Genomic DNA, 56322 nt, shown 5'->3' with positions numbered 1-56322 from the left:
TCGAGGTATCGAACCTGGCCAGCATCCACATCATCGCGGTCTTGGTGCGACCCGAGGGGCCAAGCAGCGCAAAGAGTTCGCACGGATAGATCGCCAGATCAGGACCCTTGATCGCGGTGAGTAAGCCAAATCGCTTGGTCATGCCCCCTGAAGCGGATCAGCGGCCGGGCGTTCGGGCTGTCCCATGGCCGAATGTGGTCGAGGTCGAATTCATCAATGCATGGCGCGTTCCGGGCTAGCGAGCCAGCATTCGTGGAAATGGTTCGCATCAGGCTATTCTCTCGACCCGGGAGAGCGCGCTATCGGCGATGCAGCCATTGCAGATTGTCAGCCGCACCGCGCGACGGGTCTGGTAGTGTCGCAATCAAGAAGCGTCATTGCCGGCTATGCATCAGCGCCGCGCGCTGAAGGGCGGCGGAACTGGCCGATGGCCTGTGATAGCCGACAGAGGTGATCATCAGCTGATTATCGGGGCAGAATTCACACGGGATGGTGGGCGCTAAAATAGGCAATGGCGCGACGCAGTACCTCGTGGCCACACAGCCCGAACGGGGACGGTTCAGAAAGCGCCATCGCGTCCTGGGACAGATGCATATGCGCGTCGTTCAGCCCCGGTAACGCTTCTATGACCCGTGTGACCGGGCCGAGCCAGTCTCGGCTGCCACTCACTTTCACGGCCTGAACGCGGGTGCCGCCAAGGGCGATCCATGTGGCCTAGGGCGCGCCACGTTCCCTTGTCGTGACGCGGGCATTGTGGATCAGGATAGCAGCGAATTCCGTCATGTCCGTCCTTTCGTCAGGTCGTGGCGGTTCTATGCTGCCTTGCGCCCATCGATCGCTGCGACCATGCAGGCCCGGCGGGCCGATCCGCGTCGCCGGTATTTTCGTCGGCCATGGATCGCCTAACTGTCGTTTCAATTTATGATCAAATCATGATCGGCCGCGCGTCCGACAGGAAATCTTCGCGGTGGCCTTTGTCGCGTAACGGCAAATAGAGCGAATAATCAGCGACAGATCCGACGCGCTTTGACACAAGACTTCGCTGACCTTTCGCGTTCACTCTGAACTGGTGCCCCGGAACAGTCTGCCTTGCCATGGTTGGTAAACAAACCGGGATATGCCAGAATTCCGAAAAATATCCTGTAATTCTGGCAATTCTGTGGCAGGCTTCGAATCGGAGCCGTTGCGCCCAACCTGCCTCGCTGCGCGAGGCGTCCTGCCCGGCCATGGTCGGACGCGCTGCCCATGGTGCGACAGGATGCCCGCATGCAGAAATGCCGGAACAGACGAACAAGACCAGGGCCAAGGGCCAAAGGGACGATTAGCAGCGCGAAAATAATTTGATCATATTTTAAATCACATCCCGCCCAAGCTCAAGAAACCCTTTCAGGTGAAACGTGAACCACATCGCATCCTTTGGCTGGCACGACGAATTGCCGGCAGCCTTCAATGCCCATCGCAACGGGCGCCAGATCGACGAGGTCGAATGCATCGTCCCCGATCTGGTCGGCATGTCCCGCGGCAAGGCCATGCCGCATTACAAGTTCGACCCCAGCCAGACCTTCTACCTGCCGAACTCGCTGTTCTTTGAAACCGTGACCGGCGAATATGTCGATGTGCTGGGCATGGACAATCAATGGACCGAGATGGACATGGTCCTGCGCCCCGATATGTCGACGGCCTCGGCCGCGCCTTGGGCCAATGACCTGACCTTGCAGGTGATCTGTGACCTTGAAACCCGCGACGGCGAGCCGATCAGCATCGCGCCGCGCAATGTCCTCAAACGCGTGTTGGCGCTTTACGCCGAGCAGGGCTGGCAGCCCATCGTCGCGCCGGAAATCGAATTTTACCTGATCAAGCCGAACCTTGATCCGAACGCCCCGATCGAGCCGCCGGTGGGCCGCACGGGCCGTCCCGGCTCGGGGCGGCGGGCGTTTTCGATGGTGGCCATCGACGAATATGGCCCGGTCATCGACACGATCTATGACTATACCGAGGCGCAGGGCCTGGCGATCGACACGCTGATCCAAGAGGGCGGGGCAGGGCAGCTTGAGATCAACCTGCAACATGGCGATCCCCTGCTGCTGGCCGATCAGGTCTTTTACTTCAAGCGCGCCATCCGCGAGGCGGCGCTGAAACATGGCGTCTTCGCCACCTTCATGGCCAAGCCTATGCGCGATGAGCCCGGCTCGGCCATGCATGTGCATCAAAGCGTGGTCGATGCGAAAACCGGGCAAAACATCTTCTCACACCCCGATGGCTCGCCGACCGAGACCTTCTTTCACTTCATCGGCGGCTCGCAGCGCCATATCACCGAGCTGATGCCGCTGATGGCGCCCTATGTGAACAGCCACCGCCGCCTGACCGGTGGGCAAAGCGCGCCGACGAACCTTGAATGGGGCCATGACAACCGCACGACGGGCCTGCGCATCCCCAATTCCCGCCCCGAGGCGCGCCGTGTCGAAAACCGCGTCATCGGCATCGACGCCAACCCCTATCTGGCGCTGGCCGCCAGCCTTGCCGCCGGTCTGCAAGGCATGATCGAGCGCATCACACCGCGCCCGGTCGCGCAGGGCGAGGTCTTTGCCAATGGCGCGCTGCTGCCCGAAGGCCCCTTCGACATGCTGGCCGCCTTCAACGAGGCGACCCGGATGCACGAAATTCTGGGACGCGATTTTTGTACCTTGTTCTCGGCCATCAAACTGGCCGAGTTGAACGAATTCCAGCGCGAAATCTCGCCCTGGGAACGCAAGCATCTGTTGCTGAATGTCTGAGAAAGGGAATAGCAATGTATGACAATCATCGTCCGACCGCCGAATTGCAGGCGCTGGATGCGGCCCATCATCTGCATCCCTTTACCGATGGCGACGCACTGAACCGCAAGGGCGCGCGCATCATCACCCGCGCCAAGGGGGTCTGGCTGACCGATAGCGACGGTCACCAGATCCTTGACGGCATGGCGGGCCTGTGGTGCGTGAACGTGGGCTACGGGCGCGAGGAACTGGCGCGTGTCGCCAGCGAGCAGATGCTGCAACTGCCCTTCTACAACACCTTCTTCCAGACCTCGCATCCGCCGGCCATCGCGTTGGCGGCGAAGCTGGCGCAGCTTGCGCCCGGCGATCTGGATCATGTCTTTTTCAACGGCTCTGGCTCGGACGGGAACGACACCAATATCCGCATGGTGCGCCGCTATTGGCAGGCGCTTGGCCAGCCCGAACGCTCGGTCATCATCTCGCGCTGGAATGGCTATCACGGCTCGACCATGGGGGCGGCAAGCCTTGGCGGCATGAAGGGGATGCATGAACAGGGCGGCCTGCCGATACCCGGCATCGCCCATATCGATCAGCCCGACTGGTGGTCCGAAGGCGGCGAGATGTCGCCCGAGGAATTCGGTCTGGCCCGCGCCCGCCTGCTGGCCGACAAGATCGAGGAAATCGGCCCGAGCAAGGTCGCGGCCTTCATCGCCGAGCCGATCCAAGGTGCGGGCGGCGTCATTATTCCGCCCGAGACCTATTGGCCCGAAATCCAGCGCATCTGCGACGCTTACGGCATCCTGCTGATCGCCGATGAGGTCATCACCGGCTTTGGTCGCACCGGCAACTGGTTCGGCTCGCAGACGCTTGGCATCCGTCCCGACATCATGACCACGGCCAAGGGGCTGACCTCGGGCTATGTGCCGATGGGGGCCTCCATCGTGTCGCGCAAGGTGGCCGAGGTCATCAACGGCTCGGATGAATTCGCGCATGGCTATACCTATAGCGGTCATCCCGTCGCCGCTGCCGTGGCGCTGGAAAACCTGCGCATCCTTGAGGAAGAGCACATCATCACCCGCGTGCGCGAGGTGACGGGGCCCTATCTGAAGGCGGCATGGGAACAGCTGACCGAACATCCGCTGGTGGGCGAGGCCCGCATCACCGGCATGATGGGATCCATCGCGCTGACCCCGCACAAGGCCAGCCGGGCGAAATTCGCCGCCAAGGCCGGGACCGTCGGCCTGATTTGCCGCGAGCGCTGCTTTGCCAATAACCTCGTCATGCGCCATGTCGGCGACCGGATGATCATCTCGCCGCCGTTGGTCATCACCGAGGAGGAAATCTCGCTGCTGATGACCCGCGCCCGTCTGGCGCTGGATCAGACGCTGGAGATCGTCCGCGCCGAGGGGTTGCTGGTCGCCGCCTGAGCCCATGACTTGGGGATTCTGACGATCAATGACCGGCCGGGTCATCCCCGGCCTCATGATACGCCGATACCTCCAGCCCGCCGGGACCTTTCCCGGCGGCGCAGGGGTGCGTCCGGTCAGATGTCTGCAGTCGTGGGTGGCGGCTATACGGGCCTGTCCTCGGCGCTGCATCTGGCGCAGGGCGGCTACCGTGTCGGGCTTGGGGGCAATGGCGGGCAGGTCAGCGCCTAGAGGCCCTCGGAAATGGAGCGGCGGCTGGCCAAACTGCTAAGCCGCCAGCTATGGGACTGGCTGCGAAGTGGTGTGGCTGGTCCGCACCCTGATTGACGCAGGCCAGATCGATTGCGGCTGGCACGACGGCGTCATCCACACCATCCATCGTCCGGGCCGTGAGGCCGAAACCCGCGAGCATGTCGAATACATGCAGCAGGTCTACGGTCGCAAGGCGATCAGCTATCTGGACCGCGACCGCATCCGGGCCGAGGTCGGGACCACGAATTACCTGCAGTTCGCTGGATATGGACGGCGGCCACTTGCAGCCCTTGCGCTATGCCCTTGGCCTTGCGCGGATAGCTGCGGATGCGGGGGCCAGTTGCATGAGCCGTCGCGCGTTACCCGGATCAATATAGGACCTTAGTTGTCCGTGCCTGAGGTCAGCACGCTGCGCACGTTCTCCATTCCTTGCAGGATATCGCTGCGGATCGCCTCGGCCACGGCATCTGGATCGCGGCGGCGCAGGGCGTCGATCGCGGCGCGGTGCATGTCGGGCAGGTTGCTGGTGCCGAAACGCCCGCACATCACCCGCAGCGCAGGTGCGGTGCGCAGCCACAGCATCTCGACCATGTCCTGCAGGATCTCGGTCCGGGCATGGGCGTAAAGCGCGTTGTGGAAGCGGTAGTTGTGCAGCATGTAGCCATGGACGCTGCCCTGCCGCATCGCGTCATCCAGCATGTCGTCGATCTGCTCAAGCTGGACAATGCCCGTTTCGTCAATGCGAAGCGCGGCGCGGCGGGCGAGGTCGGGTTCCAGCGCGACGCGGGCGAAGCACAGCTCATCCAGTTGCGGCAGCCGCAGGACGGGCACCGAGACGCGGCGGTTGTCATGGGTCTGAAGCGCGCCTTCGGATACCAGCCGCCGGATTGCCTCTCGGACCTGGGTCACGCCACCTTCGGTCAGGGCAACGAGGCCTTGGATGGTGATTGGCTGCCCGGGCGCGACATCGCCGGTCAACACCATCTGGCGCACCCGCCGATAGATGTTGAGATGGCTGGGTTCGTTCCGGACAGTTTCGAGCATGCGGCCCGTTTCCAATCGTGTTGTAGGCTGTGGTCAATCTAGCCGTGGCCCGCTGCCAATCAAGGCGAAACGCCGGGAGCAGCTTGCGAACCCGCCCTATGCAGAAAACCTCAGGTCCTGCCCGGAATTGAACCCAGAGCGGGAGGAAGGCCGATTGCAATGCGTCTTTGCTGGAACCTGCGGCGTAAACGCGGCAAAGCTGGGGTAACGACTGCCTAACCCAAGCAAAGGATCACTCAGGCTCATGCCAGATTCCCAGCCACCCGGCCTTCCTACAATCCGCACCATCGCCATGCCGGCGGATACCAATCCGGCTGGCGATATTTTCGGCGGCTGGCTGATGAGCCAGATGGACCTTGCCGCGGGCTCGGTCGCGGCGCTGACCGCGCGCGGGCGAAGCGCGACGATCGCGGTGGAGGGCATGAAGTTCCACCGTCCGGTCAAGGTTGGCGACGAGGTCTCGCTTTACGCCGAGATCGTGCATATCGGCCGAACCTCGATGCGGATCCATGTCGAAGCCTGGCGCCGTCAGCGCGAAAGCGAGATCACCCAGCAGGTGACCGAGGCGACATTCACCTTTGTCGCCCTTGATGAGACCGGTGCCGCGCGGCCCGTCCTGTCATCAACGGAGTAGGATCTGATCGGGCGAAAAGTGCCGCTCATTCCGGGATATCAGTATCCGCCATATCGCTTCGCACCGAAAGGTTATGCTCCAGGGTCAGCCAAGGCGGGCTTTCGGCATACATCTCCTCGATAAGCCGCTTGACCAGCGCGATATAGGGCGAGGTGTCGCTGGCCCGATGGCTCAGCACGACCGGAGAGGTGGCGCGCGCGCCTTCAAGCACCCGATACCTGATATCGGCGCGCAGCAGTCGGGCCGAGGATGGAATGACGCAGATTCCGACCTCGGCCGCGACCAGACCAAGGGCAGTTTGCAGCTCGCTCACCTCCTCGACGGCGGCGGGGCGGACATCGTGGCCGTGCAGAAGTTGCAGGACGTGGTCGGCATAGCTTGGCCGCGGTTCCTTCGGATAGACGATCAGGGTCTTGCCGGCCAGCGCTGCGACCGGCAGGGGCAGGTCCAAGCTGGCAAGAGGATCGGCCACCGGGATGGCGACGACCAGCCGTTCCTCACGCAGGACGATTCCGGTCACGTTGGGATCGCTGTGATGCAGCCGCCCGAAGCCAATGTCGATCCGTCCTTCCTTCAACGCATGGATCTGCTGCATCGACAGCATCTCGATCAGCTTGATGTCCAGCCCCGATTCATGTTGCCGCAACTTGCGCACCAGCGATGGCAACCCGCCATAAAGCGTCGATGGCACGAACCCGATCGAAATGACGCGGTTCTGGTTGCGCCCCATCCGGCGGGTGGCATCGCTCATCTGCTCGACCCGGCCAAGGATCTGCAGCGCCTGTTCATAGAACAGGCGACCGGCATCGGTCAGGCGCAGCGGTCGGCTGTTACGCAGAATCAGGGTCACGCCCAGCTCGTCTTCAAGCAGCTGGATCTGCCTGCTCAAGGGCGGTTGCGCGATGTTGAGCCGCTCGGCGGCACGGGTGAAGTTCCGCTCGCTTGCCACCGCGACAAAGTATCGAAGCTGCCTCAGATCCATGTGGCGTTCCTGTGGTCATTGCCGAAAAGCGATGTTTCATGGAGGTTGAGGCGTGAAAAGCCCTGAATCCAGACGATTCATCGCGATACTATACCCTGTAGGTATAGTTTGCGACTGATTTGGTGTTGGACCCAAGGGCAGCATCCATAGCACTCTGACCCTACGAAGCCGCGTCCCGTGCCGCGCGATACCCCTTCATAAGGGGTCGGGGGCAGGGGGGCGGACGGGCCTGCGGACCGCGCTTGGAGGAGGGCTGCCGCGATAACCCGAGAGCTGCATGACCAAGGAGGAGACAGCCATGCGTGCCAGAAGTTCCGGCCGACCAGCGATCCAGATCCCGGCCCCATGACCCAGCGCGCGCCCATCCGCGCCTGAGACGTCGCGGTCCGATCCGCGCATCACCCCAATTTCCGTATCCCAGATGACAGGAACCGCTCCGCAAGGATGTTCCCTGAAGGAGACCCGTATGTCCGCATCCATCGACAAGGCCCGCGATCTGGGCCAGCTGCTGGCAACCGCCGTGCAGGATGACAAGGAGGCCGGCATCTTTCGCTGCCGCCGCGACATCTTTACCGACCCGGACCTTTTTGAACTGGAGATGAGGCACATCTTCGAGGCGAACTGGGTCTATCTGGCCCATGAAAGCCAGATCCCGGAACCGAACGACTATTACACCACCCATCTCGGGCGGCAGCCGGTGATCGTCACCCGCGACAAGAACGGCCAGCTGAACGCCGTGATCAATGCCTGCGCGCATCGCGGCGCGATGCTGTGCCGCCGCAAGCATGGCAACAAGGGCAGCTTCACCTGTCCGTTCCACGGCTGGACCTTTGCCAATACCGGCAAGCTGCTGAAGGTCAAGGACGCGAAGAACACGCAATATCCAGCGCAGTTCAACACCGATGGCTCGCATGACCTGACGCGGCTGGCGCGGTTCGAAAGCTATCGCGGCTTCCTTTTTGGCAGTCTCAAGGCCGATGTCGCGCCGCTGGAGGAGCATCTTGGCGCGGCCAAGGTCATCATCGACCAGATCGTCGATCAGGCCCCCGAAGGGCTGGAGGTGCTGCGCGGCAACTCGTCCTACATCTATGACGGCAACTGGAAGCTGCAGATGGAGAATGGCTGCGACGGCTACCATGTCAGCTCGGTTCATTGGAACTATTCCGCGACCATGGGCCGCCGCAAGGAAGACAACACCAAGGCCGTCGATGCCAATGGCTGGAGCCGCTCGGTCGCGGGCGTCTATGGCTTCGAGAACGGGCATATCCTGCTGTGGACCAACACCATGAACCCCGAGGTGCGGCCGGTCTGGAACCGTCGCGATGAAATCCGGGCGCGGGTTGGCGAAACGCGGGCCGAGTTCATCACCGGCCAGACCCGCAACCTGTGTCTCTATCCCAACGTCTTCCTCATGGACCAGTTCAGCACCCAGATCCGCGTCACGCGCCCGATCAGCGTTGACCGGACCGAGGTCAGCATCTTCTGTTTCGCGCCCAAGGGCGAAAGCGCCGAGGATCGCGCGACGCGCATTCGCCAGTATGAAGATTTCTTCAACGTTTCCGGCATGGGCACCTCGGACGATCTCGAGGAATTCCGCGCCTGTCAGCAGGGTTATGCCGGAACGGCGGCGCTGTGGAACGACATGTCACGGGGCGCACCGCTGTGGATCGACGGCCCGGACGAAAACGCCCGCCGCATGGGTCTGAACCCGCTGCTGTCAGGTGAGCGCAGCGAGGATGAGGGGCTTTTCGTGCGGCAGCACGCCTTCTGGGCCGAGACCATGCAAAAGGCGCTGGCCTCTGAGCTGGCCGGGGCGGCCCCCGTCGCTGGAATGGCGGCCTGTGCAAGCGAAGGAGAGCTGGCATGAATATCCCCCTGCGCACCGCCATCGACCGCGACGCCATCTGTGCCTTTCTCTATCGCGAGGCGCGCCTGCTGGATGACCGCGAATGGGATGAGTGGCTGACCTGCTACGCCGCCGACGTGGAATACTGGATGCCCTGCTGGGACGATGATGACCGGCTGACCGAGGACCCGCAAAGCGAGATCTCGTTGATCTACTATCCCAGCCGCGACGGGCTTGAGGACCGGGTCTTTCGGATCAAGACCGAGCGCTCCGGCGCCTCGACGCCGGAGCCGCGCACCGGCCACAGCGTGACGAATGTGGAAATCATCGCCGAGCGCGGTCAGGAAATCGACCTGCGCTACAATTTCCACACCCTGAACCACCGCTACAAGGTCACGGATCAGTTCTTTGGCACGATCTTCCTGACCTTGCGCCACGGACCGGAAGGGCTTGCGATCTGCCGCAAGAAGGTCGTGCTGAAGAACGACTACATCCGTCAGGTCATCGACGTCTACCACGTCTGACCGCAGCCCCACCGAACACAGGAGGAAGCCGCATGTCCGCTTATCGGATTGCGCTGAATTTCGAGGACGGGGTGACCCGTTTCATTACCTGCAACGCTGGCGAGAAGGTGCTGGATGCCGCCTTTCGCAACAAGATCAACCTGCCCATGGACTGTTCCGATGGGGTTTGCGGCACCTGCAAGTGCCGTGCCGAAAGCGGCCGCTACGACATGGGCGACGGCTTCATCGACGATGCCCTGACCGAGGACGAGGTCGCCGAAGGGCTGATCCTGACCTGCCAGATGGTGCCGGAAAGCGATTGCATCCTTTCGGTGCCCACGTCGTCCGGGGCCTGCAAGACTGGGCAGAAATCCTTCGAGGCCACTGTCGCCGGGATCACGGAACATGCCGATGCCGCGGTGGTGCTTGAACTGGACACGTCGGATGAAAGCGCGCCCAATTTCCTGCCCGGCCAATATGTGAATATCGACGTGCCCGGCGCGGGTCTGTGCCGGTCCTATTCCTTCAGCTCGGCTCCGGGCGAGAGCAGGCTTGGCTTTCTGATCAAGAAAATTCCGGGCGGGGTGATGACCAGTTGGCTGGGACGCGCAAAGCCCGGCGACCGGCTGACGCTCAGCGGTCCGCTGGGCAGCTTCTACCTGCGCGAAACCCGCCAGCCGCTGCTGTTTCTGGCCGGGGGAACCGGACTTGCGCCGTTTCTGTCGATGCTTGAACTGCTGGCGCGGCAAGGCTCCTCGGCCCAGATCCATCTGCTTTACGGGGTGACGCGGGATCTTGATCTGGTGCTGGTAGACGCGCTTGAGGCCTATGCCGCGCGCTTGCCGAACTTCACGTTTGCCACGGTCGTGGCCGATGCGAACTCGGCTCATCCGCGCAAGGGTTGGGTGACCCAGCACATGCCCGAGGCGCTGCTGCAACAGGCTGCGGTGGATGTCTATTTGTGCGGCCCGCCGCCGATGGTCGATGCCGTGCGCGGGTGGTTTGCGGAAACCGGCGTGACGCCTGCCAGCTTCCATTACGAGAAATTCACCCCCAACGCTGTCCTGAAGGCCATCGCATGAACGCGCCGTTTGTTGAGATTTCGCGCGTCTTTGCGAACCGTTTCGCGGGCAAAGTGCTGGTCGTCACCGGTGCCGCGCAGGGGATCGGTCGAGAGGTCGCCCTGCGCGCCCTGCACGAGGGCGGCTCGGTCCTGTTCGTCGATCGAGCGGATTTCGTGGCCGAGGTCGTGGCCGAAACCGGTAACCCCGCCGCCCGCGCCTTTTGCGCCGATCTTGAGACGCCTGAGGGTGCGGCAGCGGCGATGGCCTTTGCGGCCGAATGCTTTGGCGGCATCGACATTCTGATCAACAATGTGGGCGGGGCGATCCGCATGCGCCCCTTTGCCGAATTCGAGCCCGCCCAGATCGAGGCCGAGATCCGCCGCTCGTTGATGCCGACGCTGCATTGCTGCCACGCGGTGCTGCCGCATCTGTTCGCGCGCGGTGGGGGCACGATCGTCAACGTCTCGTCCAACGCCACGCGGGGGATCCATCGTGTGCCCTATTCGGCGGCCAAGGGGGGCGTCAACGCCATCACCATTTCGCTGGCCATGGAGCTTGCGCCGCACAACATCCGCGTTGTGGCCACCGCGCCCGGCGGCACCTCCGCACCCGCGCGGCGTGTGCCTCGCAATGCTGCGGGCGACAGCGCCGCCGAGCAGGGCTGGATGGCCGAGGTGGTCGGGCAGGTGACGGAATCAAGCTTCATGAAGCGCTACGGCACCTTGGCCGAGCAGGTGGCACCGATCCTGTTCCTGGCCTCGGACGAGGCCTCCTACATCACCGGAAACGTTTTGCCCGTCGCGGGAGGCGATCTGGGCTGAACGACGACGCGCAATAACACATCCAGGGAGGAGAAAAATGCGCCAGATCGATGTGACGGATCACATAGACAAGACAAGGTTCGGCAAATTCCAATGGTCGGTGGTGGGGCTTTGCGCGCTGCTGCTGATCGTCGATGGCTATGACGTCTTTGTCGCGGGCACGGTCCTGCCCAAGCTGATTCAGGAATGGGGGCTGACCAAGCCGCAGGCCGGCACGTTGCAGGCATGGGCGCTGTTCGGGATGATGTTCGGGGCGTTCATCTTTGGCTCGCTTGCCGACCGGGTCGGACGCAAGAAGGGCATCGCGATCAGCTTCCTCATGTTCACCATCGCCACCTTGCTCACCGGTTTTGCCACAAGCCCCGAGCAGTTCAAGATCTTCCGTTTCTTTGCCGGTCTGGGCTGCGGTGGCTTGATGCCGAATGCGGTGGCCCTGATGAACGAATACGCGCCGAAACGCCTGCGCAGCACCATGGTGGCGCTGATGTTCTCGGGCTATTCGGTGGGCGGCATGCTGGCTGCGGGACTGGGGATGTGGGTGATCCCGAACCATGGCTGGCAGCCGATGTTCTTTGTCGCCGTGCTGCCGCTGCTGCTTTTGCCCGCAATCCTGTGGCGTCTGCCCGAGTCGTTGGGCTTCCTGATCCGTCAGGGCGATCAGGATCGGGCGCGTCGCGTGCTGAGCCGGGTCGATCCGAACCTGCAGCTTCGTTCGACGGACACGCTGATCTTCACCGAAGCCAAGGGCAGCTCTGCCTCGATCACCGAACTGTTTCAGCACCAGCGCCTGCTGCGCACCTCAATGCTGTGGGTCGCGTTCTTCTGCTGCCTGCTGCTGGTTTACCTGCTGTCCTCATGGCTGCCCAAAGTGCTGCAAGAGGCCGGTTACGCCGAAAAGGCCAGCCTTCTCAGCCTGTTTTCGCTCAATTTCGGCGGGATGGCCGGGGCGATCCTTGGCGGGCGTCTGGGTGACCGGTTCGGACTGCCGAAGGTCGTCGTGGCGTTCTTTGTGCTGGCGGCGCTGTCGATCGGGCTGATCGGGTCCAACCCGTCTTCGGCGCTTCTGTTCGCGCTGGTCTTCGTGGCGGGCGCGACCACCATCGGCACCCAGATCCTGCTTTATGCCAGCGTCGCGCAGCTTTACCCGCTTGCAGTGCGCGCGACTGGTCTGGGCTGGGCTTCGGGTATCGGGCGGATCGGTGCCATCGTCGGGCCGACCTTTGGCGGATTGCTTCTGGCGCAGCAATATCCGTTGCAGCAGAACTTCCTGATCTTCGCGATCCCCGCCGCGATTTCCGCAATGGCAATGATGGTCTACGCGCTTGCATCCGCTCGCCAGACCGAGGCGCTGAAGCCGGTCGAGGCGTGAATTATACGGCAGCGGAGTTTGGGGGGTGTCGTCGCCTCCCATTTCCCTGTGCAGGACAATCCCTAGAGGAATGAGATGTGAACGGGGCGGAAATCGCTGTTCATATAGATTACATAAGTCCGATTATTCTGTAAAATTGTGGATGCTGGCCAGCAACGTCTGACAATAGCTCTTGCTAGGCTTGCCTGTCACGCCATCCAGTTCGGCGACATAGCATAACGGGATGCCCACGCAATCGCGGGCATCCTTTCTGGCCAGAGCAGTATCCGTCGATCAGAGTTCCCGCTCGATCCGGGCAAAGGCGGCGATCAGAGCCGAGGCGAGGATGTCGCATTCGGCCTCGTTGATGACCAGCGGCGGCGACAGGATAATGGTCGAGCCTGCGGGTCGGACGATCGCGCCTTCGTCCCGCGCATAGGCCGCTACGCGTTCGGCGATCCCGTTCGAGGGGTCAAGCGACGCGCGGCTGACCTTGTCTGCTACCAGATCCAGCCCGATCATCAGACCCTTGCCGCGAACCTCACCCACGATCGACGAACTGTCGGCCAACGGCTTCAGTTTCTCGATCAGGCGGGCCCCCTGCCGCGCTGCATTGCCGGGCAGATCCTCGCGGATGACGATGTCCAGCGCGGCCAATGCAGCGGCACAGGCCAGAGGATGCCCGGTCGCGGTATAGCCATGCATCAGGAACCCTTCGGGTGTGATGCCCTGATACCATGCCGAGGCCACGCGGCGGTTCAGGACCGTCGCGCCCAACGGCACATAGCCCGCCGAAATACCCTTGGCGAGGCACATGATATCGGGTTTGACCCCCCAGCCCCGCGCGCCGAACATCGAACCTGACCGACCAAAGCCGGTCACCACCTCATCTGCGATCAGCAGCACGCCGTAGCGGTCGCAGACCTCGCGCAGCTTGGGCCAGAAGCTTGCGGGCGGTACGATGACCCCACCTGCCCCCTGCACCGGCTCGGCGATGAAGGCCGCGACCGTCTGCGGGCCCTGATGCCGGATTTCGCGGTCCAGCAGGTCCGCGATGATCTGAGCCAGCTCCTCGGGGTCTTGGCTATAGGGGTTGCGATAGGTCCAGGGCGTGTCGATCTGGGTGCATCCCGGCAGCAGGGGCTCATATGCCCCACGGTAATAGGGCGAACCATTGACCGAGACGCCGCCGAAATGGACGCCGTGATAGCCATTCTTCAGCGAGATGAACTTGTAGCGCCCCGGCTCGCCCGCCAGCCGCCAATATTGCCGCGCCAATTTCAGCGCGGTTTCCACGGCGTCCGAGCCATTGGCGCTGAAGACGATCTTGTCAGCCTCTTCGACATCGGCCATCCCGCAAACCAGTGCCGAAAGCTCGATCGAGGGCGGCGTGGCCGTGCCCGCAAAGGACGAATAATACGAAATCTGGTCCATCTGCGCGATGATCGCCTGTTTCACTTCCGGGCGGTTGTGACCGACATTCACGTTCCACAGACCACCGACGCCGTCGATATAGCTTTTGCCATCGATATCGGTGACCCGGCAGCCGTCGCCCGCAACGATGATCTGCGGCGGATGGGCCTGCGACAGCATCGGGTGGATCATGGGATGGAACTGGTAGCGCGCATTGTTTTCACGCAGGAAGTTCTGGTTGCGGTCAAGCATTGGTTTTCTCCGAAAGGACGGGTGCCCGGCGGGACCCGGAGGGAAGTTTCTCAGCCGAAGACACGGCCGAGATTGGCGTAAAGCTCGGGTTGGTGGCGCTGGATCCGGCGGGCCAGCAGCACGCCGCCCAGCCCGACAAGCAGCACCAGCAGCGGGAAGGCACGGACCAGAGGGCTGTCAGACCCGGTCAGCAGGTCCAAATGCGCGGTGACCAGCACGAAGGCGCCGCCCAATCCGATCAGCGCGAGGACCGGCAGGACCAGCGTGACCAGCCGCGAATGGTCATGGCCGTGCTGGCGCCGGAAATAGAGAATGATTGCCAGCGACACGAGGATCTGCACCGCAAGGATGCCCAGCACCGCCAGCCCCGACAGCCATGAAAAGATCACCGCATAGGGGTCCGCGCCGAACAGGATGAATGGCGCAAGTACGACCGCCGAAGACAGCGATTGCAACTTGCCCGCCGCCACCGGTGAACCGTGCCGCGGATGGACGCTGCCCAGATTGCGCCACAGCAGCCCTTCGCGGCCAAGAGCGAAGAAATAGCGGTTTAGCGTGTTGTGAAAGGACAGCGCACAGGCAAACAGCGACAGCAGCAGCAATCCGTTCATCAATGCGACCGACCAGTCGCCCAGAACCTGCCGGGCCGCGGTGAAATACAGCGTCTCCAGCCCGGTTTCCGCTGCCCGCTGGATCTGCGAAGGGCCGTAATATTGCACGATGGCCCAGGTCGAAAAGGCATAGAAGGCGGTGATCAGCAGCACCGCCGCATAGGTCGCGCGTGGGATGGTGCGGTCGGGGTCGCGGGCTTCTTCGCCGAAGATGGCGGTGGCCTCGAACCCGATAAACGAACCGATCACAAAGACCAGCGCGACCGCCAGACCGGGGGTAAAGACCACGGCGGGTGCGAAGGATGATAGGCTGAAGCCCTCGGGCCCGCCACCTTGCAGCAAGATGGCGACGTTCAGCATAAGCAGCACCAGAACCTCAAGGATCATGGCGATGCCCAGGATCGTCCCGGAAAAGGCGATGTTGCGGCGGCCCGCCAGATGGATCGCGACCAGCGCCGACAGCGACCAGACATACCACGGCAGATCAAGACCAAGCCCGGCAAATGCTGCCGCCGAGAACACGCCAAACAGCGCATAAACTGCAGATTGCACCGCCGTATAGGTCAACAGCGCGATCATCGCCCCGGCGACGCCAGCCGGACGCCCGATGCCTTGCGCGATGAAAGTGTAAAAGGCACCTGCGCCGCCGACATGGCGGCTCATGGCGCTGAAACCTGCGGCGAAAATCAGGTAAAGAAGCCCCGCCAGCACGAAGGCTCCGGGCACGCCGGGTCCGTTGCCAAAGGCAAAGGCCACCGTCGAGGCACCGACCACCGCCGTAAGTGGCGCGGCGGCCGCGACCACAAAGAAAATGATATGAACCAGCCCGATCGAGTTTCGGGCAAGATGCGCGCCCCCGGGCGTGCTTGGCGTCACGACGTGCGACATGAGGTGAGGTCCCTGTTGTGATTTTTATCGGGCGATGATGCATGACTTCGTGTCCTCACCCATTGCCGAAGGTGCCAAATATGCGATAATTCGCGCCACAGCGTCATGCGGACGGGGGCGATGAGCAGCAGTCATTCGCGCGGATTAGATCACGGCCAGGCGACGATCCGTGCGGCTGCCCTTGCGCCTTTGGCCGAGTTTATTGCTGCTTCGACAAAGGGATGCGATGCATTCTTCGCCTCGCAAGGTCTGCCCAGAACCAGTATTTCCGATCCCTATGCTCAGACCAGTCTGGCGCGTTATGTCGATACCTTCGAAAAGGCTGCCGACCTGATCTCGGCGCCGGATCTGGGTCTGCAGATCGGGATGCGGATCAAACCCGCGGATCTGGGCCCGATGGGCGTGCTGTTTTCAATCTCGCCCAATTTGCGGGTGGCGTTCGACCGTCTGTCCCGGCATGGAATGGCGTTGCAGGACGGCACGCAATCCAGCGTCTACGAGGTCGGGCCGGATCTGGTCTGGACCTATCGCCTTGCCGATATCTCGATCTGGCCGCGCCGGCAGGACGCGGAATATACGCTGGCCGCGGTCTGCCAGTTGGTCCGGTCCAGTTTCAGCGCGGATTGGCGCCCGCATGAGCTGCATTTCGAACATGACAGCCAGACCGACCGCGCGCTGCTGCACCGCGCCTTCCGGGCGCCGGTCCTGTATAATCAATCGGCGAACCGGATCATCTTTGCCCAATCCGACGCTGCACGCCAATATCGCGCCGAGGATGGCGGGCTGGCCCAGATCCTTGAGCGCCATATTGGCGACCTGATCAGCCAAAGCCGCAGCCCCGAGAGCATATCCGATCAGTTGCGCCGGATCATCGGCCTGTGGCTGGGTCAGCGCCCGATCACGCTGGCCACCATGGCCGCCGAATTGCGCATGTCTCCGCGCAGCCTGCAACGACGGCTCAGCGAAGAGGGAACCAGCCTGCGCCATCTGCTGCGCGAACACCGCGAGAACCTTGCCCAGACCTTGTTGCGGCAGAAAAGCGCGCGGGTTTCGAATGTCGCGAATGCGCTTGGCTATGCCGACAGCACCGTGTTCTGGCGCGCCTTTCGGAATTGGACGGGGCAGCAACCCAGCGCGGTCCATTCGGTCGAAAGCGACTGATCCCGCAAGGACCGTTTCTGGTCTGGTCACCCTTCTGGCGTGAAATATCGAATCTCTGGCGCAACAGGCAATGGGCTTCGCCTGGCTGTCGATGGAGCGTGGCGGCAGTTGGGGGCGTGGCTTGAGGATTTGGTGCTTCGGCTCCGTCCCATGCAGATCGGCCACCAACCGGACTAGTCCAGACGGAGATGGCTTATGACGCGCAAGACCGCCCTTTTCACCGACGAACTGACCTTCTGGCATCACTCGGGGCCACATGCGCTGATCCTGCCTGCCGGTGGCTGGGTGCAGGTTCCGAACGGCTCCAGCCTGGCTGAATCGCCCGAAAGCAAGCGCCGTCTGCGCAATCTGATCGCGGTTTCCGGTCTGGAACGGCATCTCGATATCCGCACGGCCCCTGCCCTGACGCATGAGGAATTGCGACTGGTCCACCCAGCCGCCTATCTGGAAAAGCTGGAAGCGCTCAGCGATGCCGGACAAGGCTCGATGGGAGCGGGCGCTCCGGTCGGTCCCGGCACCTATGAAATCGCAAGCCTGTCCGCAGGGCTGGCAACCGCCGCGCTGGAGGCGGTCGTCTTGGGTCAGGTCGACAATGCCTATGCGCTGTCGCGCCCGCCGGGGCATCACTGCCTGCCCGATCAGGCGATGGGCTTCTGCTTCATGGCCAATATCCCGCTGGCGATCGAAACGGTCAAACGGCGGCATAAGCTGGGCCGGGTCGCGGTGATCGACTGGGATGTCCACCACGGCAACGGGACGCAGGCGGTCTATGAGGACCGGCCGGATGTGCTGACCATCTCGTTGCATCAAGAGGGCTGCTATCCCCCCGGCTATAGCGGCGAACATGATCGCGGCACCGGCATGGCCACAGGCAGCAATATCAACATTCCCCTGCCCGCCGGGTCAGGCCACGCGACCTATATGCGCGCAATGCGCCAGATCGTGTTGCGGGCTTTGGACGCGTTCCACCCCGAGGTCATTATCGTCGCCTGCGGTTTTGACGCCAATGCGCTGGACCCCTTGGCGCGGATGCAGCTGCATAGCGACAGTTTTCGCGAAATGACGCGCATGATGATCGAGGCCGCAGATCGCCTTTGCGGCGGCAAGCTGCTGCTGGTCCATGAGGGCGGCTATTCCGAAGCCTATGTCCCCTTCTGCGGACTTGCCGTGATCGAGGAACTGACGGGGCACCGCACCGCCGTGGATGACCCGCTATTGCCCTTCATCACCCTGCAACAGCCGCAGTCCGGCACCCAGCAATGCCACGACGCGCGGGTGAACGAATTGACCGCGCTGTTCGCATGAGGCGGGCGGGACTAGTCAGCTACGCCCCGCAGCCTTGGTCAGGTGTGGGCCTGCCAGCGTTGCTCGAACTCGTTTTCACGGAAATGCTGGACAAGGGCGTCGATGAACAGCCGCGTGCGCAGCGGCAGAAAGCGGCGCGAAGGATAGGCGATGCTCATCGTCAGCCCCGGCGCGCGCCAGTCCGGCAGCACCTGTTGCAGCCGCCCGGCAGACAGCTCGTCCTGCAGAATATACGCGGGTTGCAGCAGGATGCCCAATCCGTCCAGTGCTGCCTGAACCAGCAACTGCCCGTCATTGCTGACAAAATCTCCGCTGACGGCAAGGCGTCGCACCTGATCGTGACGGCTAAGCTGCAGTTCGTCCCAATCATCCGCCAGCGTGTAAAGCAGCAGTTGATGACCCAGCAGGTCTTCGGGGCTGGCGGGAACGCCGTGGCGGGCCAGATAATCCGGCGAGGCCGCCAATTGGCGCGGCACCTCGGCCAGCTTGCGGATAGTGACGGAGCTGTCGACCTCGGACCGGCGTGTGCGGATCGCCAGATCCAGCCCGTTCTCGATGATGTCGTAATAGCGGTTCGAGGCCTGCAGATCGATGCGGATCAGCGGATAATCGGCCTTGAACTGCCGGATCACCGGCATGAGATGCAGCAAGGCAAAAGACAGCGATGCGCCGATCCGCAGGACCCCCCGAGGCTCGGCGCTGCCGCGACTGGCGCTTTCCTCGGCGGCGCGCAGGTCATGAAGGATCTCGCGCGCGTCACGGGCAAAACGCTCGCCCTCCAAGGTCAGCGACAATTGCCGGGTGGTGCGCTGGATCAGGCGGGCCCCCAGCCGGCTTTCCAACGAGGACAAGGCGCGGCTGACGCCGGAAACCGACATGCCCAGCATTTCCGAGGCGCGGGTCAGGTTGGTCGTTTCGGCAATCGCCGCGAAAACCTGCAATTCGGTGAAGCGGTCCATCTATGTTCCTTGCCCTTGCAGCCATCGGTCCGGCAGTGCCACGAGGCTGCGCATATTGTTGCAGATTACGCAAATATAATTCCCAGAACCGGAGATTTATCCCGCAGAGCGGCGATGACAGGGTGGCGGCATCGAATGCGCCCCGCCCTTCAGCCGGAGTCCCGAATGCAGCAACCGATCCGCCATATCGTGATGTGGAATGTCCACGGCGATTGCGAAGCCCAGCGACAGGCGGCCATTGCAGCCGTCCGTCACGAATTCGAAGCGCTGCGCGGCCAGATTCCCGGCATGTCTGGGCTGGAGATCGGCGTGGATGTCAGCTGCGTCTCCTATGCCTGCGACATGGTGTTGGTCAGCGAATTCGACAGCAGCGCCGCATTGGCGGCCTATGCCGAACACCCCGCGCATCTGCGTGCCCGCGACCGGCTGGAAGGGATGCGCGTCGCCCGACATCAGGTCGATTACCCCGTCGTAACCGTGCCGGAGGCTGAATGATGACCAGCCGCGATTTCGTCTATACCGGCCATCCGGCGCGGGTGATCTTTGGAAGCGGCACCACCGCGCGCTTGCCGCAGGAAATGCAGCGGCTTGGCGCGCAGCGGGCATTGATCCTGTCCACGCCGCAGCAGGAATCGCAGGCTCGGGCCGTCGCCGAGCTGCTGGGTCCCGCCGCCGTCGGACTGTTTCCCGGCGCGGTGATGCATACGCCCGTCGAGGTCAGCGAACATGCCGCCACGATGGCCCGCCGGGTCATGGCCGATGTGGTTGTCGCAATCGGCGGTGGCTCCACCACCGGGCTGGGAAAGGCGATCGCATTGCGCACCGACCTGCCGCAGATCGTTATCCCGACCACCTATGCGGGCTCGGAAATGACGCCGATTCTGGGGGAGACCTCGGACGGTCAGAAGCGCACCCAGACCACCGCCAAGGTGCTGCCCGAAGTGGTGATCTATGATGTCGACCACACGCTGGGATTGCCGTCCGAATTGTCCGGCACCAGCGGCATCAATGCCATCGCCCATGCCGTCGAGGCGCTCTATGCGCGCGAAACAAACCCGATCATCACCGCCTTGGCGCTTGAGGCGATCGGGGCGCTGGCACGCGCCCTGCCCGTGATCGCGCAGGACCCCGGCCAACGCGAGGCACGGGCCGATGCGCTTTATGGCGCGTGGCTGTGCGGTATTTGTCTGGGCTCGGTCGGCATGGCGCTGCACCACAAGCTTTGCCACACGCTGGGCGGCACCTTCGATCTGTCCCATGCCGAATGCCACACCCTGATCCTGCCTCATGCGCTGGCCTATAACGCACCGGCCATTCCAGATGTCATGGCCCGCCTGACAGCGGTTCTGGGCCAGGACCCTGCCCGCGCGCTGTTCGATCTGGGCCGCGCCGTGAACGCACCGGCATCGCTCGCGCAGCTTGGGATGCCCGCCGATGGCATCGGGCGCGCCGTCGATCTGGCTTTGGCCAACCCCTATTGGAACCCCCGCCCGCTAGAGCGTGACGCGCTGACCGCACTGATCACCCGCGCGCATCAGGGGAAACCGCCCGTCGTCTGAGGAAACCGACATGACCTACCTGACCGAGGAAACCTCTGCCGAGACTGTAAACGCCCGGATTGGCGAGAACGCCGATCCGCGCCTACGCCGGGTCATGACCTCGCTGGTCCGGCACCTGCACGACTTCGCCAAGGACGTCGAACTGACCGAGGCCGAATGGGAATATGCCATCGATTTTCTGACCCGCACCGGCCAGCTTTGCAGCGACGCCCGACAGGAATTTATCCTGCTGTCGGATGCGCTTGGCCTGTCCATGCTGGTCGATGCGATCAACCACCGCATGCCCGAAGGTGCCACCGAAACCACCGTTTTCGGCCCCTTCCATGTCGACGGCGCACCGGAGCGCCCGATGGGGGCGAATATCAGTCTGGACGGCAAGGGAGAGCTTTGCCTGTTCTCGGGGCGGGTGCTGGATCTGGCGGGCCGGCCCGTCGCCAATGCGTTGGTCGATGTCTGGTCCGATAACGAGGACGGATTTTACGACGTGCAGCAGCCCGGCATTCAGCCGCCTTTCAACAATCGCGGGGTGTTTCGCACCGGGCCGGACGGGCGCTATGCCTTTCGCGGGATACGGCCGGTTTCCTATCCGATCCCGGATGACGGGCCGGTCGGACAGATGCTGGCCGCGCTGGGGCGCCATCCCTGGCGTCCGGCACATATGCATTTCCTGATCACCGCCCCCGGCTACGATCGGATCATCACGCATATCTTCGTCAAGGGTGACCTTTATCTGACCTCGGACGCGGTCTTTGGCGTCAAGCAATCGCTGATCGTCGATTTCAGACCCGTCATCAGCACGACCGAGAAATGGCAGGCCGAATTCGATTTCGTGATGCGCCCTGCCTCTGATCCCGCCGGTGCGCACCGCGCCGCGAATGCGACAACAAGAAAGACTCAGGAGGAACAAGCATGAAGATCGCGCGCCCTGACAGCGCCGTCACCGAAATCGCACCCGCGGTCACGGCATTCCTTGCAGCACCGCTGATGCAGATCGGGGCCAAGGCGACTGCTGCTGCCTCGGGGCGGAGCTTTCCGGTCTACAACCCCGCCACCGGACAGGTCATCGCGCAGGTTCCGGCGGGCGAGGCCGAGGATGTGGACCGCGCCGTCAGGGCCGCGCGGGCGGCGTTCGACGGTCCCTGGTCGCAGCTTCTGCCCGTCCAGCGCCAGAACCTGATGCTGAAACTGGCCGATCTGATCGAGGAAAACGGCGAGGAGCTCGCGCAGCTGGAAACCCTGAATCAGGGCAAATCGATCATGCTGTCGCGCCTGATCGAAGTGCAGTCTTCGGCCGAATACATCCGCTACATGGCTGGCTGGGCGACCAAGATCGAGGGGGCGACGCTGGATGTCTCGATCGCGATCCCGCCCGGCACCCGCTATCAGGCGTTTACCCGCAAGGAAGCGGTCGGCGTGGTCGCCGCGATCACGCCATGGAATTTTCCGCTGAACATGGCGGTGTGGAAGATCGCACCCGCACTGGCCGCTGGCTGTACGGTGGTCCTGAAACCGGCCGAGGAGACGCCGTTGACCTCGATCAGGCTGGCGCAGCTTTGCCTTGAGGCCGGTCTGCCCGAGGGCGTCGTGAATGTCGTGACCGGAGATGGAGCGGCGGCAGGCGCGGCGCTGGTCGCCCATCCCGGTGTCGCCAAGGTCACCTTCACCGGCTCGACCGAGACCGGCAAGCTGATCGGCATTCAGGCGATGAAGGACATGAAGCGGGTCACGCTGGAACTGGGCGGCAAGGCGCCGATGGTCATGTTCGACGACATGGACCTGGACCTTCTGGGTGCGGCAGTCGGCATTGGCAGCTTCTTCAATTCGGGGCAGACCTGCTGCTCGGGGGCGCGGATCTATGCCCAGAAGGGGATCTATGACAAGGCGCTGGAGGTGATCGCCAATGTCACCCGCAGCCTATCGGTCGGGGCCGGGCTGGACCCCGCGCATCAGATCAACCCGATGGTGTCTGCCCGACATCAGGCGCATGTGCGTTCCTGCATCGCGCGCGGGTTGGAGGATGGCGCGACGGCGGTGATCGGTGCCAGCGCGCCCGAGACCGGCCATTTCGTCGCGCCCGAACTGTTCACCGATGTGCGTCAGGACATGGCGCTGATGCAGGACGAGATCTTTGGCCCGGTCGTGACCATGACCCCCTTTGACGATCCGGATGAGGCGATCCGGCTGGCCAATGACACGCGATATGGGCTTGGCGCCTCGATCTGGACGCAGGATCTGAACAGGATGATGCGCTATGTCCCCCGGATCAAGGCGGGCACGGTCTGGGTCAACAGCCACAACATCCCCGACCAGAACATGCCCTTTGGCGGGTACAAGCAATCCGGCCTTGGCCGCGAACACGGTCGCGGAGCGCTGGATAATTATCTGGAAACCAAATCGGTCTGTGTCGCCTATCGCTGACAGGCCGCGCGCGAGGCGGCCCGCCGCCCGCGCAGCATTGCCCGCAAAGCGTGGACGGATCAGGCGCCGTCGCCAGTCCGCAGATGGTCCAGCATCCGCTGCATGAACTCCATCAGCATCAGCCGCTCTTCCTGCGAGAGAACGGCGATCGTTTCCTCATTCGCGGTTTCGACATGACCGATCACCCGGACGTAAAGCGCCTCGCCCGCCTCGCTCAGCGACAGTTTGATCGCGCGCCCGTCGCTGTCGTCGGGCCGTCGCTCAACCAGCCCGCGCTCACACAAAAGCTTCACGGTGCGGCTCATCTGGCCTTCGTCCAGAAACCCCTGCGTCGCCAGTTGGCGCAGGGTGCAGGGACACAGGGCCCGGATGACGCCCAAGGTGCGCCATTCGATCAGCGTCACCCCGTAATTCGACATCAGATGATTCTGGGCGTCGCGGTCATTGGCGCGCGCAAGCAACGCCAGCCGATAGGAAAAGAGATCGCGAATATCGTGGCCCATGTCTGCCCACATATCAGCCCCTTAGCAAAGGTGAAAAGAGATCAACAAACTTACTTGACATCGTCAACTTATTAGTTTGACAATGTCAAGTATAAGGCCCTCAGAAGGCCTGCTCTTCTCCCAATCTTCATCCAACAAGGAGTGATCATGCGCTCTTCCTTTGCTCGTGCCATCGCGGCCTTGGCCGCGTTCAGCTGTGCAGGAACGCTGTCTGTCGCCGGGCCAGCCCATGCCGAACCGGTCAAGCTGCGGCTGACCTACCTTATGGCGGATCTGATCCTGCCCGTGCTGGTGGCACGCGATGCCGGCGACTATCAGCGGGCAGGCATCGACCTTGAGGCCATCGAGGGGCAAAGCGGACCGGCCGTGGTTGCGGCCCTGGCCTCGGGCGAGGCGGATCTGGGCTATTCCGGATCGATCCCACCGATCAATGCGCGCCTGAACGGCGTCCCGATCAAGCTGGTCATGACGCTGGGCCATGAAAAGGCGCCAGACATGATGCTGACCGGTTTCATTGCGACGAAGGCCTCGGGCATCACCGATATTCAGGGCGTCAGGGGCCACCGCATCGCGCTGAACGCCAATGGCGGGTTGTGCGAACTGGCCTGGCGCGATCACCTGAGCGCCGCGGGCATCAAATGGTCCGAGGTCCAGCCGGTCGTCCTGCCCTTTCCACAGGTCGAAGCCGCAATGCAGCAGGGCGCCGTCGACGCGGCATGCCTGATCAACCCCTTCCAGGCTTCGGTCATGCATAACCCCGAGATCGGGGCCAAGCGCATCGCTGCCGGGATGCTGGCCGATCTGTCGACGCCCGGCCTGTCGGACGTGATCTATACGACCGACAAATACGCCGCCGAACATGCCGAGACGATCCGCACATTCGGCGAGGTTACCGTAGCCGCCCGCCAGCGCCTTCAGAGCGATCCCGATGCGCTGATTGCCGCTGCCGAAAAATATGTCGGCCTGACCCCGCAAGCAGCCGCCGACGTGACGCTGGCCGTCGTTCGCGACGATGTCGGGATGGATCTGACCGAGGTGCAGAAGCTGCTCGACGCGATGTCGCGGGCGGAAATGCTGTCCTCTCCGATCACGGCCGAGGATCTGGCCGGCACCACCGCGAAATGATGCGCAAGGGCGGGGCCACGGCCCTGCCTGCCTTAAACGGATGGAACGATGAACGACACGACGATTCTTGAAGCCGTTGATCTGCGCAAGGCATATGGTCACGGTTTGCAGCGGATGCCCATTCTTGACGGGATCGATTTCCGGGTTCGCAAGGGCGATTTCGTTTCCGTGGTCGGCCCCTCGGGCTGTGGCAAGACCACGCTGCTGATGGCGCTGGCCGGGCTAAGCCAGCCCGACACCGGAGAGGTCCGTTTTCGCGGCCAGCCCGTGACCCAGCCGCCGCAAGGACTGGCGGTTGTGTTTCAGGACTACAGCCGCTCGTTGTTTCCGTGGAAGACGGCGCGGGAAAACGTGATCTTTGCGATGCGCGACACGGCGCAGAAGACCCGGCATGAGCGACGCGACCGCGCGGATGAGCTGCTGGCGGCAGTCGGGCTGAAGGAATTCGCCCAGAAATATCCGTGGCAACTGTCCGGCGGCATGCAGCAGCGCGTGGCGATCGCGCGGGGACTTGCCTCGGAAAGCGACCTGCTGTTGCTGGACGAGCCGCTGGCGGCGGTCGATGCCCAGACCCGCGCCGACATGCAGGACCTGATCCTGGAGCTGGCGCAGCGCTTCGACCAGACCTGCCTGCTTGTCACTCATGACGTCGATGAAGCGGTCTATATGGCGGATAAGGTGATCGTCCTGTCGCGCCGTCCGACCAGCGTTGCGACCGAAATCGCCGTCGACCTTGGCAAGCGCCGCGATCAGCTGGCCACGCGCGAGCAGCCGGGTTTCCTGCACGCACGGCACGAGGTCATGGAACGCATCCGCAGCTATCGCAGCCAGATGGCGGGTTGAACCATGACGCGCGCATTGCTTTGGTCCCGAGGGGCCGTGTCCCTGATCTTTGTTCTGGCGCTGTGGCAGGCCGTCGCATTGAGCGGAGCGGTTCCCGCCAAGTTCTTTCCCGGCATTCCTGCCATCATCGACGGCGCGCGCCAGATGATCGCCACTGGCGAGCTGCCCCGCAATGAGATCCTGACGCTGGGCCGGGCGCTGACCGGGCTTGTCCTTGCCTCGGTCGCGGGGATCGCTCTGGCCCTGCTATCGGATGCCTCGCCGTTCTTCGACCGCGGATTTCGGACGATTTCCAGCCTGCTACAACCGGTTCCGCCCGCCGCGGTGGTGCCGATGGCGATCTTTGCGCTGGGGCTGGGGATCAAGCTTTACATCTTCATCATCCTTCTGGTCTCGATCTGGGGGCCGTATCTGAACGGTGCCGCAGCCCTGCGCGCCGTCCCGCGCGAACAGATCCTGACTGGACGGATGTTGGGCCTGTCGCCCGCAGCGATCATGTTTCGCATCAAGCTGCCCGCGGCCATGCCGCAGATCTTCGCGGGCATCCGCTATGCCGCCGCAGTCAGCCTGATCGCCGTAGTCGTGGCCGAGATGCTGGCCGGTCGCGACGGCATCGGCTTTCTGCTGGTCCGCAAAAGCTTCTCGATCCGTATCCCCGAGACCTACGCCCTGATGTTCGTCACCATGTTCAACGGCGTGCTGCTGGCCTTGCTGGTCAATCTGGCGCGACGCGTCCTGACCGGCTGGCATGTCCGTCAAACCGGAGCTTCCGAATGATACCGCTTCGCAAACCGGCCGATTACGCGCCGATCCTGATGCCGCTGATCGTGGTCGCGATCTGGGCACTGGCCGCTGCCTCGACCTCGTCGCCCTTGTTTCCGGGGCCTGCCAAGGTCGCGCAGGCGATCTGGCACAATTTCAGCACCATCATGGTCCAGCTTGGCGCCACACTGACCCGCGTCGTGATCGGCTTTGCGGTCGCGGCCGCGATTACCGTGCCGCTGGGCATCATGCTGGGCCGCCTGCGGATCATCGGGCAATTGTTCGAGCCGGTGATGGACATGCTGGCGACACTGCCGCCGCCGGCTATCGTGCCGCTGGTCATGCTGTTTGCCGGAACGGGCGACGCGGCCAAGATCACCATGATCGCCTTTGCCGCCGCCATTCCCATGCTGATGAACACTTATGAGGCCTCAAAGACCCAGAATGAGATGGCCAATCTGGTGGCGCGGTCCCTGCGGTTAAGCCGGTTCGAAACCATGCTGCGTGTCGATCTGCCCGCGGCGCTGCCGATGATCGCGACCGGCGTCCGCATGGCCGTCGCCGCGGCGCTGCTGGTCTCGGTCACCTCGGAAATCCTGCTGGCGACGGACGGGATCGGCGTCTTCCTGCAACGCCAGCAGGAAAACTTCCAGATCGCGGGCGGGCTTGCCGGGATCTTCTTCATCTCGCTGACCGGGCTGGTCGTGAACACCCTGATCCTGGCTTTCGAGAAACGCTGGCTGTTCTGGCACTACCGCGCGCAGGAGGACGCGAAATGACCGCGAAACCCATGAATGTCTTGTGGATCATGTGTGACCAGCTGCGTTTCGACTATCTGGGCTGCGCCGGTCATCCGACGCTGCGCACGCCCAATATCGACCGGCTGGCGGCGCGCGGGGTCAGGTTCACCAATGCCTATGTGCAGTCGACGATCTGCGGCCCCTCGCGCATGTCGGCCTATACCGGGCGCTATGTGCGCTCGCACGGTTCGACCCAGAACGGCGTGCCGCTGCGCGTCGGAGAGCCCACGCTGGGCGATCATCTGCGCGAGAACGGCGTGCGCTGCGTGCTGGTCGGCAAGACCCATATGGTCGCCGATACCGAAGGCATGGAGCGTCTGGGCATCGACCCGGAGTCCCTTATCGGCGTCCATAGCTCGCAATGCGGGTTTGAACCGTGGGAGCGTGACGACGGGCTGCACCCCTCGGGGCCCTATGGCGGTGACGTGCCCTATGACCGCTATCTGCGCGACGGCGACCATCAGGCCGACAACCCGTGGGAGCATTGGGCCAATTCCGCCGAAGGCCCGAATGGCGAGGATCACAGCGGCTGGTTGCTGGTCCATGCCGACAAGCCCGCCCGCATCGACGAGAGCATGTCCGAGACGCCCTACATGACGCGCCGCGCGATGGAGTTCATCACCGAGGCCGAAGCCGACGGGCGGCCGTGGTGCGCGCATCTGTCGTATATCAAGCCACATTGGCCCTATATCGTCCCGGCGCCTTATCACGACATGTTCGGCCCGGATGACGTTCAGGACGCCATTCGATCCGAGGCCGAGATGACGAACCCGCATCCGGTCTATGCCGCCTTCACCCAGGAACGCTATTCGCGGAACTTTTCGCGCGACGAAGTGCGCCGCCGCGTGATCCCGGCCTATATGGGGCTGATCAAGCAGATCGACGATCAGCTTGGGGAGCTGTTCGGTTTTCTTGACCGCAAGGGCCTGAGCGATCGGACGATGATCGTCTTTACCTCGGATCATGGCGACTATCTGGGCGATCACTGGCTGGGCGAAAAATACCTGTTCCACGATGTCTCGGCGAAGGTGCCGATGATCGTTTGCGATCCCTCGCCTTCTGCCGACAGCACGCGCGGCACGACCTGCGATCGGCTGGTCGAGATGATCGACCTTGCGCCGACCTTTCTGGACTATTTCGGCGGCGCGCCACGGCCGCATGTGCTTGAGGGCCTGTCGCTGCTGCCGCTGCTCCGGGGCGAAGCGCAGGCATGGCCACGCCGCCACGCCGTTTCGGAATACGATTTTGCGCCCGACAGCGTGCGGGTCAAACTTGGCCGCAGCGTTCAGGACAGCCGCATGGTGATGATCACCGATGGCCGCTTCAAGATGATCGAGGTTCCCGGTTTCCGACCGATGCTGTTTGACATGGAAAACGACCCCGGCGAATTGGTCGATCTGGGGGAGGCGCTGGATCAGGCCGCGACCATCGCCCGGCTGCGGGCGGCGCTGATGCGCTGGTATGCCTCGGCCCGCAACCGGATCACGGTCCCGGATGACTGGTTCACCGCGGATGATGCGCTGCTGCACGCGGGCGGTGATCCGACGCTGCGCACCGGCGTCATCATCGGCTATTGGGATGAGGCCGAGCTGGAAGCCCAGCGGCGGTTGCTGGCCCGCTTCAGCACGCCAGCCGAGGCGACGGCGCTGGACGCCTAGACGCAAGGACGCGCCCTCCAGATGCCTCGCCGGAAAACCCTCATCCGCAGGGTGCGGGTTCGTGCGCTTCGGACCCTGCGCCGTTCCGAAATCGGACTGATCCTGTGCTGTGCCATCGCGGGCTGCGCGGTGGCCATGCTGGTGCTGGTGCTGCATGATTGCGTGGCCTTCATGCAGCGGCTTGCCTTTGATCTTTACCCCGGCGTGACGCTGGGCGCGCAGCTTCGGATCGCGCAGTGGCGCGTCGTTCTGGTGCCGCTGCTGGGCGGCGTGGCCCTTGCGATGATCCTGCGGCTGCTGCCCGCGCTGGGAGGACGGGTCGCCGACCCGATCGAGGCGAACGCGCTTTATGGCGGGCGCATGTCGCTGCGCGGTTCGACACGGCTGACCGCGCTGACCTTTGTTTCGAATGGGGCCGGGGCCTCGGTCGGGATGGAGGCGGGCTACAGTCAGATCGGCGCGGCGATCTTCAGCGCCGTCGGTGGAAGGTTGGGAATGGTTCGCGACAATCGCCGGACCATGGTGACGGCAGGCGCTGCGGCCGCCATCACCGCCGCATTCAACGCTCCGCTTGCCGGGATTTTCTATGGGTTCGAGCTGGTGCATGGCGGACTTTCCGCCCGTCGTCTTGCGCCAGTCGTTACCGCCTCGATCTGTGCATGGCTGATGCTGATGATGGCCGGGCATCACGGTCCGGTCTTCGTGATCCCGCCCCATCCCGAGCCTGCGCCACTGGACTTCCTGCTTCTGGTCATTCTGGCGCTGCTGGGCGCAGCACTTGCGGTTCTGGCCATGACCTCGGTCGGGTGGAGCGAGAGGTTACTCAGGCGCAGCCGCATTCCCCAGTGGCTTTTGCCGGTCGTTGGCGGGGCGATGATCGGGCTGCTGGGCTTGTATTCGCCGCAAATCCTTGGCGCGGGGCTGGGCCCGATCCAAGGGCATTTCGAGTTCCGGCTAAGTCTGACGGTGCTGCTTGCATTGTTTCTGGCCAAGATGCTGGCCTCGGCGGTCTCGATCGGAGCCGGGTTTCGCGGCGGGCTGTTCAGCTCGGCCTTGTTACTGGGGGCGCTGCTGGGGGCGAGTTTTGCGCAGCTTGCGGATGTGCTTCTGCCCGCGCATGACGGTCCTCGGGCGCTGTTCCTGCTGGCGGGCATGGCCGCGACGGGCGCAGGCATCGTCGGCGCACCGCTGACCATCAGCTTTCTGGTGATCGAGACGACCGGCAGCTTTGCGGCTGCACCCATGCTGATCGCGGTGGCGGCTTTGTCGGCGATGCTGGTGCGGCTGACCTTTGGCTATTCCTTCTCGACCTGGCGCTTTCATCTGCGCGGGCTGAGCCTGCGCGGCGCACATGACATCGGCTGGATCTCGGGCCTGACGGCGGCCAGACTGATGCATCGCGACATCCCGACATTTCCGATACAGATGCCGCTTGCCAGCCTGCGTCAGGCATTGCCGCTTGGCAGCACCGAATGGATCGGCGTGGCACATCACGATGGCACCTATGCCGGGATGCTGGAAACCGCGCGCGCGCATGACCCCGATCTGGACGATCTGTCAGAGATGCTGATCCTGGGCGATCTGACCGACCCGCCGGGACCAGAAATCGGACCGGCCGATGATGTGCGACACGTCCTCCAGACCTTCGCAGCCGCGCGCCTGACCGTTCTACCCGTCGTTTCGCAGGATCGGCGGGCGCTTGGCTATGTCTCGGAAAGCCACTGCCTCAAACGCTATCTGGCGGGAATTTATCACTATCGGGGCAGCGATCTGGGCTTTTAACTCACCTCGGTCGCGGCTCACTGATCCTTCCACTTTAGCTGCCCTTCATGAACGCCTGCAGGCGCGGGACCATGAAATCCAAAAACAGCCTGATCCGCTGCGGCATCCTTTGCCCGCCCAGATACAGCGCATGGACGTCTTCTTCGTCGCCATGACCGGCATCCGCCAGCACCTCGACCAGGCGTCCCGCGACCAGATCGGCGCGCACGTGATAGTCGCCAAGCCGCGCCAGCCCCATTCCCGCCAAGGCAAAGCGGCGCACGGTTTCGCCATTATTGGCCAACAGGTTGCCGCCGACCATGCGATCGACGATGCGCCCTCCTTCACGCAGCGGCCAGACCGGCGCGGCCCGCCTGAAGTTGAAGCCCAGACAATTATGGCGGTCCAGATCCTCGATCGTGACCGGGGTTCCGTGTGCGTCCAGATAGGCCGGCGATGCCACGATCTTGCGATGGGCGACGCCGATCTTGCGGGCCAGCAGGCTGCTGTCGGCAAGGCTGCCGACGCGAAAGGCCACGTCGGTGCGGTCCAGATACAGGTCCACGATGTCGTCCGACAGCGACAGATCGACGACGACATTGGGGTATGTCCGCCAGAACTCCGGCAGCAAGGGTTCGATGGCAAGGACACCGAAGGCGACCGAGGCATTCACCCGCACCGTTCCGCCGGCGCTTGCCGCGCCCAAGCTGATCTCGCGTTCGATATCGTCCAGTTCGGACAGCAATGCTCCGCTGCGCTCATAGAACAGCCGCCCCTCATCTGTCAGTGACAGGCGGCGGGTCGAACGCTCGATCAGGCGCGCGCCCAGCCGATCCTCCATGCGCGCGATCAGCTTGCTGACCGTCGACGGCGTCATCAGCAATTGTCGGGCTGCTTCCGAGAAACTGCCAGCCTCGACGACCCTGACAAAGACCTGCATTTCGCCAGCGCGATTGTCCATGATGCCCCATCTGTGAATTTGCATCCAAAATTATGTGGAGAAAGGGGCGATTTTCAAGTTCACTTTGATGCGTCATCTGGGGGCAAGGGCGACACCACGCCCCATTCTGCAGATGCGGCCCAACTCAGGAGAGACCCATGTTCAACGTCACTGCCAATGGCGCACAGATACCGGCCCTTGGCTTCGGAGTGTTCCGCATGTCCGACGACGAGGTCGAGCGGATCGTGCCCGAGGCTCTGACCACCGGCTTTCGCCATTTTGATACCGCGCAGATCTATGGCAACGAAGCGGCGCTTGGCCGTGCGCTGGAACAGGCGGGCGCAAAGCGTGACGAGCTGTTCCTGACCACCAAGGTCTGGGTCGACAATTACACGGTCGACCGCTTCGCCGCATCCGTTGATGAAAGCCTGGAAAAGCTGCGGGTCGATCAGGTCGATCTGTTGCTGCTGCATTGGCCGGGCGACAAGGTTCCTGTCGCGCAGCAGGTCGAGCTGCTCAACGCCGTCAAGGACGCGGGCAAGACCCGGCATATCGGGGTCAGCAACCAGAACATTCAGCAGATGCAGGAAACGATCTGGCTCAGCGCCTCGCCCATCGTCACCAATCAGATCGAGCTGCACCCCTATCTGGACCAGTCCAGTCTTCTTGCCGCCGGGCGCGAGGCAGGTCTGGCCGTGACCGCCTATTACGGCATGGCCGATGGCAAGGTCATCGGCGATCCGGTCATCGGGGCCATTGCGGCGAAATATGGCAAGACCCCGGCCCAGATCGGGCTGCGCTGGCTGGTGCAGCAGGATGGCGTCATCGCCCTGTCAAAGACCGCGAATATCGCCCGCGTCGCTGAAAACTTCGCAATCTTCGACTTTGCGCTTGAGGCAGAGGACATGGCGGCAATCCGCGCCCTTGCCCGTCCCGACGGACGGCTGGTCAGTCCCGCCGGACTTGCCCCCGATTGGGATCGCTAAGGGCGAAAGGCCTGAAAGGCTGGCCGTGATCAATGGCGGCGCGAGATGTCGAAACCTCGCGCCGCTGCCTTTGCGGGGGCAGTTCAGTCCTGCACCAGATGTTCGAACAGACGCGCGACGGCCTCGGCACCGGGGTCGATCTGGCCGCGCAGCTGACCTTCGTTCAGATAGGCGGCACGACCGGCCTTGGCGCGGGCCATGCTGGCGGTTCGGTCTGCACCCATGCGGGCGGCACGGGCGGCGGCGGGCAGGCCACCCTCGGCCAGCACCTCCAGCGCCGGATGCAATGCGTCGATCATGGTGCGATCGCCCAGACCCGCCCCGCCGATCTGCTGCATCCGGGCCAGACCGGCCTTGAGCGCCTCGGGCGTTGATGCGCCGCTGGACGCCGCATCCCCCGCCGCCGCGAAAAAGATCGCCAGCAGCACCCCCGATGACCCGCCCATGGTTTGGCTCAGCTCCAGCCCGATGGCGCGGAACAGTTGGGTGTGATCGGCCAGCGGCAGCGCGTCCATGGCCCCGATCAGTGCCCGCGCCGCCCCGGCCAGCGTCGATCCGGTATCGCCGTCGCCTGCCTTGGCATCCAGCAGGTTCAGGTCAGCCTCGGCGGCAATCAGGATGTCGCAGCAGCGGGTCAGAAAGGCGCGGGTCTGGGGATGGGCCGAGGGCAAGGGCTTGATCGGCTTCAGCCCGTCGGGCAGGTCCAGCGGCGCGACCGCGCCAAAGGCCCGGACGCCCGGCCATGCGCTCGGCGCGGCGGGGGCCTCAAGCGCCGCCAGATCGGCCCCGGTCGCGGCCAGAACCGAGACCGAGAACCCCCGCATGTCCAGCGAGGTCATCAGCGCCCCCGGTCCGATCAGATGGCTGATCCCCGCCCCGATCGAAGACTGTCCCAGTTCATGCGCCAGCACCTGCATTTCCAGCACCGATGCCCCGCCCAGATTGTTCAGCAGCGCCACATGCGGTCCCGGCCCCATCGCGGCCGACAGCTTTTCCGCCACCATCGCCATTGCGCCGCGGGCGTCGGTATAGCCGACCTGCTCGACCCCGGCCTCGCCATGGATGCCAAGGCCCAGTTCGGCCTGACCGGGCGGAATGCGGTCCTCCTTGGGGGCACCGGGGACGGTGCAGGTGTCCAGAGACATGCCGATGGAACGCGTCGCGCGGATCACCCGTTCGGCGGCTTCGGTGACCGTGGCCAGATCGGCCCCGTTTTCGGCCAGCGCGCCCGCGATCTTGTGGACGAACAGCGTCCCCGCGACGCCACGCGCCTGCGGCGTGTCGGGCAGGGCCACGTCATCGCCCACCACCACCATCGAGACTTTCAGCCCAAAGGCCCGCGCCCGTTCCGCCGCAAGGCCGAAATTCAGCCGATCGCCGGTATAGTTCTTGACGATCAGCAGGCAGCCCGCCGGGCCGGTCACCGCCAATATCCCTGCCAGAACCGCATCGACCGAGGGTGAGGCAAAGACATCGCCGCAGACCGCCGCCGTCAGCATGCCGCGTCCCACGAAACCCGCATGGGACGGCTCATGCCCCGCGCCGCCGCCGGAAACCAGCGCGACCTTTGCCGGCTCACGATCCGTCCGCAGCACGACGCGGATATGGGGAAGTCCGTCCAGCCGCGTCAAAAGCCCGCCCGAGCCCGCGACAAGGCCACAGATCGCCTCGGCCACGATGTCTTCCCTGCGGTTGATGAACTGGGTCATGGCTTACTCCTGATGAATGCGGGCGCCGGAAGCGTCGAAATAAAGCGGCTTCTCGGGGCGGATGCGGACGATATCGCCGGATTTCAGGCCGGTATGGGCATCGGTCACGGTGATTAGATCATGGTTGCGAAAGGTCAGGTGCAGCCGGGTCTGATCGCCCAGATGCTCGACCCGACGCACGAAGCTGTCGTCGCCCTCGCCCTGCCGGATCTGTTCGGGACGCAGCCCGATATGCGCCGCCCCCGAAGGGGCCGGGCCGAACAGGTCCGCGGGCAGGATGTTTATGCGTGGCTGGCCCAGACGGCTGGCGGCATGGATGCTGACGGGATCCTCGTAGATCTGGCGCGGCGGGCCGAATTGCACCAGCCGGCCATGGTCCAGCACGCCGACATGGGTGGCCATGGTCATGGCCTCGATCTGGTCATGGGTCACGTAAATGAAGGTCGCGCCCATGTCCTGCTGGATGCGCTTGAGTTCAATCCGCAGGTCGGCGCGCAGCTTGGCGTCCAGCGAGGACAGCGGCTCATCCATCAGATAGGCGGCGGGATTGCGCACCAGCGCCCGGCCGATGGAAACCCGCTGCATCTCCCCTCCGGACAGTGCCGTGGCCTTGTTGTCCAGCTTATGCGTGATCTGAAGGACCTCGGCCACCTCACCCACTTTGCGGGCGATCTGGTCGGGGGGCATGCGCAGCAATGGGGATTTCAGCGGGAATTCAAGATTCTGGCGCACCGTCAGATGCGGGTAAAGCGAATATTGCTGGAAGACCATCGCGACATTGCGCTGTGCGGGTGTGGCCGTGCTGACGTCTTGCCCGCCGATCTGGACCCGCCCCGCATCCGGCTGATCCAGCCCCGAGACCAGCCGCAACAGCGTGGTCTTGCCTGCCCCGGTCGGACCCAGCAGCACGACAAAGGCCCCGTCCGGGACGGTCAGCGACACGTCATTCAGCGCCGTAACCGGCCCGAAACCCTTGGTGATACCGGAGAGCGTGATCTCAGCCATGACCCAGCACCCTTTCATTCGCGGCCGAGCGCAGGGCGCGGCCCTTGTCGGCGCGAAACAGCGTGATCTTGCGCGCATCGAAGCGCAGCCCGACCTGTTCGCCCGCGCGGACTGGGGTGCTGGACGGCAGCCGCGCCTTGATATCGCCATGCGCCGTGCGCAGCGTGACGATCTGGGTCGTGCCCAGATATTCTGCCGCCAGCACTTCGGCGCGCAGCCGCGCGGCATCGTCCAGATGCACATGCTCTGGGCGGATGCCCAGAACCAAGGCCCCCTCGGCCCCTTCGCGCTGGACGGGCACGGGAATGTCGCAATCCCCCAGCCGGACGTGATCCGCGCCATTGCCGACCAAGCCCTGAAAACGCAGGAACCCCATGGGTGGCGAGCCGATGAAATCCGCGACAAACATCGTCGCGGGCCAGTCATAGATATCCTGCGGGACGCCGAACTGCTCGACCACGCCATGGTTCATCACCACGATCTTGTCGCCCATCTGCATGGCTTCTAGCTGGTCATGGGTGACATAGACGGTGGTGGCCCCGATCCGGTCATGCAGCGCGCGCAACTCCTCGGCCATGTGTTCGCGGAACTCGGCGTCCAGCGCGCCAAGCGGTTCGTCCATGAAAAAGGCCTTGGGGCGGCGCACGATGGCGCGGCCAAGCGCCACGCGCTGACGGTCGCCCCCGGACAGGCCTCCGACCGGACGGTCGAGGATGTTTTCAATGCCAAGGATCTTGGCCACTTCCAGAACGCGGGCCTTGGCCTCGGCCTTGGGCATGCCTTGCGACAGCAGCGGATAGGAGATGTTCCGCCCCACATTCATATGAGGATACAGTGCGAACATCTGGAAAACAAAGGCGATATCGCGCTGGCTGGCGGGCTTCTGCGCGACCTCCTCGCCGTCGATATGGATGCTGCCCGAGGTCGGCAGTTCCAACCCTGCCATCATCCGCAAGGTCGTGGTCTTGCCGCAGCCGGACGGCCCCAGCAGCATGAAGAATTCGCCATCCTCGATGGTAAAGGTCGAGGACTGCACGGCGGTGAAGCTGCCGAAATCCTTGCGGATATTCTCGATGCGGATCTGGGCCATGCGCTATTCCGGGAAATGGCTGGTGACGATGAACATCACCGTGCCGGTCAGCGTGACAAGGAAGGACCAGGTAAAGGCCCACATGAACCAGGGCTGCATCAGCATCACCACCCCGAGCGCGATCAGGATGGAGGCCAGCATTTCCCATGACGCGCGGCGGAACCGGACCATGCCGGACAGGAAGGCTTTCATTTGCGCACCGCCCCGAATGTGATCCCGCGCAGCAGGTGCTTGCGCAAAAGGATGGTGAAGACCATGACCGGCAGCAGAAACAGCGTCGCCCCCGCCGCGACCGCGGGCCAGTCCTGCCCGCCCACCCCGATGATCGTCGGGATAAAGGGCGGTGCGGTCTGGGCATTGCCGCTGGTCAGCAGCACGGCGAAGGCATATTCGTTCCACGCGAAAATCAGGCAAAAGATCGCGGTCGAGGCGATGCCGGTCGCCGCCTGCGGCAAGACCACCTTTCGGAAGGCCTGAAAGCGGGTGTAGCCGTCGATCAGCGCGGCCTCTTCGTATTCACGGGGGATCTCGTCGATGAAACCTTTCAGCAGCCAGACCGCCAGCGACAGGTTCACCGCCGTGTAAAGCAGGATCATGCCCAGATGCGTGTCCGACAGGCCGAGCTGGCGGAACATCAGGAAGATCGGGATCGCCACCGCGATCGGCGGCATCATCCGCGTCGACAGGATGAAGAACAGCAGGTCGTCCTTGAGCGGCACCTTGAAGCGCGAGAAGGCATAGGCGGCAAGCGTGCCCAGAAACACCGACAGGAAGGTCGAGCCAAAGCCGATGATGACCGAGTTCAGGAACCGCTCGCCAAAGCGCGACGGTCCGGCGATGACCATGCCGTATTTGGCGACGATCTCCTGATACCAAGTCTGCGGCGGGTTCGCGGCCAGGAACTCGGCGGTCTGCCGGGTCCGGGTGGTGAACAGGTTGACGTAGCCTTCCAGCGTCGGGGTGAAGAACACCTTGGGCGGATAGGCAATGGCGTCCGAGGGCGACTTGAAGCCGGTGGCGATGATCCAGATCAGCGGCAGCAGCGTGATCACGGCGTAAGCGACGACCAGAATGCCAGCCATCCATTTCTGCGCGCGCGACGGTTCGGTGATCGAATAGCTCATCGGCTTTTCACCTTGTTCAGCGCCTTGACGTAGATCGAGGCAAGGCCAAAGACCGTCACGAACAGGATGATCGCATAGGCCGAGGAATAGCCCGTCCGCCACTTTTCAAACGCCTCGCGCTTGAGATTGATCGAGGTCAGCTCGGTGGTGTTGCCCGGCCCCCCTCCGGTCAATTGCACGACCAGATCGAACATCTTGAAATTCTCGATGCCCCGGAACAGCACCGCCAGCATCAGAAAGGGCAGCACCATCGGGATGGTGATGGTCCAGAACTGCCGCCATTTGCTGGCCCGGTCGCATTCCGCCGCCTCATAGATGGACGCCGGAATGGATCGCAGCCCGGCCAAGCAGATCAGCATGACGAAGGGCGTCCACATCCACGTATCGACGATGATGATCGCCCAAGGGGCCAGCCGCACATCCGCGATCATCGAAAAGCTGGACGGGTCGGCCCCGGTCAGGAAGCCCACGGCATAATTGAACAGCCCGATCTGCGGCTGGTAAAGGAAGGTCCAGAAGTTGCCCACCACGGCGGGCGACAGCATCATCGGCAAAACGATGATCGTGGTCCACAGATCATTGCCACGAAACTTGCGGTTGATCAGCCAAGCCAGCGCAAAGCCGATCACGATCTGCAGGGCCAGCGTCCAGAACAGGAAATGCGCGGTCGCCTGCATGGTCTGCCAGATGTCGGGATCGGTCAGGATGCGTTGGTAATTGCGCAGGCCCACGAACTCGACCGGCTCATTGGGGCGGTTCACCCTCATATTGGTGAAGCTAAGCCGGATGGTCCAGATCAGCGGAAAGATGTTCACCGCCAGCAGCAGGAAGATCGTCGGCGCAACAAAGATCCACGCGATGACGCGATCCGACAGGCCGGTCAACCGCCGTGCAACCGGCGCAGGCGTGGCCGCGGCCACACGCTCGATGGATGTCCTCTGCATGCCGGGTCCTTTCGTCAGGATGGGCGCGCCCCCGCAGCGGGAGCGCGCGTCGGGATCAGAACTTCCCTTCATCCTCGAAGATTTCGGTCCAGTCGGCGACCAGACCGTCCAGAGCCTCTTGCGAGGTGCCGTTTCCGGCGACGACATAGTTATGGACGCGCTGCTGCATCGCCAGCAGCAGCGAGGCATAGGCGGGCTCGGCCCAGAAATCCTTCACGATCGCCATGCTGTCGAGGAAGGTCTGTGCATAGGGCTGGCTGGTCGCGAAGCCGGGGTCCTCGACCACGGATTTCAGCGCGGAGTAGCCGCCCATCTCCCACCATTTCTTCTGCACTTCGGGCTGGGCGAACCACTTGATATATTGCAGCGCCGCATCGGGACTGTTGGTGTTTGACACGACCGAGATGCCCTGCCCGCCCAGCTGCGCGAAATGGCCCTTGGGACCGGCAGGGTTGGGGAAATAGCCCGACTTGTCGCCGCCGACATTCGGGTCGGCATTCACGCCGGGCCAGATGAAGGCGAAGTTCATCTGCAGCGCCACCTGCCCGGATTTATAGGCGTCGATATCCTCGGACATGTACCAGTCCGACGAGCCCGGCGGCACGCAGCAATCGTAAAGCGACTTGTAGAATTCCAGCCCCTTTGCCGCATCCGGCGAATTGACGAAGCCCTGCAGGTCATAGGGCTTGGCCGGGTTCTGATATTCGAAACCGTAATTGTACAGGACGTTGGTCACGCCCATGGTGATGCCTTCGGAACCGCGCTCGGTATAGATTGCGGCACCGTAAACCGTCTTGCCGTCGATCTCGCGGTTCTGGAAGAATTCGGCGATCTGCTTCAGCTCATCCAGCGTCTTGGGCGGGGCCAGATCATGACCATATTTCGTCTTGAACTCAGCCTTCAGCTCGGGGCGTTCGAACCAGTCCTTGCGATAGGTCCAGCCCACGACATCGCCGAATGCGGGCAGCGCCCAGTAATTCGGCGTGCCTTTCGGCCATTCGGAATAGCCCGCCACGGTCGCCGGGATGAAGTCATCCATGCTGATCCCTTCGGCGGCGAAGAAATCGTTCAGCTTCTTGTATTGGCCGTTCTCGGCCGCGCCGCCGATCCACTGGCTGTCGCCGATCATCAGGTCGCAAAGCTGCCCGCCCGAGTTCAGTTCGTTCAGCATGCGGTCGGCAAAGCTGGTCCATGGGACGAACTCGAAGCTCATCTTATGGCCGGACTGGGCCTCGAAATCCTTGGAAAGCTCGACCAGAGCATTGGCGGGGTCCCAGGCGGCCCAGCACAGGGTCAGGTCGTCGGCATGCACCGCACCCGCACCGGAAACCAGCGCGGCGGCTGCAGCCGATAGAATCAGCTGTCGTGTCATCGATGTTCCTCCCCAATGCGCGGCCTCCCTGCCGCGACTCTCTGGTGAAATATTCATAATTGAGGTGCGCACATCATCGCAACAAAATTATGATGCACGCACCTCAGATTCGTTGTAAGCGGGCAGAAGAACGGATGGATGAGGAGATGCGCGGAAGTGATGCGCCCGACGACCAAGGATCTGGCCCGCGCCGCCGGTGTCAGCCTGGCCACAGTGGATCGCGTGCTGAACGAGCGCGCCGGGGTCAGGGCCGAAACGGTGACGGCCGTTCACGAGGCGATCGCAAGGATCGGCTTTGTGCGCAATCTTTCCGCCGCCAATCTGGCACGGGGCCGCGTCTATCGCTTTGCCTTCCTGCTGCCGGTGGCGGGCGATGCCTTTCTGTCGACGCTGGAAACCCAGATCGCCGAGGCCGCATCCGCCTTTGCCCCCGAAGGCATCCAGATCCAGAAGCGTCGCGGCATCGGTGGTGATCCGCATCAGATTGCCCGGATGCTGGCCGAGCTGTCGCCCGAGGATCTGGACGGCGTGGCGATCCTTGCGCCGGAATCGCCACAGGTCCGCGATGCGATGGCACGGTTGCAGGATCGCGGCGTGCAGGTCGTGCGATTCCTCTCGGGGCAGACCTCAGACATCGGAGCCGATGCCGTCGGCATCGACAACCGCGCCGCCGGGGCGACGGCGGGGCGACTGATCGGGCGTTTCTGTGCCGCGCGGCCCGGCCAGATCCTGGTCATCGCGGATACGATGAATGCCCGCGACAGCGTCGAGCGACGGCAGGGCTTCGATCAGGTTATCACGCGGGATTTTCCCGGCCTGACCGCCCTGCCCTCGCTGGAGACGCATGGCGACAGGCAAAGAACGTTGACGATCCTGCACAATGCCTATGCCAATCATCCCGATATATTGGGCGCCTATGTCCTTGCCTCCGAAGCGCGCCTGCCGCTGGAAGCCATCGCCGACACCCGCGATCCAGCCGGTCAGGTCATCGTCGCCCATGAACGCACCGAGTTCACCGAGGCGCTGCTGCTGAATGGCCAGCTAGACGCGGTGATCGCCCAAAACCCCGGCCATCTGGTCCGCAGCGCCATCCGCGTCATGCGCGCCCGCTGCGATGGCCGCCAGCCCATCGCCTCGCAAGAGGAAATCCGCATCGAGATCCTGCTGCAGGACAATCTGTGCCCGCGTCCACGCTGGTAAGGCGTCGTAATTTCCACCTCGCTGCAGGCAGGGCTTGCTTTTATCGCCATGTGGCGCAGGCTTTCGCTGTATCGCGTGATGGAGGCCCAAATTGGCGTGCTCACATACCGACCAGATCAAGCTCGATATCCCGCCCGAGGCGGAAAAGCCCGGAACCGTCTGCCCGGAATGCGTGGCGATGGGGTCGCGTTGGGTGCATCTGCGGATCTGCCTGACCTGCGGCCATATCGGCTGCTGCGACAGCTCGCCCAACCGCCATGCCCGTGGCCACTGGCAGACGACCCGCCACCCGATCGTCGGCTCGATGGAGCCGCGCGAGCGCTGGAGCTATTGTTTCGCGGATGATGAATTCCTGTAGGGGGACCCCGCCATGGAAGCGATCGGCCATGACCTGCGACAGATGCAACGCACCCCGCTTCACGCCGCCCATGTCGAGGCGTTACGGCGGATCGGCCTCGAGGCCAGCTTTGCCGAAGGCCAGGTGATCGCCGAAATCGGGCAGCCGATGGACCAGTTCCTCTATGTCGAGGAAGGCGAGATCGAGATCCTGCACCCCTATTCCCGCCAGCGCGGCTTGGCCTCGACCCTTGGACCCACGCAATTCACCGGGGAAATCGCCTTTCTGGCCGGTGGCGTCTATGCCCTGCCGATGCGGGCGGTCCGCGACACCCGTGCCATCGCCGTCCCGCGCGAGGCGATGCTGCGGCTGATGTCCGAGGTGCCCGAACTTTCGGATATCGTCATCACCGTCTATGCCGCGCGCCGTCGGCTGCAACTGGAACAGCGCGCGACCGGCCTGACCCTGATCGGCACGGATCAGGACAGCGATGTTCGCCGCATCGAAGAATTCGCCGGGCGCAACCGCATCCCCGTGCGCGCCTATGATCTGGACTGCTCCGAGGCCCGCGCCATCGCCGTTGAATGCGGCATCGCGCCGGGCGAACCGGCGGTGATCTTTGGGCAGGGCGGCGTGATCGCCGCGCCGACGCCGCTGAAGGTCGCGCAGCGGCTGGGCCTGGACCTGCGCGCCGAACCTGGCGAGGTCTTCGACGTGATCATCGTCGGCGGCGGTCCGGCCGGGGTCGCGGCGGGCGTCTATGCCGGGGCCGAGGGGCTGCGCGCCTTGGTCATCGAGGATATGGCGGTCGGCGGTCAGGCCGGAACCTCCAGCCGGATCGAGAATTACATGGGCTTTCCCACCGGCATCTCGGGCGCCGATCTGGTCTGGCGCGGCGAGGTGCAGGCGATGAAGTTCGGCACCAGCTTTGCCATGCCGCGCCGGGTGATCCAGCTGTCGCAGGCCGAGGACGGGCTGTTCTGCGTCACGTTGGATTGCACCGCCCAGATCTGCGCCCGCGCGCTGGTCGTGGCCACCGGAGTGCAATACCGTCAGCTTGCGATCCCCGGCCTTGAGTACTTCCTTGGCAAGGGCGTCTACCACGCCGCGACCGAGCTTGAGGCCCGGCGCTGTCGCAATGCCACCGCCATCGTGGTCGGCGGCGGCAATTCCGCGGGACAGGCGGCAATGTTCCTGTCACGCAGCGCCAGCCATGTGCATCTGCTGGTCCGGGGTGGGACGCTGGCGACATCCATGTCGGATTACCTGTCCAGTCGGCTTGCCGCCGACCCCGCCATCACCATCCATTACAACACCAGCATCGCGTCGCTGCAGGGCGGTGACTGCGTGCAAGGCGTCGAGATCGCCAAAACAGATGGCGCGTCCGACCGCATTGATTGCTGCGGGGTGTTCATCATGGCCGGAGCCGCGCCGAACTGCGGCTGGCTGTCGGGTCTGGTCCGGCTGGACGAGGCGGGCTACATCCTGACCGGCGCGGCCGCCGGGCGCAGCGCCCTGTTCGAGACCTCGCAACCCGGCATCTTTGCCGTGGGCGATATCCGGGCCGGTTCGGTCAAGCGCGTCGCCTCGGCCGTCGGCGAAGGCTCGGTCGTCATCTCCGAGGTCTGGCGCTATCTGGCCGAATGCGGAAAGCTGGCCGCATCGGGCTGAGGGCTCTAGATGGCAAAGATGTCATCGGCGACGCCCGCCACCGTCAGATTTGAGCCGGGCAGGACGATCCGCCCATCCGCACCGAAATCGATGATGACGCCATTCGCGGTCTGGCGCATGTGATCGCGGATGAAACTGGCCGGGTTCGCGTCCAGCAGATCATCGTCGATCAGCAGCCGGTCGATGCCGCGCTGATAGCCGTTGATCGTGTCCGCGCCGTCCCCAGCGTGAAAGACAAAGCTGTCGGCCCCTTCCCCGCCGTTCAGCACATCATTACCAGTCCCGCCAGCCAGCGTGTCATTCCCCGCGCCACCGATCAGGGTATCGCGTCCCGTCAGGCCCAGCAGCCGGTCCTGACCTGTGCCACCATTCAGGGAATCGTCGCCCAACTCTCCGCGCAGCTGGTCATTTCCGTCTTCACCGAACAGCCGGTCATTCCCGTCCCCACCTTGCAGGCTGTCATTGCCGCTGCCACCCTGCAACAGGTCCAGCCCGTTCCCTCCGATCAGCCGGTCGTTGCCCACGCCGCCCCGCAGCGTGTCATTGCCGCCCGCCCCGTTCATCCAGTCATCGCCGCCCGCGCCAAAGGCGGTATCGTTCCGCGCCGTCAGCCGGAAATCATCGTTGCGGGCGGTCGCTTCGCTGGGGCCGGGGGTGGCATAGATCTGGCCGTCGGCATGCGCCGCCCATTGGGACTTGGTCGGCAGGGAAAGCTGCGCCACCGGATCGGCCAGTTTCACGAACGTGCCCGTATCGACCCTGACGGAACCGTCGGTATCGGCGAAGTTCTGCGTCGCCATCAGCACCTTGTAGTCGCGCCCGTCCTTGTGCAGGTAACCCACCTTCAGCCCGATGCCGATATAGGCGGCGTCGCCCATGATGTTGGCGTAATGGCCGGGGCTGTCCATCAGCATCCGGTGCAATTCCCGGATCTCGTCGCGCAGGTCGGATTCACCCTGAATGCTGACATAGGCGATGTTTTCCGCCGTCATCCAGTCGCCCGACAGATCGAATCCAGCCGCCTGCATCCGCTCGCGCGAGGATGATCCGCCCGCCCCTGTATGCGAGAAAGTGTCGGTATCCAGCATCCATGTGCTGTGCCGATCTGATGAATCGTTCAGCCGTTTCTCGATACTTAGCGCTGGCAGCCCTTCGGCGCGCCGGGCCTGATTGACCAGGCTGACAAAGTAACGCTCATCGGATGTTGCAAAAGTCATGGGTCCGTCCTGCTCGATCTTGCCCGGATGGCGTCGGGCAGGGCAGAAACCTGTCAGCTTTCGCCGCACTCGCCAAGGCAGGGCATGCTGACAAGTTTAACAGACAGCGCCGCGGCGCGGAAAATCGCCGCCCCGGTCGGGCAATGCGGGCGCGATCTTGCTTAAGGCTCGGCCCTGCCTGCGGTGTGATAGGCCCCAAGAATTTGCCCTATGCGCCAGATCAGGACCTCTTGCGGGTCAAGCGGGTTGCCCGCGAAATGGCGGGCAGCTGGCAAATATTGGTGAAAAAGCGGCGCGGGTACGGATTGACCAGACAGCGCCGTCATCAGCCGGTCGACGGCCGCAGCCGCCTTGGGCCGGGTCCAATAGTAGCGGATGCGGTCAGACAGCGAATAATGCCGCATCAACCGCTGCTCATCGGCATTGCCGTCATAATGCTGCGCCCAATGACCGGGTTCGGCCAGCATCAGCGCCTCCATCGTGTTGCGCAGCGGCCGGTCGCCGTAATCCGACAACAGGTCCGAGGCAATCAGGTCCAGCGCGTAAAGCGCCTCGCGCAGGACAAAGGTCAGTTCAGGGCCGACCTTGAGGATCGGAAAGCCGTCTTCGACCAGCGCCGCCAGCGCGATGGGCCCCTGATAGTCGGTGGAATGCGCCTCATAGATGAATTGCGGCTCATCCGTCAGCAGGGCGGTCAGGTCGCGGCTTAGGCCCGGATCATAGGCGATGACATTGCGGTTGCCGAATTCGACGCCGGGCTGCACCACCAGGGCGATCGCGCGGGCAAAGGCGGCGCTCTGCCCGGCCTCGGAAAAGACCCGACGATGAATGGCGATCGTCTGTTCTGCCGCCTTGGCCGAGGTCGGCAGGAGCCCGTCAATGGCATGATCCGCGCCGCCGGGCGGGGGAACCTCGGTGCCGATGACGTAAAGTGGCGGCGGCAGGTTCAACCGTTTCGCGGTGGCCTCGGCCATGGCGGCCAGACGCACGGCGCGACGGGCGGTGGTTTCATCGTCAAGCGCTGCGGGCTCATCCCGGCAGCCCATCGAGGCATCCAGATGGATCTTGCGGAACCCGGCGGCGACATAGGCCTCGACCATCCGTTCCGCCTCGGCCAGCGCATCCCCGGCCGCGCGGTCGCGCCATGGGTTCGGGCCCAGATGGTCGCCGCCCAGAAGGATCAGTTCGGGTGGACAGCCCTCGGATGCGGCGATGTCATGGACCAGCGCGGCGAAATCTGCGGGCTGCATGCCGGTATAGCCGCCCCGATGATTGACCTGATTGCAGGTGGCCTCGATCAGCGCCGCGCTGCCATGGTCGCGGGCAAAGCGCAGCGCCGCGCGCAGTACCACCGGATGGGCCGAACAGACCGAGGTGATGCCCCGCACATGATCCTGCCGCCGCATTGCGGCCAAGGTCAGCAGATCCAACGGCATCAGAAACCCCTCGGCGTGCTGGCAATGAAGCCGTCCAGCTCGGCGCGGGTCCCGGCACCTTCCATCGGGCCGCGGAAGGTGACGTTGCGCGCACCGGCGGCGCAGGCATAGGTCAGCGCCTGTTCGACCGGCAGCCCCAACCGACGACTGGCCACATAGGCCCCGCCAAAGCAGTCGCCCGCCCCGGTCGGGTCGATTTCGGTGACGCGGAATGGCGCGGCATCGACCCGGCTGCCGTCGCGGCCAAAGCAGGTGGCGCCTTGCGCACCGCGTTTCAGCACGATTTCCTCCACCCCCAAGCCAAGCAGCCGCGCGACCGCCGCCGCTTCGCCGTCGATACCCGCCGCGCGCTCAAGCTCATCGCCCGAGGGCAGCAGCAAATCCGCCTGCGCGACAAGCCGGGCAAAGCGGGCCTCGATCTGAGGGGCAAGCTGCAATTCCTTGCGCAGGTTCGGGTCCACCGAAAGCGAACCGCCCCGCGCCTTGACGATGCCAACGGCCTGATCGATCACCTCGCAGGCGCTTGGCATGGTCAGCGCCGAGCCCATCACATGCAGATGGCCCGCGCTGGCGATCAGGTGCTGAACCCTGTCGGTCCAGCCAAAACGCGCAGCAGCCGACGTGGCGATATTGAACACGAAATCGCGGGTGCCGTCGTCGCGGTAGCGGACAAAGGCGCTGCCTGTCGGAAAGGCCGGGTCGATCGCCACCGCCGAAATATCGACCCCGTCCCGCTGCAACCTGTCCAGATTGACCCGCCCGAAATCATCGCCGCCGACCGCCCCGATCATCGCCGAGGGACAGCCCATCCGCCCGCATTGATCGATGAAGATCGCCGGCGCGCCGCTGGGATAGGGGCCGATCAGGGGCTGCGTGGTCAGAAAGCCGGGGCCGATGGTCGTGGCCATGATCTCGACCAGAATCTCGCCGACGGTGACGGTCGGGCCCAGCGTTGCGGCGGAAAGCGGCATCAGGCAATCTCCTTGTCATGATCGGCGGGCTCGGTGCCGCCCAGCACGTCGCTTTCGGGCGACAGGAAGCGTTGATGCAGCAGGCAGGCCGCGCCAAAGGCCGAGCCGAATTCGGCGTCCTCGTCCACCGCGATCTGCGGAGCGGGAAAATCGACCGATTGCATCGCCCGCATATGCGCGGCCACCCGCGCCGAGACCAGCGGGTAAAGCGCCGAGATCGAACCGCCCAGCACGATCCGCTCGGGGTCGATCAGCCGACAGGCTTGCACCAGCGCCAGCGCCAGATGCCGCGACCAGTCCTCGGCGATGGTCACGGCCTCGGGTTCGCGGTCGCGCACGCCGGTCAGGAAATTCTGCAGGTCGACGTCTGTGCGCCCGATAGCGGCCCGGTAGCGTCCGACCAGAGTTTCGCGTCCGATCAACTGTTCCAGCGTTTTGTCGCCCGCCTGCGTCAGGACCATATGGCCAATCTCTCCCGCCAACCCATGCCCGCCACGAAACAGCTTGCCGTCGATCAGGATGCCGCCGCCGATGCCCGTCTCCATGACCAGAAACAGGATCACGCCCGAGGGGCCGCGCTTGTAGCTGTCACCGATGGCAAAGGCGTTGGCGTCGTTCTCGATCATGATCGGCAGGGGCGCCGGCAGCGCTGCCCGGATCATTTCGACCAGCGCCACACCGCGCCAGCCGATCAGCGGTGCCAGCCTGACCCGGCCATCGGGGCGGATATGCATCGGGGCCGAAACCCCGATGCCCTGACAGCGCGCGACCATGACCGGGTCCATGGCCGCGAAGACCAGATCGACGGCTTCGGCCACCGCCTGTTCGACCGGGGCGGAGGGCGCATCAAAGGCGCGCTTGCGGGTCAGAACCACGCGACCGCTCAGATCCATCACCACGGCCGAGATGTGTTCGACCCCGATCTCGATCCCGACGAAGAAGACGGCGTCCGGGACCAGTTCCAGAAGGATGCCGGGCCGCCCTGCCCGCGTTCGTCCGGTCTGCGGCGGGACGGTGCGATCCTCGACCTCGCGGACGAGACCGCCTTGGGTCAGCTCGCCCACGATCTGCCCAGACGAGGACCGGTTCAGCCCCAGCCGCCGGGCCAGATCGGCGCGGCTCATGCAGCCGGAACTGTGCAGGATCGTCAATGCCGCCACAGCATTGCTGATCCTGATGCGGCGCGGCGAACTGCCAGTCGAAACGATTTCGTGCACGGGGTCATTCCCAGAATTTCAGTCAATACCGCAGGATAGCGCCCGCGCCGCTGGCCACCAACGCCATTCAGGGACGCGCATTGGTGGCGCGGCGGCGGCGGGCCTCGTCCATCTTCTGCTCGATGAAGCGCTTGGCATGGGCTGCCAAGGGATCGTTCTCGGTCCAGGTGTCGCGCCAGATCGCGCAGGTCAGCGACAGCGCCTCATCGACGACGGCGGTCGAGAAGCTTTCAAAGACGATGTCGCGCTGATAATCGATGTCCAGCAGCGCATCGAAGGTCTTGTCGAAATCGATGACCCCGTCGCCCAGATAGCCGCGATTGCTTTCCCCGATATGGAAATAACCGATCTTGTCACCGGCAAGCCGAATGGCCGCGGCCGGATTGGCCTCTTCGATGTTCATGTGAAAGGTATCCAGATGCAGCCGCACGTGATCCGATCCGGTTTCTTCAATGAATTTCAGGCCCTGCGCCGTGGTGTTCAGAAGATTTGTCTCGAATCGGTTGACGACTTCCAGCACCAGATCGACGCCCGCTTCGCGGGCGATATCGGCGATCCGGGCGATGGTCGTGACGCTGTTGTCCCAACCACGCCGCGTCGGCAGCCGGTTGTATTTCGTATGGGCTGAATAAAGGATCCCGCCCAGCTTGTTGCCGCCCACGTCGCGCACCGCCCGCACCGCATCGGCCAGCAGCGCTGCTCCTGCGGCGACCGACGCGTCATCCTCGCTGGAAATATCCTTGTCCAGCGGCAGGCCCATGGTCACGCCGATCTGAACATCCAGCGACTGCGCCAGACGGTCCAGATCGAACTTTTCCGGCCGCAGATAGGCGAATTCGATGGTTCGGTAGCCATGTTCTGCGGTCTTGCGAAGCGCCGTTTCCAACCCCTCCTGGGTTTGGCCGCCAGTCCATACAAATGAGTGGATACCCAACCGTCCCATAGCGAACTCCTCCGACTCGCTGTGCGTCTGGGGCCATGGTCAGGATTTTTGGATGGAGGCGCAACTATTAATTATATAGGGAATTTGGCAAGAGTATCCGCCATGCAATGTCGCAGATACGATAGCTGACATATTTGTATTTAGTTCATGCATATTACAGGGAATGGCATGATCGGACAGATGCCAGCAGCAACCGCTTAGTCCGGGCGCAGCCGGAGTTGCGCCCGATTTTGCGCCCCGAACCGCCCTCGAATGGATCGGTTCGGGGTTAGCTTTACGTCAGTCTTCGAGCAGCTTTTCCTGCGCGTCGGCCTGACCCTTCAGCCAGTATCCAGCGGCCTTGAGCCACTCGCGGGGATGGCCGCGTTCCTTCTGGAAGTGGTCGCGCAGGGCGCGGGCGACGCCGGCTTCGGCGGCGATCCAGATGAAGCCCTTGCCTTCGGGCAGGTCCAGCTGCGCCGCGGCCTCCAGCACGGGGGCGGGATCGGCGGGATCGGCACGGTGCGACCATGCCGCCTCATGCGTGGCGCGGGTGGACCAGAGCTGCTCCTCGGCCGCCTCGGTGACCAGACCCAGCGTCGCGACCTGCGTACCCTCGGGCATTTCTTCGACCCAGCGGCCCATGGCGGGCAGCGCGGTTTCGTCGCCGATCAGCAGCCACCAGTCAAAGATCGGCGCCACCACCGCCGAGCCGCGCGGGCCGCCGATGTTCAGCGTATCGCCCAGCTTTGCGTCAACGGCCCATTGCGTCGCCGGACCGGCCTCATGCACCGCGAAGTCAAGGGTCAGCGTCCGGGCCTGACGGTCAAAGGCGCGCGGGGTGTAGTCGCGCATCGCCGGGCCTTCGCCGCCGATGTCGAAGAACAGCTTGACGTGATCGTCGGGGCCGAGGCTTTCGAAATCGGCCAGTTCCTCGCTGAACAGCACAAAGCGGATCATCTTCGGCGTGATCCACAGCTTTTCCTGCACGGTCAGGGTGCGGCGGCGGATGTCGAAGCGGTGGCGGGTAATGATAGGTTCCATCTGGGTCGTCCTGCCGCCGTGGCGGCTGCTTTGGGTATTGGCTTGGCCCGGGACGGACTGGCTGCGAATGGTCTGTGCCGTGCTTTGCAGCAATGCGGCGATCGAGGCAACGCGTTCTTGGCCGGGATCGCCCGGTTTCAGCACCTCGGTCAGGGCCTGCTTGATCGCCTGCATGCCGGCGCGGATGGGGTCGCGGTCGTCGTCCCTGCTCCAGTCGCGGGCCAGAAGCGTGTCGGTCGTGGCGCGATTGGCGGTCAGGAAAGCCCGGCCCGGATCGGTGATGGCAAAGGACTTGCGCCCGGATTCCGCCATGGCCGCGACAAAGCCCATGTCCTCAAGCCAGGCCAACGTCGGATAAATCACGCCGGGGCTGGGAACATAGCGACCCGCGCTGCGTGCCTCGATCTGGCGGATCAACTCATAGCCATGGCTGGGGCTGTCCGCGATCTGCGCCAGCAAAAGCAGGCGCAGATCGCCGTAATCCAAAGGACCGCGGCCACGGCGATGTCCGCCGTGGCCTTTGTGTTTGTTATGGGGGTGATGATGTCTCATGCAGCGAATGTAGTTTACGATATATCGTATTTCAAGATATATCGTAAAACGATCACAACATTCCGGGCAGCCACAGCGCCATGGCCGGGAAGATCAGGATCAGCGCCAGCCGCAGGAAATCCGCCGCGACATAGGGGACGATCCCGCGAAAGATCCGCATGACCGGCAGCTTGGGCAGCATGGCTTTCAGGATGAAGACATTCAGCCCGACCGGAGGCGTGATCAGGCTGATCTCGACCACGATCACGGTGACGATCCCCCACCAGACAAGGTCATAGCCCAGACCCTCGATGATTGGGGCGACGATGGGCACGGTCAGGAAGATCATGGCAAAGCCGTCCATCAGACAGCCCAGCACCAGATAGAAAACCAGCAGGCAGGCCACGATCATCGCCGGGCTAAGGTCAAGCGACTGGATATAGCGGATCGCCTGTCCCGAGACGCCGGACAGGTTGATGAACTGGTTCAGGACCAGCGCCCCCGCCGCCACGATGAAGATCATGGTCGAGATGCGCGCGGCCTCCAGTAGGCTGTCGACCAGCACCGCCCATGTCAGTTTGCGGCGCAGGACCAGCAGCACAAAGGCCCCGCCTGCGCCGATGCCTCCGGCTTCGGTCGCGGTGAACCAACCCTTCACCAGCCCCGCCATGATCAGCGAAAACAGCACGGCCACCCCCCAGATCTTGCCAAGTGCGGACCATTTTTCGCGCGTGGTGAACTGGCGGTCGCGCGGGGCCCATTCCGGGCGCAGCATCGCGATCACCGCCATGACGCCGACATAGATCACCACCTGCGCCAGCCCCGGCAGGATGCCCGCGACGAAAAGTTCGCTGACATTCTGCTGGGTCAGCAGGGCATAGATGATCAGCGCCCCCGAAGGCGGGATCAGCACGCCCATGGTGCCGCCAGCCGCAATAGAGCCTGCCGAGAAGCCCGGATCATAACCCGCGCGGTCCATTTCCGGGATGGCGATCTTGGCCATGGTCGCCGCCGCCGCCGAGGACGAGGCGCACATGGCCGAAAACCCGCCGCAGGCGACGATGGTCGCCATGCCCAGCCCGCCCCGGAAACGCCCGAACCAGCGGCGCGCGGCCTCGAACAGTTCTTCGGCAAGGCTCGCCTTGACGATGAACACGCCCATCAGGATGAACAGCGGCAGGGCCGAGAACTGGTAGTTGGTGGCGTTCTTGACCACCTGCTGCTCGGCAATGGCCAAAGCCGCGCCGATGCCCTTGGGATGGATCGCGGCGATGCCGCCGGTGCCGACCAGCATCATGGCAAAGCCCAGCGGCACGCGGGTAAAGGCGATCAGCCCCAACAGCGCGCTGAAAACGAATAGGGTCAGCATCAGGGATTTTCCTCGTCAGGCAGGGCATGGGGATAGGGGCCGCGTTCGTTCAGGGCGTGGCGCAGGCCAAGGACGGCGAACCAGACCGCGACGGCGCAGAAACCGGCGCTGGCATAGGTCCAAGGGGCCATCGGGATTTCGAAATAGACCGAAAGCGTGCCGAAACGGTCCAGCCGACCCGCCTGATCGAACATCATCCAACCCAAACCGGCCATGGCGAAGACCTCGAACAGGCCGGTAAAGCGGCGCTCGATCCGGGTCAGGCGCGGCTTGTAAAGGTCCGAAAACAGGCCCACGCGGATATGGGCATCGTCGCGCATGACCAGCGGCATGGCGGCGAAAAAGAAAATCATCAGCGCGAAGGTGACATATTCGCCCGCGCCGGGCAGCGGCTTGCCGATCTGGCGGCCGATGCTGTCGATGAAGGCCACAAGCGTCATCAGGATCAGCGATAGGCCGGAAATCGCGGCGCAGATCCAGCCAAGCCAGCGATTGAAGGTCAGAAACATGAGGGGGCTCCTTGCGAATGCGCGAACCCGCACGCCAAGGCGTGACGTGCGGGCCCGAGAGAGAGACGCGGTTTCGGGGGGATCAACTGCCGCTGGCCTTGGCCTCGCGCGCGAGGACATCGCGGTAGAAGGTCAGGACCTCATCGGGATCGGAAAGCCCCTTCTTGGCGGCGCGCTCTTTCCATTCGTCGATCCGCGCCTGCAGCAGGGTCGTGAACTCGTCAAGCTGCGCGCCTTCCAGATTTTCGGTCGGGACCTTGGCCATCTCGGGGGCAAGTTTGGCCAGAACCTCATCCGCGGCGGCACCGGTCCGGGCGGGCAAGCCATCGGCGGCGCGCTGGATCGCCTGCTGTTCCTCAGGCGTCAACTGATCCCAACGCTCCTGCGAGATGAAGACCGCGAAGGAAAGCGAGCCGAGGCCGCCGGGAATCTGGGTCATGCCGGTGACATATTCCAGAACCCGCGCACCCTTGGCCGAATTCGGGGCCATGACCATCGCATCGACCGTGCCCTTGGTCACGTATTCCTGCAGGTCGGTGAATTCCGAATTGACCGGGACCGCGCCCAGTTTCTTTACCGCCTCGGACAAGGCACCGGGCGGCGACCACAGTTTCGCGCCCTTGAGGTCGGCCACCGTTTTCGCCTGCAACTTGCCCACCGACAGGATCTGGCGACCGGGCAGGACATTGGTGGACAGGACCTTGACGCCCTTGAATTCGTCAAAGGGCAGGAAATAGGTGTTGTAGGTCTCCCACAAAGCGATCGAAGCCGCGCGGGCCGAGGGCGAGTTGAACGGCAGATCGCCGATCTTGTTCATCGCCACCAGTTGCGGCACGCCCCCGGTCGAGACGATAGCCATATCGGCAATGCCGTCGCGCACCATCTCATATTGCCGGTCCGAGGGGGCCAGCGAGGTGTCGGGGATGGTGACCTTGATCCCGCCTGCGGATTCCTTCTCGATGGCGGCGGCGAAATCGCGGATGGCGATCTGGTAAAGCTCATCATGCGGCGGCAGGTAGCTGTTGAAGATCAGCTCGGTTTCCGCCAGCGCGGGCGCGGCAAAGACCGGCGCAAGCATGACGGCAGAGGCGGCCAAAGCCGCTTTCAGTCGGTTCATCATTTCCTCCCTTGGATTTCCGGCGCTCGCTCCTCGCCGGATTTTTGATGATCATTCCCTGCGTCACGGCAGGCACAAAGCCCGCCGCGACCGGGTGTTCACATTGCGGAAAGCCGCGTCACTGGGCGGGTTCTGCGACCCGCGCCGGGACCGTTTCCGCGATGATCTCGGATTCGATGGCGCCAAGCGCCTCGATTTCCAGACGCATGCGGTCTCCGGGTTTCAGGAAACGACCGGTCGGTGCGCCGATCCCCGAGGGCGTGCCGGTGGCCAGAATGTCGCCCGGCTCTAGCGTCATCACCGTGCTGAGATACTCGATCTGGTCGTAAATGTCGTAGATCATGTCGTTGGTGCGCCCGTCCTGACGCAGCTCGTCATTGACCCACAGCCTCATGCCCAGATCCAATGGGTCGCGGATCTCGTCATCGGTGGTGATCCAAGGCCCGACCGGACCATGCGTGTCAAAGGACTTGCCCAAGGTGAAGGTGGGCGAGCGCGGCAGCCAGTCCCGCGCCGAGACATCGTTCACGATGACATAGCCCGCGATGACCGACCGCGCATCCTCGCGGGCGACATGGCGGCAGCGTCGACCTATGACCACGCCCAGCTCGATTTCATAATCGACCTTGTCCGAGGCCTCGGGTTTCACCACCGGGTCGAAGGGCGCATTCAGGCACGAGACCTGCTTGTTGAACCACATCTGGCTGGTCGGGATGGTGATGCCTGCAGCGCGGGCCTCATCAGCGTGTTTCTGGTAGTTCATGCCGATGGCCAGGAATTTCTGCGGGTCCGGCACCGGCACTTCCAGCCGCACCGCGTCCAGCGCGAAAGCCGGGCCGGTCGCGGCCTCAAGGCTGGCGCGCAGGCGCGGCAGATCGGCCAGCACCTCGCGAATGGGGGCATCCGCTCCCAGCACCGGGGACAGGTCGATGATGCGGTTACCCTCGACCTTGCCGATACGGGTCTGGCCGGCTTGGGTGAAGCGGGCGAGTTTCATGTCTTGAACCTTGCGTCAGGGGAAAGGACCGGGCCGCTGCGGCCCGGCCCGGCAGGATCACAACCCGAAGAACTTCTCGGCATTGCGGGCAAATATCTTGGTCTTGGCCTCATCCGAGATATCCAGCGCCTCGACCGTCGGCACGCCGTCAAAGAACCAGTCCTTGCGGATCGGATAAGAGGCTCCGTAAAGGATGTTGTCCTCGCCCAGCACTTCGACCGCGCATTCCAACTGCTTCTTGCCCCATTGCGGCGGACCCGAAATGTCGAAGAACAGGTTGTTCGTCAGCTTCTCGCGCAGGTTGGAACTGCCGGTGTCAAAACGGTCCACCGCGTCGCCGTAGCTGTGGCGCGGTTTTGGCACCAGCATGTCGGCAAAGGCAAAGAAGCCGCCGCCCAGCATGGAATGCGAAAGCCGCAGGTTCGGGAAGCGGTCGAAAAGGCCCGAGAACAGCTCGCGGCCCACGGCAGTGCCTTGGGCGATGCAGCGGCCATATTGGCGGCGCTGGTTGTTGAACGACAGGATCGAGCCGTAATTCACCGGCAGCGGCGTGTGGTGGACGACGACCGGGATTTTGCGGTCGTTGATGAACTCGAAATAGGGGTAGAAGGCCTCGTCATCCAGATAGATATCGCCGTATTTGCAGGCCATCTGGACGCCCTTGAAGCCCAGATCGTCGATGCAGCGTTGCACCTCGGCGATCATGTCCTTCTTGCCCCAGGGCGGACAGACCGCCAGCGCGGTGAAGCGCCCATTCGAACGAGAGACGTAATCTGCCAACCCGTCATTCAGGCGCTTCGAGCAGTCCAGATCCAGCCATTCCTGCCAGACCGGGATGCGGAACACGGCTTGATCGATGCCGGCCTTGTCCATGTCGGCCAGCTGGCTTTCGATATTGTACTGGCCCTCGGCGTAGTTGATGTTCACCACGCCTTTCGGTTCCTCGATGATGATCTGGCGGATGTCCTTCATCGGGACCGGCTCCATACGGACATGGACGCCGTGCTGGCGCGGGATGCAGTTCATCATCGCCTCGCGCAGCTTTTCATCGGTGAACAGCGTGTCGGGCAGCCAATGCATATTGGCGTCGATGACGCGCGGCTTGGTTGCGGCGGGGTTTGCGCGATCGGCGCGCGGCTTGGTGATATCGTCCATCATCATACTTTCCTGTGGATCGGTTATAGGGTCAGCGAATGTCCGCGGCGGCGGCGGTCTTGCGCATGGTGGCTTCGGTGAAGACGGGCTTGAACGCGCCGTCCTTCTGGGCATCGTCGGGGCGCTTCATCCCGGCCATGCGGTGGTATTCCATGAACAGCGCCTCGACCTCGGCGCGGGGAATGACATTGTCGATATGGTCGAAGGGCTGGCCGTTCGACTTTTCCTCGACCAGACGGCGGATGACTTCCGGCCCCTCGCCGCGATTGGCGATGACAAGGCGGTTCACCATCTCGCGGCGCGCGCCCTCATAGGCTTGCAGCGCGGCCACGGGATCGGGGATTTCGGCCAGCTTCTCGGCGATGACGCGGGCATCGACCAGCGCCTGACAGACGCCATTGCCGCCGCGCGGATACATGGCATGCGCCGCATCGCCCAGCAGCGTGACCCGGCCGAATGACCATTGCTCTAGCGGGTCATTGTCGATCAGCGGATAGATATAGACCTCGCACGCGTTGCGGATCATTTCGCCCACGTTCAGGAAGTCCAGCTTCACCTCGTCAAAGACATGGGAGATTTCATCGGGCTGGACGCGGACATTCCAGTCCTCAAGGCCCTTGGGCTTGCCCTGCTGCTCACAGACCCAGTTCACCAACTGGTTGCCCTGCCCGTCCTCGTCATTGGCGATCGGATAGACGATCAGGCTGCCCTGACGGATTGGGTCGCCGATATGCAGGATGCGCCCGCCACCGGCAAAGGGCGGCATC

General features: G+C 63.7%; 53 protein-coding genes (2 of these 53 cut by a window edge). 26 read left to right on the top strand and 27 right to left on the bottom strand.

Annotated features, from left to right (window positions below):
• On the bottom strand, window positions 1-142 hold the 5' portion of the coding sequence (locus IB235_RS12080; protein WP_192336947.1) for an ATP-binding cassette domain-containing protein. The gene continues 485 nt to the left of window position 1, outside the view; the window shows 142 of its 627 coding nt (coding positions 1-142); the start codon lies at window positions 140-142; its stop codon lies beyond the left edge, outside the window.
• A 1255-nt stretch (window positions 143-1397) separates the two neighbouring features.
• Between IB235_RS12080 and IB235_RS12075 the strand changes: the two genes are divergently transcribed.
• From IB235_RS12075 to IB235_RS12060, 4 genes are all read left to right on the top strand, one after another.
• On the top strand, window positions 1398-2774 hold the full coding sequence (locus tag IB235_RS12075; protein ID WP_370576882.1) for a glutamine synthetase family protein: 1377 nt from the start codon (window positions 1398-1400) through the stop codon (window positions 2772-2774).
• Between the two features lie 8 nt (window positions 2775-2782).
• Window positions 2783-4180, top strand: a complete 1398-nt coding sequence (locus tag IB235_RS12070) for an aspartate aminotransferase family protein (protein WP_370576887.1) — start codon at window positions 2783-2785, stop codon at window positions 4178-4180.
• Window positions 4181-4300: 120 nt separating this feature from the next.
• Window positions 4301-4411 carry an FAD-dependent oxidoreductase gene (locus tag IB235_RS25110; RefSeq protein ID WP_225612281.1) on the top strand — a complete coding sequence of 37 codons (111 nt, stop codon included), beginning with the start codon at window positions 4301-4303 and terminating at the stop codon, window positions 4409-4411.
• A 67-nt stretch (window positions 4412-4478) separates the two neighbouring features.
• Window positions 4479-4817, top strand: a complete 339-nt coding sequence (locus tag IB235_RS12060; RefSeq protein WP_192336945.1) for a hypothetical protein — start codon at window positions 4479-4481, stop codon at window positions 4815-4817.
• On the opposite strand, the gene IB235_RS12055 is transcribed toward IB235_RS12060, so the two are convergent.
• On the bottom strand, window positions 4814-5476 hold the full coding sequence (locus tag IB235_RS12055) for a GntR family transcriptional regulator (protein WP_192336944.1): 663 nt from the start codon (window positions 5474-5476) through the stop codon (window positions 4814-4816). The two genes, IB235_RS12060 and IB235_RS12055, sit on opposite strands and share 4 nt — an antisense overlap.
• 244 nt (window positions 5477-5720) lie before the next feature.
• On the opposite strand from IB235_RS12055, the gene IB235_RS12050 reads away from it, so the two are divergent.
• Entirely contained in the window at window positions 5721-6110 is a 390-nt protein-coding gene (locus tag IB235_RS12050; RefSeq protein ID WP_192336943.1) for an acyl-CoA thioesterase, read from the top strand.
• 25 nt (window positions 6111-6135) lie between these two features.
• Here IB235_RS12050 and IB235_RS12045 read toward each other — a convergent pair whose 3' ends face one another.
• Entirely contained in the window at window positions 6136-7092 is a 957-nt protein-coding gene (locus IB235_RS12045) for a LysR family transcriptional regulator (protein ID WP_192336942.1), read from the bottom strand.
• Between the two features lie 466 nt (window positions 7093-7558).
• Between IB235_RS12045 and IB235_RS12040 the strand changes: the two genes are divergently transcribed.
• The 5 genes from IB235_RS12040 to IB235_RS12020 are packed head-to-tail and all read left to right on the top strand — an operon-like array spanning window position 7559 to window position 12695.
• A complete protein-coding gene (locus tag IB235_RS12040; RefSeq protein ID WP_192336941.1) occupies window positions 7559-8959 on the top strand; it encodes a Rieske 2Fe-2S domain-containing protein in 1401 nt (466 codons plus the stop codon).
• Complete coding sequence (gene benB, locus IB235_RS12035) at window positions 8956-9462, top strand: benzoate 1,2-dioxygenase small subunit (protein WP_192336940.1); 507 nt, start codon at window positions 8956-8958, stop codon at window positions 9460-9462. The genes IB235_RS12040 and benB overlap by 4 nt, the downstream gene beginning before the upstream one ends.
• A gap of 32 nt (window positions 9463-9494) precedes the next feature.
• Window positions 9495-10523 (top strand): benzoate 1,2-dioxygenase electron transfer component BenC, encoded by a 1029-nt coding sequence (gene benC / locus IB235_RS12030; RefSeq protein WP_192336939.1) that lies wholly within the window; start codon window positions 9495-9497, stop codon window positions 10521-10523.
• Window positions 10520-11326 carry a benzoate diol dehydrogenase BenD gene (gene benD / locus IB235_RS12025; RefSeq protein WP_192336938.1) on the top strand — a complete coding sequence of 269 codons (807 nt, stop codon included), beginning with the start codon at window positions 10520-10522 and terminating at the stop codon, window positions 11324-11326. The genes benC and benD overlap by 4 nt, the downstream gene beginning before the upstream one ends.
• Before the next feature lie 37 nt (window positions 11327-11363).
• Complete coding sequence (locus tag IB235_RS12020) at window positions 11364-12695, top strand: aromatic acid/H+ symport family MFS transporter (RefSeq protein ID WP_192336937.1); 1332 nt, start codon at window positions 11364-11366, stop codon at window positions 12693-12695.
• A gap of 273 nt (window positions 12696-12968) precedes the next feature.
• Here the strand turns inward: IB235_RS12020 and IB235_RS12015 are convergent, their stop codons facing one another.
• On the bottom strand, window positions 12969-14339 hold the full coding sequence (locus IB235_RS12015; RefSeq protein ID WP_192336936.1) for an aminotransferase class III-fold pyridoxal phosphate-dependent enzyme: 1371 nt from the start codon (window positions 14337-14339) through the stop codon (window positions 12969-12971).
• 50 nt (window positions 14340-14389) lie between these two features.
• Window positions 14390-15838: an APC family permease gene (locus IB235_RS12010; RefSeq protein ID WP_192336935.1), complete on the bottom strand. Its 1449-nt coding sequence runs from the start codon at window positions 15836-15838 to the stop codon at window positions 14390-14392.
• 120 nt (window positions 15839-15958) lie between these two features.
• On the opposite strand from IB235_RS12010, the gene IB235_RS12005 reads away from it, so the two are divergent.
• Window positions 15959-16999, top strand: a complete 1041-nt coding sequence (locus IB235_RS12005; protein WP_192336934.1) for an AraC family transcriptional regulator — start codon at window positions 15959-15961, stop codon at window positions 16997-16999.
• 195 nt (window positions 17000-17194) lie between these two features.
• Window positions 17195-18304, top strand: a complete 1110-nt coding sequence (locus IB235_RS12000; RefSeq protein ID WP_192336933.1) for a class II histone deacetylase — start codon at window positions 17195-17197, stop codon at window positions 18302-18304.
• A 38-nt stretch (window positions 18305-18342) separates the two neighbouring features.
• On the opposite strand, the gene IB235_RS11995 is transcribed toward IB235_RS12000, so the two are convergent.
• The gene (locus IB235_RS11995) at window positions 18343-19263 is read right to left on the bottom strand and encodes a LysR family transcriptional regulator (protein WP_192336932.1); all 921 of its coding nucleotides are present in this window, start codon (window positions 19261-19263) and stop codon (window positions 18343-18345) included.
• Window positions 19264-19428: 165 nt separating this feature from the next.
• Here IB235_RS11995 and IB235_RS11990 point away from each other — a divergent pair, with 165 nt between their 5' ends.
• The 4 genes from IB235_RS11990 to IB235_RS11975 are packed head-to-tail and all read left to right on the top strand — an operon-like array spanning window position 19429 to window position 23240.
• The gene (locus IB235_RS11990) at window positions 19429-19758 is read left to right on the top strand and encodes a Dabb family protein (protein ID WP_192336931.1); all 330 of its coding nucleotides are present in this window, start codon (window positions 19429-19431) and stop codon (window positions 19756-19758) included.
• Complete coding sequence (locus tag IB235_RS11985) at window positions 19755-20822, top strand: maleylacetate reductase (protein WP_192336930.1); 1068 nt, start codon at window positions 19755-19757, stop codon at window positions 20820-20822. Before IB235_RS11990 ends, IB235_RS11985 begins: the two co-directional genes overlap by 4 nt.
• A 10-nt stretch (window positions 20823-20832) precedes the next feature.
• Window positions 20833-21735 carry an intradiol ring-cleavage dioxygenase gene (locus IB235_RS11980; RefSeq protein WP_192336929.1) on the top strand — a complete coding sequence of 301 codons (903 nt, stop codon included), beginning with the start codon at window positions 20833-20835 and terminating at the stop codon, window positions 21733-21735.
• Window positions 21732-23240, top strand: a complete 1509-nt coding sequence (locus IB235_RS11975) for an aldehyde dehydrogenase (protein ID WP_192336928.1) — start codon at window positions 21732-21734, stop codon at window positions 23238-23240. The genes IB235_RS11980 and IB235_RS11975 overlap by 4 nt, the downstream gene beginning before the upstream one ends.
• Before the next feature lie 59 nt (window positions 23241-23299).
• Here the strand turns inward: IB235_RS11975 and IB235_RS11970 are convergent, their stop codons facing one another.
• Complete coding sequence (locus IB235_RS11970) at window positions 23300-23743, bottom strand: MarR family winged helix-turn-helix transcriptional regulator (RefSeq protein ID WP_192336927.1); 444 nt, start codon at window positions 23741-23743, stop codon at window positions 23300-23302.
• A 147-nt stretch (window positions 23744-23890) separates the two neighbouring features.
• Here IB235_RS11970 and IB235_RS11965 point away from each other — a divergent pair, with 147 nt between their 5' ends.
• Genes IB235_RS11965 through IB235_RS11940 form a run of 6 tightly spaced genes read left to right on the top strand, consistent with a single transcriptional unit; the run spans window position 23891 to window position 30713 of the window.
• Window positions 23891-24868 (top strand): ABC transporter substrate-binding protein, encoded by a 978-nt coding sequence (locus tag IB235_RS11965; RefSeq protein WP_192336926.1) that lies wholly within the window; start codon window positions 23891-23893, stop codon window positions 24866-24868.
• 48 nt (window positions 24869-24916) lie between these two features.
• The gene (locus tag IB235_RS11960; RefSeq protein WP_192336925.1) at window positions 24917-25711 is read left to right on the top strand and encodes an ABC transporter ATP-binding protein; all 795 of its coding nucleotides are present in this window, start codon (window positions 24917-24919) and stop codon (window positions 25709-25711) included.
• Between the two features lie 3 nt (window positions 25712-25714).
• Window positions 25715-26488 (top strand): ABC transporter permease, encoded by a 774-nt coding sequence (locus IB235_RS11955; protein ID WP_192336924.1) that lies wholly within the window; start codon window positions 25715-25717, stop codon window positions 26486-26488.
• Window positions 26485-27252, top strand: a complete 768-nt coding sequence (locus tag IB235_RS11950; protein ID WP_192336923.1) for an ABC transporter permease — start codon at window positions 26485-26487, stop codon at window positions 27250-27252. The genes IB235_RS11955 and IB235_RS11950 overlap by 4 nt, the downstream gene beginning before the upstream one ends.
• Window positions 27249-28931, top strand: a complete 1683-nt coding sequence (locus tag IB235_RS11945) for a sulfatase-like hydrolase/transferase (protein WP_192336922.1) — start codon at window positions 27249-27251, stop codon at window positions 28929-28931. Before IB235_RS11950 ends, IB235_RS11945 begins: the two co-directional genes overlap by 4 nt.
• A gap of 21 nt (window positions 28932-28952) precedes the next feature.
• On the top strand, window positions 28953-30713 hold the full coding sequence (locus IB235_RS11940; protein ID WP_192336921.1) for a chloride channel protein: 1761 nt from the start codon (window positions 28953-28955) through the stop codon (window positions 30711-30713).
• Window positions 30714-30747: 34 nt separating this feature from the next.
• Here IB235_RS11940 and IB235_RS11935 read toward each other — a convergent pair whose 3' ends face one another.
• Entirely contained in the window at window positions 30748-31653 is a 906-nt protein-coding gene (locus IB235_RS11935) for a LysR family transcriptional regulator (protein ID WP_192336920.1), read from the bottom strand.
• 137 nt (window positions 31654-31790) lie between these two features.
• On the opposite strand from IB235_RS11935, the gene IB235_RS11930 reads away from it, so the two are divergent.
• Window positions 31791-32618 (top strand): aldo/keto reductase, encoded by an 828-nt coding sequence (locus IB235_RS11930; protein WP_192336919.1) that lies wholly within the window; start codon window positions 31791-31793, stop codon window positions 32616-32618.
• An 83-nt stretch (window positions 32619-32701) separates the two neighbouring features.
• Here the strand turns inward: IB235_RS11930 and IB235_RS11925 are convergent, their stop codons facing one another.
• From IB235_RS11925 to IB235_RS11895, 7 genes are read right to left on the bottom strand one after another with little or no spacing between them, the layout of a single operon-like run.
• Complete coding sequence (locus tag IB235_RS11925; RefSeq protein WP_192336918.1) at window positions 32702-34327, bottom strand: dihydroxyacetone kinase subunit DhaK; 1626 nt, start codon at window positions 34325-34327, stop codon at window positions 32702-32704.
• A 3-nt stretch (window positions 34328-34330) separates the two neighbouring features.
• Window positions 34331-35332, bottom strand: a complete 1002-nt coding sequence (locus IB235_RS11920; RefSeq protein ID WP_192336917.1) for an ABC transporter ATP-binding protein — start codon at window positions 35330-35332, stop codon at window positions 34331-34333.
• Window positions 35325-36422 carry an ABC transporter ATP-binding protein gene (locus IB235_RS11915; RefSeq protein ID WP_192336916.1) on the bottom strand — a complete coding sequence of 366 codons (1098 nt, stop codon included), beginning with the start codon at window positions 36420-36422 and terminating at the stop codon, window positions 35325-35327. Before IB235_RS11915 ends, IB235_RS11920 begins: the two co-directional genes overlap by 8 nt.
• Window positions 36423-36425: 3 nt before the next feature.
• Window positions 36426-36614, bottom strand: a complete 189-nt coding sequence (locus IB235_RS11910) for a hypothetical protein (protein ID WP_192336915.1) — start codon at window positions 36612-36614, stop codon at window positions 36426-36428.
• Entirely contained in the window at window positions 36611-37546 is a 936-nt protein-coding gene (locus IB235_RS11905; RefSeq protein WP_192336914.1) for a carbohydrate ABC transporter permease, read from the bottom strand. Before IB235_RS11905 ends, IB235_RS11910 begins: the two co-directional genes overlap by 4 nt.
• On the bottom strand, window positions 37543-38490 hold the full coding sequence (locus tag IB235_RS11900) for a carbohydrate ABC transporter permease (protein ID WP_155041307.1): 948 nt from the start codon (window positions 38488-38490) through the stop codon (window positions 37543-37545). The genes IB235_RS11905 and IB235_RS11900 overlap by 4 nt, the downstream gene beginning before the upstream one ends.
• A gap of 55 nt (window positions 38491-38545) precedes the next feature.
• Window positions 38546-39862, bottom strand: a complete 1317-nt coding sequence (locus IB235_RS11895; protein WP_192336913.1) for an ABC transporter substrate-binding protein — start codon at window positions 39860-39862, stop codon at window positions 38546-38548.
• Between the two features lie 159 nt (window positions 39863-40021).
• On the opposite strand from IB235_RS11895, the gene IB235_RS11890 reads away from it, so the two are divergent.
• The 3 genes from IB235_RS11890 (at window position 40022) to IB235_RS11880 (ending at window position 43070) form a co-directional block, all read left to right on the top strand.
• On the top strand, window positions 40022-41062 hold the full coding sequence (locus tag IB235_RS11890; RefSeq protein WP_192336912.1) for a LacI family DNA-binding transcriptional regulator: 1041 nt from the start codon (window positions 40022-40024) through the stop codon (window positions 41060-41062).
• A 91-nt stretch (window positions 41063-41153) separates the two neighbouring features.
• Window positions 41154-41420 carry a UBP-type zinc finger domain-containing protein gene (locus IB235_RS11885; RefSeq protein ID WP_192336911.1) on the top strand — a complete coding sequence of 89 codons (267 nt, stop codon included), beginning with the start codon at window positions 41154-41156 and terminating at the stop codon, window positions 41418-41420.
• A gap of 12 nt (window positions 41421-41432) precedes the next feature.
• Window positions 41433-43070 (top strand): cyclic nucleotide-binding domain-containing thioredoxin-disulfide reductase, encoded by a 1638-nt coding sequence (locus IB235_RS11880; protein ID WP_192336910.1) that lies wholly within the window; start codon window positions 41433-41435, stop codon window positions 43068-43070.
• Between the two features lie 5 nt (window positions 43071-43075).
• Here the strand turns inward: IB235_RS11880 and IB235_RS11875 are convergent, their stop codons facing one another.
• The 12 genes from IB235_RS11875 to IB235_RS11820 form a co-directional block, all read right to left on the bottom strand.
• Window positions 43076-44287: a CAP domain-containing protein gene (locus IB235_RS11875; protein WP_192336909.1), complete on the bottom strand. Its 1212-nt coding sequence runs from the start codon at window positions 44285-44287 to the stop codon at window positions 43076-43078.
• A 161-nt stretch (window positions 44288-44448) separates the two neighbouring features.
• A complete protein-coding gene (locus tag IB235_RS11870) occupies window positions 44449-45723 on the bottom strand; it encodes a class II D-tagatose-bisphosphate aldolase, non-catalytic subunit (RefSeq protein ID WP_192336908.1) in 1275 nt (424 codons plus the stop codon).
• The gene (locus IB235_RS11865; protein WP_192336907.1) at window positions 45723-46694 is read right to left on the bottom strand and encodes a sugar kinase; all 972 of its coding nucleotides are present in this window, start codon (window positions 46692-46694) and stop codon (window positions 45723-45725) included. The genes IB235_RS11870 and IB235_RS11865 overlap by 1 nt, the downstream gene beginning before the upstream one ends.
• Complete coding sequence (locus IB235_RS11860) at window positions 46694-47911, bottom strand: ROK family transcriptional regulator (RefSeq protein ID WP_192336906.1); 1218 nt, start codon at window positions 47909-47911, stop codon at window positions 46694-46696. The genes IB235_RS11865 and IB235_RS11860 overlap by 1 nt, the downstream gene beginning before the upstream one ends.
• 67 nt (window positions 47912-47978) lie before the next feature.
• Entirely contained in the window at window positions 47979-48797 is an 819-nt protein-coding gene (locus tag IB235_RS11855) for a sugar phosphate isomerase/epimerase (RefSeq protein ID WP_225612248.1), read from the bottom strand.
• 336 nt (window positions 48798-49133) lie between these two features.
• Window positions 49134-50429 (bottom strand): SIP domain-containing protein, encoded by a 1296-nt coding sequence (locus tag IB235_RS11850; protein ID WP_192336904.1) that lies wholly within the window; start codon window positions 50427-50429, stop codon window positions 49134-49136.
• 52 nt (window positions 50430-50481) lie between these two features.
• Window positions 50482-51777, bottom strand: a complete 1296-nt coding sequence (locus tag IB235_RS11845; protein ID WP_192336903.1) for a TRAP transporter large permease — start codon at window positions 51775-51777, stop codon at window positions 50482-50484.
• Window positions 51777-52286 (bottom strand): TRAP transporter small permease, encoded by a 510-nt coding sequence (locus IB235_RS11840; RefSeq protein WP_192336902.1) that lies wholly within the window; start codon window positions 52284-52286, stop codon window positions 51777-51779. Before IB235_RS11840 ends, IB235_RS11845 begins: the two co-directional genes overlap by 1 nt.
• Before the next feature lie 82 nt (window positions 52287-52368).
• Entirely contained in the window at window positions 52369-53403 is a 1035-nt protein-coding gene (dctP, locus tag IB235_RS11835; protein WP_192336901.1) for a TRAP transporter substrate-binding protein DctP, read from the bottom strand.
• 118 nt (window positions 53404-53521) lie between these two features.
• Complete coding sequence (locus IB235_RS11830; RefSeq protein WP_192336900.1) at window positions 53522-54400, bottom strand: fumarylacetoacetate hydrolase family protein; 879 nt, start codon at window positions 54398-54400, stop codon at window positions 53522-53524.
• A 57-nt stretch (window positions 54401-54457) separates the two neighbouring features.
• Complete coding sequence (locus IB235_RS11825) at window positions 54458-55558, bottom strand: amidohydrolase family protein (RefSeq protein ID WP_225612247.1); 1101 nt, start codon at window positions 55556-55558, stop codon at window positions 54458-54460.
• A 28-nt stretch (window positions 55559-55586) separates the two neighbouring features.
• A protein-coding gene (locus IB235_RS11820; RefSeq protein ID WP_192336899.1) for an FAD-dependent monooxygenase crosses the window boundary here: on the bottom strand, window positions 55587-56322 show its 3' portion. Its footprint extends 563 nt past the window's final position; 736 of the gene's 1299 nt are visible here — the last part of the coding sequence; the start codon falls outside the window, past its right edge; its stop codon occupies window positions 55587-55589.

Source organism: Paracoccus sp. PAR01, assembly GCF_014851995.1.
GTDB lineage: Bacteria > Pseudomonadota > Alphaproteobacteria > Rhodobacterales > Rhodobacteraceae > Paracoccus > Paracoccus litorisediminis.
Note: the sequence above shows the minus strand (reverse complement) of the source record. Positions and strands in the feature narration are given on the sequence as shown.

What these genes read in the sequence shown, in the direction of transcription:
- IB235_RS25110 (WP_225612281.1), top strand. Translation starts at nt 4,301, where the DNA reads ATGTCTGCAGTCGTGGGTGGCGGCTATACGGGCCTGTCCTCGGCGCTG.
- IB235_RS12055 (WP_192336944.1), bottom strand. Translation starts at nt 5,476, where the DNA reads ATGCTCGAAACTGTCCGGAACGAACCCAGCCATCTCAACATCTATCGG.
- IB235_RS12050 (WP_192336943.1), top strand. Translation starts at nt 5,721, where the DNA reads ATGCCAGATTCCCAGCCACCCGGCCTTCCTACAATCCGCACCATCGCC.
- IB235_RS12045 (WP_192336942.1), bottom strand. Translation starts at nt 7,092, where the DNA reads ATGGATCTGAGGCAGCTTCGATACTTTGTCGCGGTGGCAAGCGAGCGG.
- IB235_RS12040 (WP_192336941.1), top strand. Translation starts at nt 7,559, where the DNA reads ATGTCCGCATCCATCGACAAGGCCCGCGATCTGGGCCAGCTGCTGGCA.
- benB (WP_192336940.1), top strand. Translation starts at nt 8,956, where the DNA reads ATGAATATCCCCCTGCGCACCGCCATCGACCGCGACGCCATCTGTGCC.
- benC (WP_192336939.1), top strand. Translation starts at nt 9,495, where the DNA reads ATGTCCGCTTATCGGATTGCGCTGAATTTCGAGGACGGGGTGACCCGT.
- benD (WP_192336938.1), top strand. Translation starts at nt 10,520, where the DNA reads ATGAACGCGCCGTTTGTTGAGATTTCGCGCGTCTTTGCGAACCGTTTC.
- IB235_RS12020 (WP_192336937.1), top strand. Translation starts at nt 11,364, where the DNA reads ATGCGCCAGATCGATGTGACGGATCACATAGACAAGACAAGGTTCGGC.
- IB235_RS12015 (WP_192336936.1), bottom strand. Translation starts at nt 14,339, where the DNA reads ATGCTTGACCGCAACCAGAACTTCCTGCGTGAAAACAATGCGCGCTAC.
- IB235_RS12010 (WP_192336935.1), bottom strand. Translation starts at nt 15,838, where the DNA reads ATGTCGCACGTCGTGACGCCAAGCACGCCCGGGGGCGCGCATCTTGCC.
- IB235_RS12005 (WP_192336934.1), top strand. Translation starts at nt 15,959, where the DNA reads ATGAGCAGCAGTCATTCGCGCGGATTAGATCACGGCCAGGCGACGATC.
- IB235_RS12000 (WP_192336933.1), top strand. Translation starts at nt 17,195, where the DNA reads ATGACGCGCAAGACCGCCCTTTTCACCGACGAACTGACCTTCTGGCAT.
- IB235_RS11995 (WP_192336932.1), bottom strand. Translation starts at nt 19,263, where the DNA reads ATGGACCGCTTCACCGAATTGCAGGTTTTCGCGGCGATTGCCGAAACG.
- IB235_RS11990 (WP_192336931.1), top strand. Translation starts at nt 19,429, where the DNA reads ATGCAGCAACCGATCCGCCATATCGTGATGTGGAATGTCCACGGCGAT.
- IB235_RS11985 (WP_192336930.1), top strand. Translation starts at nt 19,755, where the DNA reads ATGATGACCAGCCGCGATTTCGTCTATACCGGCCATCCGGCGCGGGTG.
- IB235_RS11980 (WP_192336929.1), top strand. Translation starts at nt 20,833, where the DNA reads ATGACCTACCTGACCGAGGAAACCTCTGCCGAGACTGTAAACGCCCGG.
- IB235_RS11975 (WP_192336928.1), top strand. Translation starts at nt 21,732, where the DNA reads ATGAAGATCGCGCGCCCTGACAGCGCCGTCACCGAAATCGCACCCGCG.
- IB235_RS11970 (WP_192336927.1), bottom strand. Translation starts at nt 23,743, where the DNA reads ATGGGCCACGATATTCGCGATCTCTTTTCCTATCGGCTGGCGTTGCTT.
- IB235_RS11965 (WP_192336926.1), top strand. Translation starts at nt 23,891, where the DNA reads ATGCGCTCTTCCTTTGCTCGTGCCATCGCGGCCTTGGCCGCGTTCAGC.
- IB235_RS11960 (WP_192336925.1), top strand. Translation starts at nt 24,917, where the DNA reads ATGAACGACACGACGATTCTTGAAGCCGTTGATCTGCGCAAGGCATAT.
- IB235_RS11955 (WP_192336924.1), top strand. Translation starts at nt 25,715, where the DNA reads ATGACGCGCGCATTGCTTTGGTCCCGAGGGGCCGTGTCCCTGATCTTT.
- IB235_RS11950 (WP_192336923.1), top strand. Translation starts at nt 26,485, where the DNA reads ATGATACCGCTTCGCAAACCGGCCGATTACGCGCCGATCCTGATGCCG.
- IB235_RS11945 (WP_192336922.1), top strand. Translation starts at nt 27,249, where the DNA reads ATGACCGCGAAACCCATGAATGTCTTGTGGATCATGTGTGACCAGCTG.
- IB235_RS11940 (WP_192336921.1), top strand. Translation starts at nt 28,953, where the DNA reads ATGCCTCGCCGGAAAACCCTCATCCGCAGGGTGCGGGTTCGTGCGCTT.
- IB235_RS11935 (WP_192336920.1), bottom strand. Translation starts at nt 31,653, where the DNA reads ATGGACAATCGCGCTGGCGAAATGCAGGTCTTTGTCAGGGTCGTCGAG.
- IB235_RS11930 (WP_192336919.1), top strand. Translation starts at nt 31,791, where the DNA reads ATGTTCAACGTCACTGCCAATGGCGCACAGATACCGGCCCTTGGCTTC.
- IB235_RS11925 (WP_192336918.1), bottom strand. Translation starts at nt 34,327, where the DNA reads ATGACCCAGTTCATCAACCGCAGGGAAGACATCGTGGCCGAGGCGATC.
- IB235_RS11920 (WP_192336917.1), bottom strand. Translation starts at nt 35,332, where the DNA reads ATGGCTGAGATCACGCTCTCCGGTATCACCAAGGGTTTCGGGCCGGTT.
- IB235_RS11915 (WP_192336916.1), bottom strand. Translation starts at nt 36,422, where the DNA reads ATGGCCCAGATCCGCATCGAGAATATCCGCAAGGATTTCGGCAGCTTC.
- IB235_RS11910 (WP_192336915.1), bottom strand. Translation starts at nt 36,614, where the DNA reads ATGAAAGCCTTCCTGTCCGGCATGGTCCGGTTCCGCCGCGCGTCATGG.
- IB235_RS11905 (WP_192336914.1), bottom strand. Translation starts at nt 37,546, where the DNA reads ATGAGCTATTCGATCACCGAACCGTCGCGCGCGCAGAAATGGATGGCT.
- IB235_RS11900 (WP_155041307.1), bottom strand. Translation starts at nt 38,490, where the DNA reads ATGCAGAGGACATCCATCGAGCGTGTGGCCGCGGCCACGCCTGCGCCG.
- IB235_RS11895 (WP_192336913.1), bottom strand. Translation starts at nt 39,862, where the DNA reads ATGACACGACAGCTGATTCTATCGGCTGCAGCCGCCGCGCTGGTTTCC.
- IB235_RS11890 (WP_192336912.1), top strand. Translation starts at nt 40,022, where the DNA reads ATGCGCCCGACGACCAAGGATCTGGCCCGCGCCGCCGGTGTCAGCCTG.
- IB235_RS11880 (WP_192336910.1), top strand. Translation starts at nt 41,433, where the DNA reads ATGGAAGCGATCGGCCATGACCTGCGACAGATGCAACGCACCCCGCTT.
- IB235_RS11875 (WP_192336909.1), bottom strand. Translation starts at nt 44,287, where the DNA reads ATGACTTTTGCAACATCCGATGAGCGTTACTTTGTCAGCCTGGTCAAT.
- IB235_RS11870 (WP_192336908.1), bottom strand. Translation starts at nt 45,723, where the DNA reads ATGCCGTTGGATCTGCTGACCTTGGCCGCAATGCGGCGGCAGGATCAT.
- IB235_RS11865 (WP_192336907.1), bottom strand. Translation starts at nt 46,694, where the DNA reads ATGCCGCTTTCCGCCGCAACGCTGGGCCCGACCGTCACCGTCGGCGAG.
- IB235_RS11850 (WP_192336904.1), bottom strand. Translation starts at nt 50,429, where the DNA reads ATGAGACATCATCACCCCCATAACAAACACAAAGGCCACGGCGGACAT.
- IB235_RS11845 (WP_192336903.1), bottom strand. Translation starts at nt 51,777, where the DNA reads ATGCTGACCCTATTCGTTTTCAGCGCGCTGTTGGGGCTGATCGCCTTT.
- IB235_RS11840 (WP_192336902.1), bottom strand. Translation starts at nt 52,286, where the DNA reads ATGTTTCTGACCTTCAATCGCTGGCTTGGCTGGATCTGCGCCGCGATT.
- dctP (WP_192336901.1), bottom strand. Translation starts at nt 53,403, where the DNA reads ATGAACCGACTGAAAGCGGCTTTGGCCGCCTCTGCCGTCATGCTTGCG.
- IB235_RS11830 (WP_192336900.1), bottom strand. Translation starts at nt 54,400, where the DNA reads ATGAAACTCGCCCGCTTCACCCAAGCCGGCCAGACCCGTATCGGCAAG.
- IB235_RS11825 (WP_225612247.1), bottom strand. Translation starts at nt 55,558, where the DNA reads ATGATGGACGATATCACCAAGCCGCGCGCCGATCGCGCAAACCCCGCC.